Source organism: Kinneretia sp. DJ1R-11 (assembly GCF_025717595.1).
Lineage (GTDB): Bacteria > Pseudomonadota > Gammaproteobacteria > Burkholderiales > Burkholderiaceae_C > Paucibacter_A.
In genome coordinates, this window is sequence record NZ_JAJIRR010000003.1 from 284,908 (window position 1) to 339,867 (window position 54,960).

At 67.2% G+C, this 54,960-nt stretch carries 52 protein-coding genes and 1 pseudogene (2 of these 53 cut by a window edge); 19 read left to right on the forward strand and 34 right to left on the reverse strand.

Features of this window, described 5'->3' with window-relative positions; translation table 11 throughout:
• The 17 genes from LNV23_RS07915 to LNV23_RS07995 form a co-directional block, all read right to left on the reverse strand.
• Positions 1-900, reverse strand: the beginning of a protein-coding gene (locus LNV23_RS07915) for a phage tail protein (RefSeq protein ID WP_263562479.1). 1,614 nt of this gene lie to the left of the window's left edge; only the first 900 of its 2,514 coding nucleotides appear in the window; the start codon lies at positions 898-900; the stop codon falls past the left edge of the window.
• A complete protein-coding gene (locus tag LNV23_RS07920) occupies positions 897-3,641 on the reverse strand; it encodes a baseplate J/gp47 family protein (RefSeq protein WP_263562480.1) in 2,745 nt (914 codons plus the stop codon). Before LNV23_RS07920 ends, LNV23_RS07915 begins: the two co-directional genes overlap by 4 nt.
• Positions 3,638-6,235 (reverse strand): baseplate J/gp47 family protein, encoded by a 2,598-nt coding sequence (locus tag LNV23_RS07925; RefSeq protein WP_263562481.1) that lies wholly within the window; start codon positions 6,233-6,235, stop codon positions 3,638-3,640. Before LNV23_RS07925 ends, LNV23_RS07920 begins: the two co-directional genes overlap by 4 nt.
• Before the next feature lie 17 nt (positions 6,236-6,252).
• Complete coding sequence (locus LNV23_RS07930) at positions 6,253-6,627, reverse strand: GPW/gp25 family protein (protein WP_263562482.1); 375 nt, start codon at positions 6,625-6,627, stop codon at positions 6,253-6,255.
• Complete coding sequence (locus LNV23_RS07935) at positions 6,624-6,905, reverse strand: hypothetical protein (protein WP_263562483.1); 282 nt, start codon at positions 6,903-6,905, stop codon at positions 6,624-6,626. Before LNV23_RS07935 ends, LNV23_RS07930 begins: the two co-directional genes overlap by 4 nt.
• Before the next feature lie 19 nt (positions 6,906-6,924).
• On the reverse strand, positions 6,925-7,638 hold the full coding sequence (locus LNV23_RS07940; protein ID WP_263562484.1) for a phage baseplate assembly protein V: 714 nt from the start codon (positions 7,636-7,638) through the stop codon (positions 6,925-6,927).
• Positions 7,638-8,765, reverse strand: coding sequence for a phage late control D family protein (locus LNV23_RS07945; protein WP_263562485.1), 1,128 nt, complete (start codon positions 8,763-8,765; stop codon positions 7,638-7,640). Before LNV23_RS07945 ends, LNV23_RS07940 begins: the two co-directional genes overlap by 1 nt.
• 25 nt (positions 8,766-8,790) lie before the next feature.
• Positions 8,791-9,063 (reverse strand): hypothetical protein, encoded by a 273-nt coding sequence (locus LNV23_RS07950; protein WP_263562486.1) that lies wholly within the window; start codon positions 9,061-9,063, stop codon positions 8,791-8,793.
• A gap of 38 nt (positions 9,064-9,101) precedes the next feature.
• Positions 9,102-9,803 (reverse strand): hypothetical protein, encoded by a 702-nt coding sequence (locus tag LNV23_RS07955; RefSeq protein WP_263562487.1) that lies wholly within the window; start codon positions 9,801-9,803, stop codon positions 9,102-9,104.
• Complete coding sequence (locus tag LNV23_RS07960; RefSeq protein ID WP_263562488.1) at positions 9,794-10,114, reverse strand: hypothetical protein; 321 nt, start codon at positions 10,112-10,114, stop codon at positions 9,794-9,796. The genes LNV23_RS07955 and LNV23_RS07960 overlap by 10 nt, the downstream gene beginning before the upstream one ends.
• Positions 10,111-12,294 (reverse strand): ATP-binding protein, encoded by a 2,184-nt coding sequence (locus LNV23_RS07965; RefSeq protein ID WP_263562489.1) that lies wholly within the window; start codon positions 12,292-12,294, stop codon positions 10,111-10,113. Before LNV23_RS07965 ends, LNV23_RS07960 begins: the two co-directional genes overlap by 4 nt.
• A gap of 4 nt (positions 12,295-12,298) precedes the next feature.
• Entirely contained in the window at positions 12,299-13,468 is a 1,170-nt protein-coding gene (locus tag LNV23_RS07970) for a Pvc16 family protein (RefSeq protein WP_263562490.1), read from the reverse strand.
• 6 nt (positions 13,469-13,474) lie between these two features.
• On the reverse strand, positions 13,475-14,005 hold the full coding sequence (locus tag LNV23_RS07975; RefSeq protein WP_263562491.1) for a hypothetical protein: 531 nt from the start codon (positions 14,003-14,005) through the stop codon (positions 13,475-13,477).
• Positions 14,006-14,391: 386 nt separating this feature from the next.
• Entirely contained in the window at positions 14,392-15,177 is a 786-nt protein-coding gene (locus LNV23_RS07980) for a hypothetical protein (protein ID WP_263562492.1), read from the reverse strand.
• A 75-nt stretch (positions 15,178-15,252) separates the two neighbouring features.
• On the reverse strand, positions 15,253-15,759 hold the full coding sequence (locus tag LNV23_RS07985; protein WP_263562493.1) for a phage tail protein: 507 nt from the start codon (positions 15,757-15,759) through the stop codon (positions 15,253-15,255).
• A gap of 86 nt (positions 15,760-15,845) precedes the next feature.
• Positions 15,846-17,879 carry a phage tail sheath C-terminal domain-containing protein gene (locus tag LNV23_RS07990; RefSeq protein WP_263562494.1) on the reverse strand — a complete coding sequence of 678 codons (2,034 nt, stop codon included), beginning with the start codon at positions 17,877-17,879 and terminating at the stop codon, positions 15,846-15,848.
• Between the two features lie 22 nt (positions 17,880-17,901).
• Complete coding sequence (locus LNV23_RS07995; protein ID WP_263562495.1) at positions 17,902-18,213, reverse strand: hypothetical protein; 312 nt, start codon at positions 18,211-18,213, stop codon at positions 17,902-17,904.
• Positions 18,214-19,020: 807 nt separating this feature from the next.
• On the opposite strand from LNV23_RS07995, the gene LNV23_RS08000 reads away from it, so the two are divergent.
• From LNV23_RS08000 to LNV23_RS08010, 3 genes are all read left to right on the forward strand, one after another.
• Positions 19,021-19,719: a Crp/Fnr family transcriptional regulator gene (locus LNV23_RS08000; protein ID WP_263562496.1), complete on the forward strand. Its 699-nt coding sequence runs from the start codon at positions 19,021-19,023 to the stop codon at positions 19,717-19,719.
• Between the two features lie 129 nt (positions 19,720-19,848).
• Positions 19,849-20,634: a Crp/Fnr family transcriptional regulator gene (locus LNV23_RS08005; protein WP_263562497.1), complete on the forward strand. Its 786-nt coding sequence runs from the start codon at positions 19,849-19,851 to the stop codon at positions 20,632-20,634.
• Between the two features lie 193 nt (positions 20,635-20,827).
• Positions 20,828-21,739, forward strand: a complete 912-nt coding sequence (locus LNV23_RS08010; RefSeq protein WP_263562498.1) for a sensor domain-containing diguanylate cyclase — start codon at positions 20,828-20,830, stop codon at positions 21,737-21,739.
• 374 nt (positions 21,740-22,113) lie between these two features.
• On the opposite strand, the gene LNV23_RS08015 is transcribed toward LNV23_RS08010, so the two are convergent.
• Together LNV23_RS08015 and LNV23_RS08020 are read right to left on the reverse strand one after the other, a co-directional pair.
• Positions 22,114-23,100, reverse strand: coding sequence for an extracellular catalytic domain type 1 short-chain-length polyhydroxyalkanoate depolymerase (locus LNV23_RS08015; RefSeq protein WP_318023212.1), 987 nt, complete (start codon positions 23,098-23,100; stop codon positions 22,114-22,116).
• Between the two features lie 692 nt (positions 23,101-23,792).
• Entirely contained in the window at positions 23,793-24,200 is a 408-nt protein-coding gene (locus LNV23_RS08020; protein WP_263562499.1) for a DUF2177 family protein, read from the reverse strand.
• Between the two features lie 429 nt (positions 24,201-24,629).
• Between LNV23_RS08020 and LNV23_RS08025 the strand changes: the two genes are divergently transcribed.
• Positions 24,630-25,058: a hypothetical protein gene (locus LNV23_RS08025; RefSeq protein ID WP_318023213.1), complete on the forward strand. Its 429-nt coding sequence runs from the start codon at positions 24,630-24,632 to the stop codon at positions 25,056-25,058.
• Positions 25,059-25,076: 18 nt separating this feature from the next.
• On the opposite strand, the gene LNV23_RS08030 is transcribed toward LNV23_RS08025, so the two are convergent.
• The gene (locus LNV23_RS08030; RefSeq protein ID WP_263562500.1) at positions 25,077-25,982 is read right to left on the reverse strand and encodes a LysR family transcriptional regulator; all 906 of its coding nucleotides are present in this window, start codon (positions 25,980-25,982) and stop codon (positions 25,077-25,079) included.
• Between the two features lie 133 nt (positions 25,983-26,115).
• Here LNV23_RS08030 and LNV23_RS08035 point away from each other — a divergent pair, with 133 nt between their 5' ends.
• The 3 genes and pseudogenes from LNV23_RS08035 to LNV23_RS23960 all read left to right on the forward strand — a co-directional run bounded on the left by LNV23_RS08035 (position 26,116) and on the right by LNV23_RS23960 (position 28,178).
• Positions 26,116-27,006 carry an MBL fold metallo-hydrolase gene (locus LNV23_RS08035; protein ID WP_263562501.1) on the forward strand — a complete coding sequence of 297 codons (891 nt, stop codon included), beginning with the start codon at positions 26,116-26,118 and terminating at the stop codon, positions 27,004-27,006.
• Between the two features lie 73 nt (positions 27,007-27,079).
• Positions 27,080-27,766, forward strand: a complete 687-nt coding sequence (locus tag LNV23_RS08040) for a DsbA family protein (RefSeq protein WP_263562502.1) — start codon at positions 27,080-27,082, stop codon at positions 27,764-27,766.
• Between the two features lie 20 nt (positions 27,767-27,786).
• Positions 27,787-28,178, forward strand: a pseudogene (locus tag LNV23_RS23960) (nuclear transport factor 2 family protein).
• An 11-nt stretch (positions 28,179-28,189) separates the two neighbouring features.
• Here the strand turns inward: LNV23_RS23960 and LNV23_RS08055 are convergent.
• The 6 genes from LNV23_RS08055 to LNV23_RS08080 all read right to left on the reverse strand — a co-directional run bounded on the left by LNV23_RS08055 (position 28,190) and on the right by LNV23_RS08080 (position 33,086).
• Positions 28,190-28,429: a hypothetical protein gene (locus LNV23_RS08055; RefSeq protein ID WP_263562505.1), complete on the reverse strand. Its 240-nt coding sequence runs from the start codon at positions 28,427-28,429 to the stop codon at positions 28,190-28,192.
• A 157-nt stretch (positions 28,430-28,586) separates the two neighbouring features.
• The gene (locus LNV23_RS08060; RefSeq protein ID WP_263562506.1) at positions 28,587-29,261 is read right to left on the reverse strand and encodes an LbetaH domain-containing protein; all 675 of its coding nucleotides are present in this window, start codon (positions 29,259-29,261) and stop codon (positions 28,587-28,589) included.
• Positions 29,261-30,001: a phosphonate ABC transporter, permease protein PhnE gene (gene phnE, locus LNV23_RS08065; protein WP_263562651.1), complete on the reverse strand. Its 741-nt coding sequence runs from the start codon at positions 29,999-30,001 to the stop codon at positions 29,261-29,263. The genes LNV23_RS08060 and phnE overlap by 1 nt, the downstream gene beginning before the upstream one ends.
• A 126-nt stretch (positions 30,002-30,127) precedes the next feature.
• Positions 30,128-31,102 carry a phosphonate ABC transporter substrate-binding protein gene (gene phnD / locus LNV23_RS08070; protein ID WP_263518367.1) on the reverse strand — a complete coding sequence of 325 codons (975 nt, stop codon included), beginning with the start codon at positions 31,100-31,102 and terminating at the stop codon, positions 30,128-30,130.
• 43 nt (positions 31,103-31,145) lie between these two features.
• Positions 31,146-32,012, reverse strand: coding sequence for a phosphonate ABC transporter ATP-binding protein (phnC, locus tag LNV23_RS08075; RefSeq protein ID WP_263562507.1), 867 nt, complete (start codon positions 32,010-32,012; stop codon positions 31,146-31,148).
• Positions 32,013-32,288: 276 nt separating this feature from the next.
• Positions 32,289-33,086: an IclR family transcriptional regulator domain-containing protein gene (locus LNV23_RS08080; protein WP_263562508.1), complete on the reverse strand. Its 798-nt coding sequence runs from the start codon at positions 33,084-33,086 to the stop codon at positions 32,289-32,291.
• A gap of 154 nt (positions 33,087-33,240) precedes the next feature.
• On the opposite strand from LNV23_RS08080, the gene LNV23_RS08085 reads away from it, so the two are divergent.
• The 8 genes from LNV23_RS08085 to LNV23_RS08120 all read left to right on the forward strand — a co-directional run bounded on the left by LNV23_RS08085 (position 33,241) and on the right by LNV23_RS08120 (position 42,465).
• Positions 33,241-34,065 carry a TIGR00266 family protein gene (locus LNV23_RS08085; RefSeq protein WP_263562509.1) on the forward strand — a complete coding sequence of 275 codons (825 nt, stop codon included), beginning with the start codon at positions 33,241-33,243 and terminating at the stop codon, positions 34,063-34,065.
• Positions 34,066-34,227: 162 nt separating this feature from the next.
• Positions 34,228-35,106 (forward strand): EI24 domain-containing protein, encoded by an 879-nt coding sequence (locus LNV23_RS08090; protein ID WP_263562510.1) that lies wholly within the window; start codon positions 34,228-34,230, stop codon positions 35,104-35,106.
• Positions 35,103-35,897, forward strand: coding sequence for a competence/damage-inducible protein A (locus tag LNV23_RS08095; protein WP_263562511.1), 795 nt, complete (start codon positions 35,103-35,105; stop codon positions 35,895-35,897). Before LNV23_RS08090 ends, LNV23_RS08095 begins: the two co-directional genes overlap by 4 nt.
• A 299-nt stretch (positions 35,898-36,196) precedes the next feature.
• Entirely contained in the window at positions 36,197-37,612 is a 1,416-nt protein-coding gene (gene glnA, locus LNV23_RS08100; protein WP_263518355.1) for a type I glutamate--ammonia ligase, read from the forward strand.
• 174 nt (positions 37,613-37,786) lie between these two features.
• Positions 37,787-38,365: a hypothetical protein gene (locus LNV23_RS08105; protein WP_263562512.1), complete on the forward strand. Its 579-nt coding sequence runs from the start codon at positions 37,787-37,789 to the stop codon at positions 38,363-38,365.
• Between the two features lie 57 nt (positions 38,366-38,422).
• Entirely contained in the window at positions 38,423-39,568 is a 1,146-nt protein-coding gene (gene glnL, locus LNV23_RS08110) for a nitrogen regulation protein NR(II) (RefSeq protein WP_411910554.1), read from the forward strand.
• Positions 39,569-39,582: 14 nt separating this feature from the next.
• Positions 39,583-41,088 (forward strand): nitrogen regulation protein NR(I), encoded by a 1,506-nt coding sequence (ntrC, locus tag LNV23_RS08115; RefSeq protein ID WP_263562513.1) that lies wholly within the window; start codon positions 39,583-39,585, stop codon positions 41,086-41,088.
• 90 nt (positions 41,089-41,178) lie between these two features.
• Positions 41,179-42,465 (forward strand): solute carrier family 23 protein, encoded by a 1,287-nt coding sequence (locus tag LNV23_RS08120; protein WP_263562514.1) that lies wholly within the window; start codon positions 41,179-41,181, stop codon positions 42,463-42,465.
• A 9-nt stretch (positions 42,466-42,474) separates the two neighbouring features.
• Here LNV23_RS08120 and LNV23_RS08125 read toward each other — a convergent pair whose 3' ends face one another.
• Entirely contained in the window at positions 42,475-43,446 is a 972-nt protein-coding gene (locus LNV23_RS08125; RefSeq protein ID WP_263562515.1) for an MBL fold metallo-hydrolase, read from the reverse strand.
• A gap of 72 nt (positions 43,447-43,518) precedes the next feature.
• On the opposite strand from LNV23_RS08125, the gene def reads away from it, so the two are divergent.
• Positions 43,519-44,055, forward strand: coding sequence for a peptide deformylase (gene def, locus LNV23_RS08130; RefSeq protein WP_263562653.1), 537 nt, complete (start codon positions 43,519-43,521; stop codon positions 44,053-44,055).
• Between the two features lie 115 nt (positions 44,056-44,170).
• Positions 44,171-46,150 carry a DUF6600 domain-containing protein gene (locus tag LNV23_RS08135; RefSeq protein WP_263562516.1) on the forward strand — a complete coding sequence of 660 codons (1,980 nt, stop codon included), beginning with the start codon at positions 44,171-44,173 and terminating at the stop codon, positions 46,148-46,150.
• A gap of 92 nt (positions 46,151-46,242) precedes the next feature.
• Here the strand turns inward: LNV23_RS08135 and LNV23_RS08140 are convergent, their stop codons facing one another.
• Positions 46,243-46,884, reverse strand: coding sequence for an arylesterase (locus tag LNV23_RS08140; protein WP_263562517.1), 642 nt, complete (start codon positions 46,882-46,884; stop codon positions 46,243-46,245).
• Between the two features lie 72 nt (positions 46,885-46,956).
• Here LNV23_RS08140 and LNV23_RS08145 point away from each other — a divergent pair, with 72 nt between their 5' ends.
• Positions 46,957-47,670, forward strand: coding sequence for an ABC transporter ATP-binding protein (locus LNV23_RS08145; protein ID WP_263562518.1), 714 nt, complete (start codon positions 46,957-46,959; stop codon positions 47,668-47,670).
• A gap of 9 nt (positions 47,671-47,679) precedes the next feature.
• Here LNV23_RS08145 and LNV23_RS08150 read toward each other — a convergent pair whose 3' ends face one another.
• The 6 genes from LNV23_RS08150 to LNV23_RS08175 all read right to left on the reverse strand — a co-directional run bounded on the left by LNV23_RS08150 (position 47,680) and on the right by LNV23_RS08175 (position 52,265).
• Complete coding sequence (locus tag LNV23_RS08150) at positions 47,680-48,240, reverse strand: DUF2062 domain-containing protein (RefSeq protein WP_263562519.1); 561 nt, start codon at positions 48,238-48,240, stop codon at positions 47,680-47,682.
• A 196-nt stretch (positions 48,241-48,436) separates the two neighbouring features.
• Positions 48,437-49,240: a peptidylprolyl isomerase gene (locus LNV23_RS08155; RefSeq protein ID WP_263562520.1), complete on the reverse strand. Its 804-nt coding sequence runs from the start codon at positions 49,238-49,240 to the stop codon at positions 48,437-48,439.
• A 59-nt stretch (positions 49,241-49,299) separates the two neighbouring features.
• A complete protein-coding gene (locus LNV23_RS08160; RefSeq protein ID WP_263562521.1) occupies positions 49,300-49,575 on the reverse strand; it encodes a BolA family protein in 276 nt (91 codons plus the stop codon).
• Positions 49,572-50,240 carry a septation protein A gene (locus tag LNV23_RS08165; protein WP_263562522.1) on the reverse strand — a complete coding sequence of 223 codons (669 nt, stop codon included), beginning with the start codon at positions 50,238-50,240 and terminating at the stop codon, positions 49,572-49,574. The genes LNV23_RS08160 and LNV23_RS08165 overlap by 4 nt, the downstream gene beginning before the upstream one ends.
• A gap of 49 nt (positions 50,241-50,289) precedes the next feature.
• Complete coding sequence (msrB, locus tag LNV23_RS08170; protein WP_263562523.1) at positions 50,290-50,709, reverse strand: peptide-methionine (R)-S-oxide reductase MsrB; 420 nt, start codon at positions 50,707-50,709, stop codon at positions 50,290-50,292.
• Positions 50,706-52,265 (reverse strand): protein adenylyltransferase SelO, encoded by a 1,560-nt coding sequence (locus LNV23_RS08175; protein ID WP_263562524.1) that lies wholly within the window; start codon positions 52,263-52,265, stop codon positions 50,706-50,708. The genes msrB and LNV23_RS08175 overlap by 4 nt, the downstream gene beginning before the upstream one ends.
• Before the next feature lie 117 nt (positions 52,266-52,382).
• On the opposite strand from LNV23_RS08175, the gene prsT reads away from it, so the two are divergent.
• Positions 52,383-54,960, forward strand: the 5' portion of a protein-coding gene (gene prsT / locus LNV23_RS08180) for an XrtA/PEP-CTERM system TPR-repeat protein PrsT (RefSeq protein ID WP_263562525.1). The gene runs 275 nt beyond the window's last position; 2,578 of the gene's 2,853 nt are visible here — the first part of the coding sequence; the start codon lies at positions 52,383-52,385; the stop codon falls past the right edge of the window.

Below are 54,960 nucleotides of genomic sequence, written 5' to 3' on the forward strand. Positions count from 1 at the left end.
CTGACCCCCCTGGCTGTTCAACAGCGCATGCGGCATGGGGCCGGGCACCGCGTCGCGACCGGCCCGGCGCGGGCTGTCGGCATCGGCCTGGAAGCGGTGGGTGTTGAACAGCACCAGGGGCTCGCCCTGCGGGTGCAGCTCGAAGCGCACCGCGTAGAGCGGCGCGCCGGGCGCCGCCGGCTCGATCGCATTCCAGGGCGGCTGGCCGACGCGCGCATGCGGCGGGCTGGGGCGCGAGGTCGGGGTTTGGTAGTCGGCCAGGCGCCAGAGGAAGACGGCCAGATGGGGCAGATTGGGCGCCGGCCGGGCCACCGGCGGGTCGGCTTGCAGCAGGGGCGGCCGCAAATCGGCCACGCGCGCCAGCGGGTCGAAAGGCCCGTCCACCAGGGACAGCAGGGCCGGCGAGCGCAGCGCCGCCATGCCGCCGCGCACCGGCAGGCGCGGGTCGCCCCCGGCGGCCTCGCGCCAGGGCGTGCGCGCATGCGGCTGGGGCCGCAGATGGTTGAGGGCCTGGTTCCAGGCCAGGCGTTCGCGCAGCTCGACCGCGTGCACGGCCCACTGGGTCAGCGCATGCACCTGCGACTCGACGGCGCCCAGCGTGCCCTTGCGGCGGCGGTGGAAGACGGTGCGGGCGACATCGGCACGCAGGGTCCAGGCATCGCCCTTCAGATGCGAGCTGCCGACCAGATCGGCCAGATAAGGGATCAGCCAGTCTTCGCAGCTTTCGATGAAGAGGTCGTCGTACTGCGCGCCGACGCGCTCGGCCAGGGCCTGCAGCACGCTGTCCATGCTGTCGACCAGGGCGCGCAGCGGGCCGGGCGGGCTCTGCTCCAGATCGCGCTGGCGGTAGAGCTCGGGCAGGCGTTCGTACAGACTGGGGTTTGGGGCCAGCACGCTCATGGTCGGCTCTCCGCTTCATCGGCGACGAATTGCAGGCTCAGCCCGGCCGGCCGCAGGCCGAGCAGCTGATGGGCGGCGGCGCGCAGCTGGGGCAGGCCGTCGCGCGCGGGGACCGGATGGTGCGTGTCTGTCGCCGCGTGCAAGCGGTCCAGGCGCAGCCAGCGCACACCGCTGACCCGCTGCACCGCCGCCAGGATTTGCGAGCCATGCAGGCCTTCGCCGAACTGGCGCTGGCGCCAGTGCAGCAGGCCGAGTTCATCCGCTTCTTCTGCCTCGGCCTGCTCCGGTGCGCCCGGCTCCGCCTCCACCACACCGAGCGCGGCGGCGATGGCCGCACGCAGCTCGTCCGGATGCTGTGTGGGCTCGGTCGCCACCGCCAGCGCCATGCGCACGGGCAGCAGCTCGCCGATGCGCACGCTGAGTGGCCAGCGCGCCGGCCCGCGTGCCGCCAGCGCCCGGCGCAGAGCCTGCTGGGCGGCGGCGGCATCGGCGGCCTGGCCGCTGGCCATCAGCAGGGTCAGCATCAGCAGCGGTGCGCCGTCCAGCAGCTGCCAGCTGGCGCGCGCCTTCAGCACGCCGGCCAGGCTCAGGGCTTCGGCTTCGAAATCGGCCAGGCTGACGATGCGGCCCAGGCTTTGCATCAGCAAGGGCGCGGCCTGGCGGGCCTTGGCGGCCGGTTCCGGGGCGGCGCCCTCCATGGCCGGCTCCAGCAGGCTGAGGGCATCGAAGCCCGTCAGGCGCTGCATGGCCGTGGGCTTGTCGCTGCCCTCGGGCAGGCCGTAAGCGCCCTGGCCGCTGCGCATCTGCACCCGCACATTGCCCACACCGGAGGGCAGGCGGGCACCACTGAGGTCGTCGCCGAACTGCACGACGCTGCGGCCGTCCGCCAGCTCGCGCACGATATAGACCTGCTCATTTGGGCCCCGACCGAACAGGCTTTCGACCTGGCGCCATAACACGGAACCTACGCGCATCTGCAGCTGGGGCCGGCGCGGCGGGCTGAGCGCGCCGTCTTGCCGCCAGGTCAGCGGCGTCTTGGGCAGCACAAAGGTCTGGAAGCTCTGGCGCGCGTCGCCGTCGCCCAGCACAGCCTCGCTCTCGGTCTTGCCCTGGCTGGCCCAGACCAGATTGCCATGCACATCGACGCCCGGCTGCTCATGGCCGAAGCGGGCATAGGGCAAGGAGCGGTCCAGGCTCAGGCGGTGAAAACTGGGCCCGGCCTGGGCTTGCGCGCTGACTGCTTGCACCGTCACCGCCAGCGGTCCCTCGGGCAGGGCCAGCAGCAGGGTTCGGTCCTGCAGGGCCAGGGCGTCCTCGCGCTCGCCATAGAAATCGAAGGCGAGGCCTTGCGCCAGCGGCAGTGCCTGCGCGGCCGCGCGCAGGCTGAAGCCCTCGCCCTTGACCTGGTGCACGCTGATGCCGCGGATGTCGGCCCAGCGCAGCGCGCTGGCGCCTTCCTGCAGGGCCAGGTCCTGGTCCAGCTGCAGCACCGTGCTGGCGCCGCTGCTGCCGCCCCAGGCCAGGGACTGCCGGTCGACCTGGTTTATCTGGCGCTCCAGCACGCGCTTGCGCGGACTGCTGCTGCCGGCTGTGCTGGCCAGGTTCAGCTCCACCAGCACCGCGCTGCCGGCGCTGAAGTCGGCCAGTTCGCCGTCCAGTGGCAGCTGGCGTGGCCGCAGCTGCGGGCCGGCGGGGTCGCCCTGGGCGGCGTCCAGGCGCCGGTCATAGGAGACCGGCACCTCGCTGACGCGGCCGTTGGCTTCGTTCAGCGCGATCCGGCTGGGCGACGCGCTGTGGCCGAAATGGCGCGCCGTGGCGCCCAGCTTGTAGGCGCGCAGCTGCGGCGCCGAGACCTGCAGGGCCAGGCCCAGGCCGGCATGCAGCAGGCCGCTGAAGGCCGGCAGATAGGAGATGCCGGCGGACAGCCGTCCAGCGCTGAAAGTGCTGCTGATGCTGCCGCTGATGCCGCTGGAAATGCTGCTTAGGCTGCTCGCGCTGCTGGCTGAAGCGCCCAGCAAGCAAGCGATGCGGCCCCGTGTCTTGATGTGGCGCACGCCGAAGGCTTCCCAGACCTTGTCGACCACCACGATCTGGGTGTGGCTCAGGGTCGTGCCTTGCGCAATGCCGAGCAGCAGGCGGTCGCCGGCCACCAGGGCCGGGCCGGTGCCGGCCGCGAGCTGGAAGCTGTCCATGCCGTTGACGATGTCGGGCACGTGGCGCGGGCGGTAGAGATGAAAGCGTGACAATGCCGGCCGCGCCAACAGCGGCGCTTCGGTTTCGAAGATGGCCGGCTTGGGCTCGGCGGCGCCCGCATGAGGCAGCTTGACGTTGATGCCAAAGCCGGCCGGCACCGGCACCGGCGCCGTGCCCTTGACCGCCAGGGCGAAGCGAGCGCGGCCGCCCAGGCCGGGCGCCAAGCGGTAGCCCAGCACCCGCACCAGCTCGACCACCGACTCGTGCCAGCGCGCGCTGCGCAGATAGGCCTCGTTGGCATAGCGATCCTGATAGCGCGCCAGCACATCGCCGACCAGGGCGGCCGCTTCGACCAGGGCGATGCCCGGATCGTCGGCCTTGCGGTGCGTCCAGGCGGCCAGGGCCGGCGCGGCGTCCAGCAGGCCGAAGATGTGTTCGCGCATCAGGCCGTAGTCACCGATGCGGTAGTCGATGCGTGTCAGCCCGGGCCGGTTGCTCAGGCGGCGCGGGAAGGGCGCGGGGCGCTTGCAATCGTGGTCGCAGCTCATCGCCGGCCTCCTTGGATCTCGAACGCGATGCGGCCGCGTTCCAGCATGTCAGGGTCGTTGGCCACCACCAGGATCTCGAAAGGTCCGATGGGCAGCACAGCCGGCGCGCCCGGTGGCAGGGGCAGGGACGGGTCCAGCTCCAGCGTGCTCAGCGCGCCGCCGCTGCCGCCTTGGTTGAAGCGGCGCAGGCTCAGGCGCAGCGCCCGACCAATGCCTTGCACCGCCAGCGCGCGGCCGATCAGCTGGCTGGCGTGCAGGTCCTGGCCGAAGGTCCAGGCCTCGGGGTGGAAGAAGCCGCGCCGTCCGTCCGGCGTCCAGCCGCTGCTGAACTCGCTGAGCAGCTCGGCGCGCAGGTCTTCCACCCAGTAGCCGGGCTGGGCGCACAGCACCAGGCGGATGTCCAGCGGCACCAGGGCGGCCGGGCGCAGCTCGATGTCGTCACCGATCAGGCGCAGCGCGTCCAGGGCGGCGTGCAGCTCGGCCAAGAGGGCCGGGCCGGGCTGGCCGCCGCCGACCGGGTCGATCACCAGCTGCACCACGCGCCAGGAGCCGCACCAGGCATAACGCGCATTGGCCCTGGAGACGCCGGGCAGGCGCTCGGCCTCGGCCACATAGTCGGCCAGGGTGATGGCGCGGCGCTGACGCTGGCGGTAGGCCTCGGGCGCGCGCCGCAGCAGCTGCTCGCGGCTTTCCGGTGCCAGGCCGTTGACCACATCGAAGGGGTTCCAGATACGGCCGCCCGGGCCCAGGGGCAGGCTGCTGCTGAGCAAGGTGTCGGCGCCGACATTGCCGCGCAGCGGCTCGCCGCTCTGGTACTGGCAGAGCACGCGGGCGCCGGCCGGCAGCGGCGCGCCATTGATGCCGTCGCCAAAGCGCAGCTGGCTCTGGCCCAGCTCGTCGGTCTCGACCTGGAAATGCTCTTCGCTGCCGTCGCTGGCGATCAGATCGATGCGTTCGTCCCAGCGCGTGCCGTCCACTTCCACCCGCAGGCTGGAGCGCGGCGCCTGTTCGCCGCCGGGCGCGCAGGTGCGGTAGGCCAGGGGCTCGATGGACGGGTCGCGTGGCAGCGGCGCGCGCGTGCCGGCCGGCACCTGGCCGGCGCCCAGGGGCCGGCTGAGCGGCTGCCAATGTGCCTGCTGGCTGGCCAGCAGGTTGCCGGCATCGGCGGCCGCCAAGGGCGTGCCCGGTGGCAGCAGCGTGGCCAGGCGTGGCCGGCCATGGCCCATCTCGACCAGATTGCCGTAGAACAGACTCAGCTCGGTCTTGCTGACCGGGCCGCAGTCGGCGATGAAGCAGAAGTTCTCTCGCAGGCCGTCCTCGGGCCGCCAGTGGACGCGGCAGAACCAGGCCTGGCTGACCGGGTCTTGCCGCACCTGGGCACGGCCCGGGCCCGGCAGCAGGCGCAGCAGCTGGCGCTGCGCCAGGCGACGGCCGTTGGGCGTGCCGGTCTGCGGGTTGAGCACCTCTTCGAGCAGCAATCGGTCCACGCTGGCGTCCACATCGGCCGGCGCGCCGGTCTGCTCGGCCGCCAGGCCCAGCAGCAAATCGCGCAGGCGTTCGGCGCTGCTCTTGCTGGTGGCGGCGCCGATGCTGAGGTCGGCGCAGGTGGCGCCCTTCGGCAGGGCGCTGACGGTGTCGCCCCAGGTGTAGAGGCGCAGCTCATTGAGCTCGGCAAAGAAACGCCGCCGCCAGCGCGGCCCGGTCGATAGCGGAGCGAAGATCTGCGCCTCGGGCGCCTGCCAGGCCGGGCCGCTGTAGACGGCCCAGACTGGCCGCGCCGCGCCGGGCGGGGCCGGCAGTGCGGGCAGGTCCAGCAGGGCGGCGCCGATCTGCGCGGCCAGGGTGGTGCTGGCCTGCTGGCCCTGGTGCAGGTGGTAATCGACCAAGCGGGCATGGCGGGCCAGCGAGACGCGCTTGCGCGCCGTGCCCAGGGCACGCTCGGCCATCACCCGGTCGTGGGCGTCGGCCAGTTCGTCGCCGCGCGCGGCGATCAGGTCGATCAGCACCTGGTCCAGATCGGCCTCGCTGCTGGGCGCCCAGCCCGGCACGCGCGCGGCCATGGCGCTCATCATCAGGTGGCGGAAGGAGTCGTAGTCGCGCGCCAGGGTGTCCACCACCGGCGCATCGGCGGCCGGGCGAGCGCCCGAGGCCGGCGGCGCGCAGCTGAGGTTGAAACAGCCCGGCCGGAATTTGAAAGGCAGGCGGTTGAACAGCGGGTCCATCAGCTCGGCCAGGGCATCGGCCGGCGGCAGCAGGCCGCTGGCCCGGGTCGACAAGGTGTACGTGCTGTAGTCGCCGACCGGGGCCAGGCGCAGGCGCAGGCCGCGCGGATTGCCGCCGGGGTCGGCCAGCACGGCGAGCACCCGCACCGGCGTCTGCGTGGCGCGCAGGCCGCCGCTGACCTCGAAGGCCTCGGGCGGCGGCAGGGCGGCCAGGCCATGGTCGTTGAGGAATTCCAGGTCCAGCCAGGCGAAGCTGGGCTTGGCGACAGGCTCCAGGCTGATATAGCCCAGGCGTATGCCGTTGGCGCCCAGGCCATCGAGCTGCTCGGCGCGCTGAGCCAGGCGCTCGGGATGCAGGACGACGCGGTCCATGACCGGCCCGGCGCCCATCAGCGGCCTCCGCCTTGCAGCTTCATGCCGCGGGTCTCGCCGGTAGCAACGATGCGGTAGCGAAGGTCCACTGTCAGCGTGGCCTGGCTGGTGTCGACCTCCAGGGTCTCGACGACGATGCGGTGGCCCAGCCAGCGCGAGAGATTGCGGCTCAGCGTGGCCTTGCTCAGGCCGGCCGCCACCGGGTCATTGCGCTCGAACACCAGGCGCTTGAGGCCGGCGCCGAAGCCCGGCAGAAAGGGCCGCTCGCCGGGCGCTGTCAGCAGCAGCTGGATCAGCTCGCCGCGCACATGCTCGGCCAGATCGGCGGGAGCCGCGCTGCGGCCGTCGCTGCCGATGCGGAAAGGAAAAGCGAGGTGGCGGCCGCTGCTCATGGCTTCTCCAGCAGGTCAAAGTCGCTGTGGTGGACATGGCCGCCGTTGATGTCGTCATGCACCCGGTTGGTCGTCAGATCGGTCCGGTGGGCATAGAGGTAACGCAGCACGCCCTGGGCGATGGCGGCGAAGAGGATCTGGCGGTCCAGCTCGCCGGCGCCGCCCGGCAGGGGCTGGCCGCGTGCGGCCTGCCACTCGCGCTGCATGGCGGCTTCGATCTCGGCCGCCATGCTGGCGCCGAGGTCGTGCACGCTGCCGGCTTTCAGAGGGTTGGACATGGAGGCTCCTTCCTGGGCATCAGCCGGTCTTGACGCGGACCGAGAGCAGCGCGGGCGTGGCCGGCGGGAACGGCGGCGTCGGGATCATGGGCGTGACCGGGATGCCCAGCACCGTCTCGCCGACATGGGTGTGGGTGCAGAAGATGTTGACCAGCTGGTTCAGGTACTGCAGCAAGTCGTCGCCGAAGACCAGGGGGTGGCTGGCGCCATCGGTCAGCTCGATCTGCGGCGCCTCGATCACCACCTTGGCCGTGGCCAGGACGCGCACCTGGCCCTCGTCAACGCGGATGGTCAGCAGATTGCTGCCGCTGCTGTCGCTGAGGGTGGCGCTGTGCTGGTCGTCGTCCAGGGCCAGCATCAGGCCGGAGTCGCTCTTCAAGGTCTTCTGCTTGGGCGTCGGTGCGCTGCCGCTTTCGTTGAGCGGCGGGTCGCCGCGCCCCCACCAGCCGCCGACCCAAATCGGCCGCGCCGGGTCACCGGCTTCGAACTCTATCCATACGCCAGAGCCGGGTGGCGGCACGGCATGCAGGCCGACATCGGGGCCGGCATACGTGCTGCAGGGCAGGGCCCAGGGCGAGAGCTCGGTGTCCAGCACCTCGGGCACAAAGGCGCGCAGGCGGGCCAGGCCCTCGGGGTCATCGATGCTGTCGACGATGCCGCGGTACTTGCCGTAGAAGCGGCTGCGCTGCTGGCTTGCCAGCTCGACCACCAGTTCCTCGATGCCCATGCCCATCAGAATGCTCCTGCAAGAAGGCCCGTCAGGCCGTCGGATGCACCGGAGGTGCTGCGCGCATTGCGGCTCAGCGAGCAGCTCTGGCGGTAGCCGCTGTCGTCCAGCTGGTGCAGCACGCGGGCGATCAGGTAGTCGCCCGAGAGCTGCGGCCCGACGCCGACCACGCGCAGCCGGCGGTAGGGGCGCAGCACGGCGCTGTAGAGGTCGTTGTCCACTTCCGCCTGCGCCGTGTAGGCCCAGGCGGAGACTTGCGCCACGCCGGCGGTGGCGGCGTCCAGATCGGCCTGTTCCTCGCGGCCATGGCAGAGCAGGGTGCTGGCCGGCTGGCTCAGCGCATGGGCCGGCTGCTCGCCCAGGGGGCTGGGGTCGGAGGCAGCGGCACTGGCGCTGGCCGTGAGGGTTTGCTTGTCGCTGGCGCTCACGCTGGCGGCACGCGGCGCCTGCGGCCGCAGCGCGTCGAACTCGGCCTGGAAGCTGGCGATATTGCGTTCCTCGCCCAGCAGCACCAGCTCGGGCAGGCCCTCGTCGCGCGCCTCGGGGCTTTCGAACACGCCGACCGACTGGCCCGGCTCGGCCCCCGGCTCGACATAGACCTGCATGCCGAAGCGGCGCGCCAGAAGGCGCAGCAGCTGCATATTGCTGCCGCGCTGGACGATGAAGCGGTCGAGCGCGCTGGCGGCGTCGGGCAGGCCGGCGGCGATGCGCGAGCTCAGGCCCGGCTCCTCGATCAGCTCGGCCACCAAGCTGGCCAGCGGCTGGTTCTCGAACACCTTGACGCGCTCCTCGCGGTCCAGCAGCACGCTGTCGTCATGGACGATCAGCACCAGGCGGCTGCTGTCGGGCGCGGCCTCCAGGCTGTAGCGCTGGCCGACCACAGGGCCGTCGATCAAGGCCTGGAAATCGCCCTCGCCGACCTTCACCTCGACGCGCAGCCGCGCCAGCGGCGTCAGCCAGGCTTCGTCGAAGCCTTGCCAGCTGCCTTTGGCGTCGGTGGCCAGCTGCAGCTCCAGCTCGGCCGCTGCGGCCATGCCCATGGCCTGCTCGACGCGCACGCTGGTGAACAGGTCCAGCTGTTCGCGGTCCAGGGGCTGGTTGTCGATGAAGAGGCGGTACTCGGCGCTGGGCATGGTGGGTGGGCTCGATGGTGGCCTGTCAGTTCTCGGGCAAATTGATCAGGCGCCCGGGCTGGCGGCTCAGTGCGGCGGCTTCCAGCTCGCTGTTGGCATCGGCGATGTGCCAGAAGCGGCTGGCGTCGCCGCCGTAGCGCTGCTCGCTCAGCGCGTCCAGCTGCTCATGCGACTGCAGGGCATGGGGCAGGCCTGTGGTCGGCGGCAGGGCGCGCAAGCGCACCAGCTCGACACTGCCCTCGGGCGTGCTGATGCGCTCGGTGGGCAGGCCGGCGTAGCGGGAGTTCTTGAGAAACATGGCGGCGGGCTTTCTTCCGTTCGTTCTTCCAGCGGCGTTCAGAGGGGCACCAGATCGACGGCGAACTCGATCACCTTGGCAAGGTTGAGGGTGGCCTGGGTGTCCTTGACCATCTGCGAATAGACGTAAGCGCCATGGCCGATCGGGTCGGCCTTGGCCGAGGGCGCGGGCAGCAGGGCCAGGCCCAGCTGCACCTCGGCCTCGATCGGGTTGAGCAGGGCGTCGTAGTGCTTTTCGTTGATCACCATGCTGGTGATGCGCACCGGCAGCACCCGCGAGGGGCCCCAGATGAAGAGCAGGGGCGGCACCGGGGTGCGCGGCATCGGCTGCGTCGCCGCCTTCTTGGTGCCGCTGCTGAGGGCGGCGCCGACGGCGTCGATGGCGGCACCGATCAGGCCGCCCGGCGTGGCCGGCGGGTAGACCATTTTTTCCAGCGCGGCCAGCTGCGGCCCGATGCCGAACAGGCGCGGTACCGCGCTGACGGCGCCGCCGGCGCCGAGATCGTCGGCGGCCGAGAACTGCGCGCTCAGGGTCAGGGTCTCGACCGGCGGCGCCAGCGCCGAGCCGCTGTCGCGGCGCGGCCGGTTGGCGGCGCTGTTCTGCGTGCCGGCAGCGGGTGGGATGCTCAGGCTGCGGCTGATGCTCTCCGGGTTGAACTGGAAGATCACGATATTGGGGATGGGGCCCAGGAACTGGCCGCTGTACTCGACCAGGGCACCGCGCATCGGCATCAGCGCCATGATGGGTTCTCCTCGTTGGCTTCAGAGGCTTGGCTTGCTTGGGCGGCGACCTTGCTGGCGATCAGATCGGCCAGCTGGGCGGCCACGGCGTCCACCAGGGCCGGGCCCCTCAAGGCGGTCTGCATGAGGCTGGTGGGCGGTTTGGCCTTGATCGGCCGGGCCAGCGGCGGCGCGCTTTGCAAGGCGGCACGCAAGGCCGGCTCCAGTTCACTGGCCAGCAGGCGGCCGTCGGCATCGCTGACGCCGCTCAGGCTCAGGGTCAGCTGGTCGATCACCAGGCGCTGTGGGCCGCTGCTGTTGATGATGCTCATGCCGTGCTCCCCTGGAGCTGGGCCGGCAGCAGGCTGGCGTAGTGGCCGAACTGCTCGTCCGCCACTTCGCGGCCGCCTTTTTCCAACTCACGCTTGATGGCCAGCAGCACCTCGGGCATGGCGACGCGGGGCTGGGCCGCCGGCGCTGTGGCGGCAGCCTGCAGACAGGCGTTGAAGGCGGCCGAGCGGATGGCGCCTCCGGCCAGCTCGAAGCGCTGGGCCAGGAAGGCGAAGTCCAGCGCCGACACATCGACCGGCGCCGGAAACACCTGGCGCCAGAGGCTGGCCCGCTCGTTAGCGCCGGGCACCGGGAACTCGACGATGAAGCGCAGGCGGCGGCCGAAGGCTTCGTCCAGATCCTTGCGACGGTTGGTGGCCAGCACGGCCAGGCCTTTGAAGCGCTCCATGCGTTCGAGCAGGTAGCTGATCTCGATATTGGCGAAGCGGTCGTGGGCGTCGCGCACCTCGGTGCGTTTGCCAAACAAGGCATCGGCCTCGTCGAAAAAGAGCAGGCAGTCGCTGGTCTCGGCGGCGTCGAAGATGCGGCGCAGGTTCTTCTCGGTCTCGCCGATGTATTTGTTGACCACCTGGGAGAGGTCGATGCGGTACATGGGCAGGGCCAGTTCCTGGGCCAGGGCCTCGGCCGCCATGGTCTTGCCGGTGCCCGGCGGGCCGCAGAACATCACCGCCAGGCCGCTTTCGTTCCAGGCGCGCGCGCAGCCCCAGTCGTGGTGCACCCGGCCCAGCTGGCGCATGGCCGAGACGATGGCTTGCAGCTGCGCCCCGGCGGCCGGCGGCAGCACCAGCTCGGACAGCTCGAAACGCAGGGCCACCGGCTGGGCCAGCTGGGCCATGTCCAGCGCCGCCTCGCCCTGGGCCAGGGCAAACAGGGCCGCGCGGTCCTGCACCTGGCCGCTGCGCAGCAGCGCCTCCAGGCGCTGGCTGGCCAGGGCGGGCAGGCGGTAGCGGCGCGCGGCCTCGGCACCGTCGGCCGCGTCGGCGCTGGGCAGGGGCATGGCAGCGTCATTCTTCTGTCCGGCCCGTGCCGCCGCTGCCCAGCGTGCGGCGCGTTCCGGTGTGCCCAGAGTCGGCACGCTGAAGGCCGGGGCCAGCAGGGCGGCGGGCAGACCGCGCGGCAGGCCGGGCCGGTCCACCGGCAGATAGCAGCGCAGGGCCAGGGCGCTCAGCGGCGCCCACCAGTCAGCTGTGTGGCCGGCATGGGCTTCGCCTAAGGCCTCGGCCCAATGCTCGGGCAGCAGCAGGTCGGCGCCTTGCAGCCAGGCGGCACAGGCCAGGGCCGGCAGGGCGGCGTGGCCGGGGCCGATGTCCTCCCCCAGGCGCAGGATGTTGCTGCCCAATGCTTCACCGAGGCCGGCCATCCAGGCGGCGGTGTCGGCGCCTCGGCTGCTGCGCACCGGCACGATCTGCAGGCCTTGCGGTGGCGTGTTGCGCAGCCAGAGCGCCAGGGCGGCGGCCTCGGGCGGCAGGGCATGGGCGGCAGGCAAGGGCTGCAGCGCGGCCGGCAGCAGGCGTTGGCTCGGCTCGCCCAGCAGGGCGCAGGCCACGGCGGCCGGCATGCTCAGCGGCGCCATCCAGTCCTCATGCGCATCGCCGCTGCCAGCACCTCCGATGCGCTGCAGCAGACCGCTGCGGTAAAGCGCATGGCTGGGCTCGGCGCAGGCGACGATGGCCAGCGGTTCGTCCCAGAGGCGTTGCGCCAGGGCCAGGCTGATGCCGGGCCGGCGCGCGTCGTTCATGGCGGCGGCCGCCACGGCGCCGAGGCTGGCGTCGCTGCGTGCGGCCAGGGCGCAGGCCAGCACGAACTGCGCGGCATCGTCCAGGCCCAGGGCTTGGGCCATGCCGGCCCAGCGGCTGAGGCCGGCCGCCGGGCGCAGCGCGGCCAGCGCCTCGCTGAGGTGGGCGGCACAGGCGTCCTGGGCAAAGAAGGCGGCCTTGTCCTCGGCGAAGCGCAATAGGTCCAGGCTGTCCAGCGCCGGGTCGCTGAAGGCGGGCAGGCCGGTCTCGGCGGTGTTGGCCGGGGCCGTGCCGCGTTGGCGCCAGCACCAGGCGATCTCGCGGCGCAGGCGCAGGGTCAGCTGAGCCAGCCAGTAACGCACCCAGGGGTCGGGGGGCTGCAGCGCGGGCTGCAACAGGACGGGATCGGGGCGGGCGGCGTTCATGGCATCAGGCCCAGATCAGCTCGGGGGCGTTTGCGCTTTGCTGCCCATTCACCCGCAGCACCACCCGGTAGCTGCCGGCCGGCAGCGGCGCGCTGGCCGGCACGGTGAAGCGCAAGAGGGTCTGGGTGGAACCGGCGTCGGCCTCCAGCAGGCCGTGGGCCTGGCCTTCGGCGTAGAGGCTGGCGAACACGGCGGCGGCGCTGCCGCCCAGCTGGCTGCCGCTGACGGTGAAGCGGCCGTGGCGGCGCACCACGCCGTTGACGGGCGGCAAGGCAAGGGTCGGGCCGTCGAGCGCGGCGAGCGGCGCGACCGTGGGCAGCAGCTCGGCCAGCAAGGCATTGCTGGTGATGCGGCGGCCGCTGGGCAGCAGGCGGGCGATGCACAGGCCGTAGCCATTGGCGGCGATGGCGGCGGCGGCCGGCACGGTGAAGCGGGCCTGGCCCTCGGGCCCGGGCAGCAGAGGCAAAGTGTGCAGGCCCAGCAGGGCTTCGCCGTAGCCGGCCAGGCCGGCGCCGTGCACGGTGATTTCCTGGCCGGCCTCGAAGCGCGCCGGCTCCAGGCGCGCCAGCGTCGCTCCCAGGCTGGGCAGCACGCTGATGCCGGCTGGCGCCGGCGGGCCCGAGGGCTGGGGAACGATGGGGCCGATCGTCTTGACCAGGGGCGCGTAGCCGGGGTCGGCGTCCAGCTTCAGCATCACCGGCCGCACCTGCAGCGCGGCGCTGAGCCGGTATTTTTCATCGCTGCCCTGCATCAACTTGGACAGCAGCTCGACATCGGCATCGTCGAAGGTGATCTTCAGCGGCTCGGGGTTGCTGGCCAGGGCCAGATTGAGGGCCGGCGGGCGCATGAAGTTGAGCGACTGCAGGGCGGCCATGCCCTGGCCCAGCAAGCGGTGGGCGGCGACCGATTCGCTCTCGCGCGAATCGTCAAAGGCGGTCAGCAGAAAGTGCAGGTTCAGCCAGAGCGGCGGCAGCTGGCCGCGGTCCAGCGGCTCGTTGCGCAGATGCGGGTCCAGCGCCACGCGGTAGAGGAACAGATTGAGCAGGCGACCCTGGCCGGCGGTGGCCGCATCGGGCCGGCCGACGGCGACATTGAGGTTGTTCAGCGCGGCCGACAGCCGGGTGCGCAGCAGCTCGCTGACGGCGCCAATCGCTTCGGTGCTGGGCGAGGCCATGGTGGGTCAGCTCCAGCGCAGGTAGTGGCGGCTGGCGCTGAAGCGCAGGCCAGGGGAGGGCGTGTGGGAGCCGCTCTGGGGCGCACCGGCGGCGGGCAGCGGCGTGGCCACCTGCACGGCTGCGGGCGAAGGTGCAGGGGCTGGGCTTGCGGGCGGCGCCTGCACATGCAAGCTGATCTGGCCGATGTGCAGCTCCAGCCCGGGCCTGGGCGGCTCTGCGCGGGGCGCTCGGGCGGGCTGTGTGGGCGCAGGCTCAACCCTGGGCGACATGCGCGTGCCGGCTTTCTGTGCGGACTGTGATCGGGTGCTGTGCTGCCCTTCGTCGCGGGCCGCATCGGGGCTCGCATGCGCCGATGTCACAGTGCTCGATGGCGCTTGAATGGAGGCCGCTGTGCCTGGCAAGCTTTCGCGCTGCGCCGCCCTGGCCGCCTGACCCTGACCGCCCAAATCGACGGTGATGGATTCAGCCCTAGCAATTGCATCAGCCGCAGCGGGCGGGGCGCTCACCCAGCGCATCACCTCTTCAAGGCCGGGCATGGTGGGCTGCGGCGCAGAGGGTGCGAGCGCTTGCGCCTCTGCCTGATCGCCTGGGCTGGGAGCGCGGAGCGAGTCTGTGCCTGAGCGGGGCGCTGCAGCTTGTTGGCTGGATTGGCCCAGCGGGGCATTGGCTGCCGCAGGCTTCGCAGCCGCCTTGCTCGGCCTGTCCACTGCCGCATCAAACCTGACCGGCGCTGCCAAGGGACTGCTTGGCGTTTCTTCGCCAGCAAGGTCCGCAAACAGATCGCCCGCCGCTGCGAGTCCGGCCGCCGGGGCGCGCAGGCCCGTCGCAGCGGGCTGCAGCAGGCTGCGCAAATAGGGCAGCTCGCCTGCGCCGGCAGTAGCCGGCTCACGAGCGCCGCTCTTGCTGTTCCCCTTGCCGGTGTTCATGCCGCCGCCCGCGCCAGCTCTTGCAGATAGAAACGCCGCCGCCAGTCGGGCAGGGCTGCGAGCTCGGCCTCGGACCAGTGGAAGGCGCGGGCCAACGTGGCGATCTCGGCCAGCCAGTCGCGGTGGCGCTCGGCCAGCGCCGCCAGCAGCTGCGCTTCCAGCTGAACCTCTTGCACTTGGGCCGCGCCGCACTCGGGGCAGCTCAGCTCCAGGCGCAGCAGGCGCAGCGGATCGTGCCGGGCCAGGGCCTGGTCCAAGGCACGAATCAGCTCGGCTGCGGGCGGCTCGCTGGGCGCCGGCTGCAGCAGCTCGGCGGCCAGCTGGGCCGGCGTCGGCGCCTGTTCGCTCCAGCGCGCCTGGTCGGCGCCGGTGGGCAGGCGGGCCTGCCACTGCTGGCTGCCCAGCTGAAAGTTCAACACGCTTGCGGGCGCGGCAGAGGCCTGACTGCAGGCCGCCAGATCCAACTCCGCATGAAAGTCCGCGTCGCAGTCCGCCGCTGCTGTGCAACGCAGGGCGAGCCGGCGCCGGCTCAGGCCGCGCGCCAGGCACAGGCGCAGCAAGGCGTCCAGGCGCTCGGCCGTGCTCCAGCCGGCCAGCTGGGCCGGCAGCGGGGCCCGGCCCTGGGCGTCGCGCAGGCCCTCGGCCAGCAGCGCATCGACGCTGCTCAGCGGCCGTGCCGGGTCGGGCGCCAGCGCCAAGTCGGCTGGCGCGCTGCACCAAGGGCGCGGCTGGGCCGCAAAGGATGCGGCGGCATTGGCAGGTGAGTCGATGGCGTGCTGCATGGGGCTGGGCGTTTCAGCGGCGAGGCGCTTGGGGTGTCAAGAAATCACGAGACATAACGCCGATTCGCTAGATGCTCAAGCCTCGGAGGGCTCGGCCGTGTCGGCGTCGCGCTGCCAGCCTTCGAGCTCGATCTTCATGCTCTCGATGGCCACGGCATTGGCATTCGCGTCCAGGTCGGGCAGGGCGGTGAACTCGCTGACCCAGCAGCGGAACAGGAAGTAGCGCAGCGCCACCTGGCCGCGCTCGTTCAAGACTTCCAGTGTCAGGTCTTTCTTGTAGCCCGCCAGATCCATGGTCGGGTCGCCCTCGTAGTTGTGGATCTTGTTGGCCCAGCGTTCGAACTCGAGGTCGTGGGTGATGCCGCGCTCCATGCTCAGGCCCTCGAAGCTGCTGCGCCCGGGGGACTTGTGGTCGTGGCTGTTGTCGCCGCCGCTGCGGTGCTTGACCACCTCGGTCGTGCGCTTGAGCGCGCCGCATTTGGACACGCCCAGCACGGGCTTGCCGTCCCAGAGGACGCGGAACTTGAAGTTCTTGTAGGGGTCGATGCGGTGCGTGTTCACCACGAAGCCGGTGTTGGCCATGACGAGCTCCTGGGGCGGTTTGAGGCGCGGTTGAATGGGGGGCTTGAGGGCGGGATGTCAGAGGCGATCAGTGGAGCCGCTGCGGCTCACAGATCACCCGGCATCTGCTGGATCTTGATGACCACGAACTCGGCCGGCTTCAGCGGCGCGAAGCCCACCTCGATGTTGACGATGCCCTTGTTGCGATCGTCCTGGGTGGTGGTCTCGGCGTCGCATTTGACGAAGTAGGCGTCCTTGGGGCCGCTGCCCTGGAAGGCGCCCTGGCGGAACAGCGAGTTCAGGTAGGCGCCGATATTGAGGCGGATGCGCGCCCAGAGCGGCTCGTCATTGGGCTCGAAGACCACCCACTTGGTGCCGCGGAACAGCGACTCCTCCAGCATCAGCGCCAGGCGCCGCACGGGGATGTATTTCCACTCGGAGCCGGTCTGGTCGGCGCCGTCCAGCGTGCGTGCGCCCCAGTTGACCAGGCCGTAGATGGGGAAGACGCGCAGGCAGTTGATGGCCAGCGGGTTGAGGGTGCCGTTCTCGCCGTCGTTGAGGCGGTAGTCCAGCGCGTCGACGCCGCGCAGCGTGGCCTCGATGCCGGCCGGCGCTTTCCAGACGCCACGGTCGCTGTCGGTGCGGGCGAACAGGCCGGCCATGGTGCCGCTGGGCGCGAAAGAGCGCAGGCGGTAGTCGGCGTTCGGGTCGGCGATGCGCAGGCGCGGGAAGAAGATGGCCGAGTTGCGGCTGCGGAAGTTGCCATGCGCGTCCAGCCAGTCCTTGATCTCGCCGACCTCGTTCACGCTCTCGGGGATGTCCACCAGCATGAAGGCGCGGCGCGATTCGCAGAAGGCGATGCTGTTCTGAACGACCTGGCGCATCTGCACATCGCTCAGCGAGGCGGCGCGCGGGATCACCAGCAGATTGAAAAGGTCGGCCTTGCGCAGCGCGTAGATGCCTTGGTCCTTGGCGTCGGCGACGGCGCCGACCAGTTCGGCGGCGCCGGGCGCCAGGCCGTCAGCACCGAGCGTGCCCGTTGCGTAGGCGGCGGTGCTGGCCAGCGCGGAGCCGAGCGGATACGAGGCCACATTGACGGTGGCCGCGGCGGTCAGCAGCAGCACGGTTGCGGCGGTGTCGGCGCCGGCGTCGCTGAAGACCAGGGTGTCGTTGAGCTGGCGCGCCGGGTCGCCGCGCCCGGGGGTCACCACCAGGCGGGCATTGCCGACCACGCTGACGGTGGCGCCGGTCAGGGCCGGCGGTGTTGGCGCGGCGGCCGCGCTGACATCGAGCGCGACGCGCAGCGCGCCCTGCAGGCGGGTGGCCAGCTGCTGCAGCGTGGTCACCTCATCGGCGGCCCAGGTTGGCAGCGTGGCCTCGTAGACCAGGCCAGCGGCCAGCTGCACGCGCAGCCGGCGTGGTACCAGGGCCGCCGGCGGCGCCGGTGGCGGCTGCACGCAGCGCAGGGAGTTGAGCAGCACGCGCAGCGCCGGCTCGGCCGTCGGCAGGGCGCCGCCCAGAGTGCCCACCGCCAAGGGCATGGGCACCGGCAGAGCGAAGGCCGGCACCGTGGCGCGCACCAGCTTCGAGTCGGCCGCCAGGACCTGCACGATGTCACGCGAGCTGCTCGGGTCCAGCGTCACGTTCAGATGCTGTTCCTGCAGCAGGGCAGGCGCGTCCTTGGCGGCGGAGGCGTGGCGGGTGATGGTGAGGTTGAAGAAGCGCGTCGGGTCGCTCGTGCGGTGGTCGATCTCGGCGCGCAAGCTGTTGCCCCAGGCGCCTTCGCTGACGGCGCGCAGGGTCAGCACCGGCGCTGTGGCCACATTGCTGACGCTGCGCACGCCCACCGTGGCTGCACTGAAGGGGCTGGGGCCGCTGGCGGCGTGGCAGCGCACGACCAGGGCGCTGGAGCCGCCGTTGAGAAAGAACTGCGCGATCGCGTAGCTGGCTTCACTGCGGCTGTCGATGCCGCCGAACACCCGCCCGAACTCGGACAGGCCGAAGACCTCGGTGGCCTGGTTGACCGGCCCCTCGGCGAAAAAGTCCACGAAGGCGGTGATGGAGGTGCCGACATTGCTGATCGTGCGCACCCCGCTGGGCACTTCCTGGATGTAGACGCCTGGGTAGCTGACTTGTGCCATGTGACGGCTCCTCGCTGAGGGATCAGGGCAGTTCACCCGCTGGCGGGCGGGGTGCTGCTGACGACGATGGTGACGACAAAGATGCCGGCAGACCTTGTGGCTGCGCCTGCCGGCGGCGGTAAAAGCAGCGCCCATCGGCGCTGGCGAACATGCGGACCAGACCGCGCGCTTCGTAGCACGCCAGAATGGGCAGCAGCTCGATCTCAAACACGTTCAAGTCCTGCGGAACCCACCAGCGCGCGATACCGTCTGCCGTGTCGCAGGCATGGCGGTGCGTGCGCAGATAACAGGCCAGGGCCCGCCGGATGGCACGGGTACGTTGCGGGCTTGGCATGCTGCGGGCTCATGTTCACGCTGTGTGTTTGCAAGCGCCATGCCAGCCTGGGGAATCACGCAAGTGCTTGATTTGATTGGGCTGTGCTGCCGCGGCTGAGGGCGGGCGGGACGAAATCGTCTGTCGGGGATAACGCGGTATTGCGTGGCCTGTGCTGCGCTCCCATGGGGCGAGGCCGGGCGCTAGGGGTGGGACAAAAATGTCCGCCTGTAGGTGTAAGGATGTCCAGGGCTAGGGCTGCATGGCAAGCACCCCGCGCCTGAAGGCCTGGTTCAGCGCCGGGGCCATTCCTAGGTGGGTCGGTGCTGCACCTACGTTCTCCTGCCCAGCGACCCACTTTCCGCGCAACTTCGGCTCCTGCTGCATGCCGAACTGAAGCAGGTGCCGCTTCATATCGATTCGGTGAGTCTGTTCGTGCAAGCGTGCGGCGGCGTTGGTGGTCAGGTAGGTAAGACTCGTGCGTGCGTGCGTGCGTGGGCGAGGGCAGGAATGCTGCCAGTGCTTGCTTGCTTGCCTCAGTTGGAGCCTGTCCGGACTCGTGGTGGCGATCGACCCCTGGGATCCGGTCGGTCTCCAGTTGTTGCGGGCAGCAATGTGCCGCTGGCATCCCCCTGACCGGCCTCCTTGAATTCCGGCCATCCGCAGGAATCAGCCAAGGCCCAAGCTCAGCGATGAGGATGACTGTCAGTCGCAAGCGGGCTGAGCGGCGCCATACTCCAAGGCATGAGCCCGCCCACCCCTGCGACCGATGAAGCACTGCCAGCCCCAAGCGCTGAAACGGCCTGCCGTGACTGTCCCCTGCGGCCCTTGAAGCTGTTTCATGAGCCTACGGGGGAGGAACTCGAACTTGTGCAGTCACTCAAACGCCGAGAGCGACGCCTCGGTGCAGGCGAAGCCTTGATCCACGAAGGCCAGACCGACGCACCGCTGTACACCTTGCTGCAGGGCTGGGCCTTCCGCTACAAAACGCTCAGCGACGGGCGCCGTCAGATTCTCAGCTTTCTGCTTGCCGGGGACTTCATCGGCGTTCAGCAGAAGATGGGTGACGCGGCGGCACACGGCGTGGAGACCCTCACGAACGCGCAGTTCTGCGTGTTCCAGCGCGATGCGTTGTGGGAACTCCACCGGCGCAGCCCGATGATGGGATTCAACGTCACATGGCTCACTGCGCACGAGGAGTCGATGGTTGATGACACCTTGCTCTCAGTGGGGCGACGCAGCGCTGAAGAGCGGATTGCTTCGATGCTCATTCTGCTGTTCAAGCGTGCCGCCGCATTGCAGCCGGATGCGGGCGCGGGCGGCGTGCTCTTTCCGCTGACGCAGCAACATATCGCCGATGGGCTGGGCTTGTCGCTGGTGCATACCCACAAAACCTTGCGCAAGCTGGAGCGGCGCGGCCTGCATCGTATCGCCGAGGGTCGCCTGTACCTGCGCGATGTGAAAGCCATGGCTCGGCTGGCGGACCTCTACGGCGATGGCCGCCCGCCGACACGTCCGCTGGTCTGATCGTAGCCAGCGCCAAGTGCGGTAGCTTGGTTTGATTTGGCGCTACGTCTTTCGACGTAGCTGCGGGGACGTGAGAACTCTAGATTTCATACCTTCGACCCCCGGGTCATTTATGAGATGCATCACGCCGTGAGCGCTACCCTACATACGGATCCGAACAATCAACTGTTGGCCTCGCTGCCGCCCGAGATCAAGGATTTCATGCAGTGCCGTGTAGAGGCCGTTGATCTGGTCAACGGTGACATGCTCTACGAGGCGGGCACTGTCTTGCGCTTTGTGTACTTTCCGGTTTCGGCCGTGGTGTCACTGGTGTCGCCACTGATCGATGGAGATTGCGCCGAGGTGGCGGTGGTTGGTAGCGAGGGCGTCGTGGGTGTGTGTGCATTCATGGGCGGCGGCAAGGCGTTGAGCAGCGCTGTCGTGCTGCGCGCGGGTAGGGCTTGGCGCATGAGTGCAAGGGACATTGCCGACCTGGCTCGCGAGTCCGTTCCGGTGATGCAGCAATTGCTGCGCTACACCCAAGCGCTCTTCACGAATATGGCGCAGTCCTCGGCCTGTCATCGGCATCACCAACTGGCCCCCCAGCTCTGCCGGTGGCTCCTGCAGCACCTGGATCGGCAGTCGGGAAATGAGCTTCGAATCACGCAGGAGCGCATCGCGGGCATGCTGGGCGTGCGCCGAGAGGGCATCACCGGTGCCGCGCTGAAGCTTCAATGTGCGGGCCTGATTCGCTACGCCCGCGGGCGCATACAAGTACTCGACAAGCGCGGGCTGGAGGCTCGCAGCTGCGAGTGCTATGGCGTTGTGAAACAGGCCTATGAGAGGCTGCGCAGCGATGCATCGGCCTGGCCCCGCACACTTAGCCCTCTGCCGGTTTCATCAGCACGGCCAGCATCTGTCGGTCGCTTGGCCTGAACTGGCCCTTGGCCCGAGTCGTTCGCCCATCGCTTGAGTCTCTTTGAAGCTGTGGCGACTCAGGCCGACAGGGCCCTTCCTTTTGCCATGTGTCGGTTGAATTTCTGCTGGGTCGGGGTTCTCGAGCCGGCTTGATCGCATTCCAGACGTGCGTTGGTGCGCTTACGCACAGAAGTGCTTGCGCGCCTGCGGGATGCTCCGCAAGGAAAGAGCAGGCAACCTAGAGATCAACCATGCGCAGGTGCAGGGGATGAGTGAACCGGTCAAAGCAAGTTTGCAGGCTACCTTGCTGCATGGCTTGAACGTCGTCGTCGATCAGAGCGAACAAATCCATGGCGCGGTTGCCGAATGCGCCGCCGAGTTGTCCTCCGTCAATTCAACGCTTGAAGAGACGCTTTCAACCGGCCCCGCGCAGCCAGCCCTGGAAGACGCGCTTGAGCAAAGCCAATCCGTGGAAGCCAAGGTGCAGCTTTGCGCACACGACCTGACCCATGTAAACCAGGCATTGAAGCTTGAGATCCACGAGCGGCATTTGCTTGAGCAAGAACTGAAAACTGCGCATCAAGAAGCGGCAGCAACACGCATGGCTTCTCTTCACGATCCGCTCACTTCATTGCCGAACCGCAGTCTTTTCAACGACCGCCTCAAACATGGGCTCGCTCAGGCAAAAAGGCATGGATGGACGCTTGCGGTGATGTTCATCGATCTGGATGGCTTCAAGGCCATCAACGATTCGTATGGGCACACTGCAGGAGATCAGGTGCTCAAGACGATTGCATCGCGGCTTAAGAGCATGACACGCGAGGACGACACCGTCAGTCGCCACGGTGGCGACGAGTTTCTATACCTCCTGATGGAGCTGAAGCAAGATTCGGATGCATCTGTGATCGCTGAAAAGATCATGGCTCGTGTGGGCGAGCCGTTTGAACTTGAGACGGCTGCCGAGCCAGTAAAGGTCAGCGTCAGATGCAGCATCGGAATCGCAATTTTTCCGCGCAACGGCAGCACGGACAGTCTGCTGATTGCCAGCGCGGACAAGGCGATGTATCGGGCAAAGCGCGCAGGATGCGGGTACGCATACGACCTGGACGCTCTCGAACAATAGTGGGTGTGGAGGGCGAAGGTCCAAGTAGCCCACACCGGGCTGCCGTACCGGTGACACCCTAAAGCTGCCGCACTCCAGCGGCGGCTGAATCGGCCCTAAATTGATGGAACCCATTGGGCTGAGCCAGGCTGCCATGGCCGAGGCTTGGCCGGCGCAGTGTGGCGGGCACAGGGGCTGCTCCAGCCCTGCCCAGCCGAGGCGAGACGTCAGCGCCCTGGAGAAGGCCAATATGGCGCAGTCCTAGTTTCCGCTTGCTGACCGGACGTGGCTCCAGCAGAAGCTTTCGGATCGCTGCTCGCATACGTTCTCAAACACTCCAATTCGACGTGTGCGCGGTGCTGCCGCCTGGCCGAAAACCGTCGAGCGCGAGGGCCTCACCCGTCGCTCGCCTCAAACTGTTTGCGTGCGAATGCCCAGATCATGCGGGAAGCGTCAGGGCCTTTTGCGTCGCTGAAAGCTTGGCCAGCGGCCCCACCGCTCCAGGCATGAGCCAGCCCGTCGATGGTCACCAGCTTCGCGACCGTGACACCTCTGCATTTGAATTCGGTAACCGACATTGGGTAGCGCTGGCCACGGCGCATGTGGCGGGCGGTGCCGGACCGAGCGCCGCCAGCCTGCGCCCACAAGAGGGACGCAGCCTCACTGTTGTTTGGCGACACGATGGCATCGGCATCGCCGTGGATGGCCAGCAGGGGCGGCCACGCTGACACCTGCAACGAGGGTTCAGATGTCAGTGCAATGGCCGTGCGGCGGCCTCGCATGGCTCCCAGGGCTGAGCTAGCCGAATGTGCAAATCCGGGAGGAACACCCGAGTGCATCACCACCGCCTTGAATCGGTCTGGATAGCGTGTCGCAAGCAGAGCCGCCATGCTGCCGCCGGAGGACAGTCCGGCAATCGCCACCCGTGCTTTGTCAACCGGGTGCATCAGGCTGACCTGATCGACGCATTGCAAGATCAAGGCAGCTTCAGCCTGCGCGCGACCGGTGTCGGTATCGAACCAGTTCCAACACCCTTGGCTGTTGGACAGGCGGTCTTGCTCCGGATAGAGCACCAAAAAGCGCTCACGCTCGGCCAATCGGTTCATGCGCGTACTCAGCGCGAAACTGTTGGCGTCTTGCCCGCAGCCGTGCAGCATCACCATCAGCGGCAGCCGCTCGCTGACGCCAATCCCCGAAGGTTGATACAGGCGGTAGCGGCGCATGCCGAAAGCCCCCATCACCACGCCGGGTAGCCACGTTCCCGCCTTGTCCTTGCGATGCTTGACCAACACGCCCTTGGGCGGGCGTGCCGCCCTGCGAACCGAAGCGTGAACACCGGGCCCGCCGAGCAAACGAGCCAATGCCGTGAAATTGCGTTGCATCGCCCGCGCCAAGCTTGTAGCCGTGGATCGGCGACTCAATGCCCAGCCTTCGATCGGTGACACCACCGTGACGCACCCGATGCCACTGCCGACTCAATGCCTGCGGCTGAAAGCGGCATCTTGTCGAAAGGCCCTGCCTTGGCCATTGCGATGTTCATGTTTGCTCTCAGCCTCGTGGTGGGCGAGGGTTTGGTGGGAATCCCAGCACGGCATTGCGCGAGCGACAGCTCCGCTGCCTGTCTACAGGCATACAGCGGCAGCATTGCTGTCGAATTGCTACGTTCATGAAGGCCAAAAGCTGGTGCTCCTCCCAAGAACCGAGGTCGATCACCATTCGGCCGACTGGACGAGGCAGCCCAGCTTGGGATTCCGCTGGTACGTCGCCAGCTTCGAAGTGCGATCCGCTTCGGCAAGCGTCAGTATGAGCGGCCATCCGAGATTCAAGCAAAGAGCCAGCCAATTCAGGCGTTCGTTCAAGTGAGGTCCTTCGGGGGCATGAAGAGGGGTGGAGAAATCGATTGGGTCAGCTTGGCGACGCCAGGTCTGTGCGTTGGCCGACGCTGATCAACGGCGTTCGTCTTGCGCCTGCTGTTGAACAAGAGCCTGACCGGTGCCGATCACGCGGCGCAGTCGAGCAGGGCGAGGCAGTTTGGGCGGGCAGGAATGAAGCCTTCCGATGAAAAAGGCTGGGTCTACGCAATCTGCTTGAAGTGCATTGCGGCCTTGCCAGCTGCCGCGCAGGCAGCAGACAAGGTCGTTCCCCAAGCCAGATCCAACAGGGTCAGGGAGACCGGCCATGCGCGCAGTGTGGCCAGATTGCTCAAGTCGTAGGTGGCGTACGCAAAGAAGCCGAACAGTGCGCCCTTCACAACCGTAGTTGACCAGGCGGGCGTATCGGCCTGAGGGGCGAGTACGAAGATCGACAGGCCCAGCGCGTACACGAGATAGAACAGCCCCGCTGCGACCACGTTGGCTTGGGCGGCCATGAGGTGACCGATGCCGCTCTCATACGCCGACTTTGCGACCACGCCCAGCCAGAGCATGTCCAGCGCAAGCATCACCACGACCATCGTGATGTAAGCAGCCAGGTAGCTGTTCATAGTCATCTCCTTGAGCGCACTTGCTGAAACACATGGGCCGTTCCTTCGCAGCGCACCAAGCCAGTGCCTGCAGATGGGACGCTAGGGGCTCGTCAAGGCGGTGTCCGTCGGGCACCGAACAAAGCAGCGCAGGCCGGCAGAGCTTCAGGCGCGTCGCTGTCGGCGTTCGTTAGACACCGTAAAGACGTCACCAGCACATGGGCCTAACTTTGATCCCTCATCAAGTTCCACGGACTGGCACTGCCGCCGGCCGAGCTTGCCTTCTTGCATTTCGCGACCCTCATGGACACATTGATCACAGCTGCCAGCGATGACCGCTATCGACAGCGCCTCAGCTCCAACGCTGCGGCCGAGCAGACCCGCTCTCTGGCAAGCGCCGTTTCCTGGAGCGCTGTACTTGCCGGCGCTGCTGCTGCCGCCTCGCTGTCCTTGATCCTGCTGATCCTGGGCGTTGGCCTGGGCTTGTCATCTGTCTCGCCTTGGGCGCTGGAGGGCATCAGCGCTGCCAGCCTCGGCGTGTCCACGATCGCATGGCTGACACTCACCCAGTTGCTCGCCTCGGCCATGGGTGGCTATCTTGCCGGCCGACTCCGCACGCACTGGACCGAGGTGCATGCCGATGAAGTCTACTTTCGCGACACCGCGCATGGCTTTCTGGCCTGGGCGGTGGCTTCACTCGTCACGGCTACTTTGCTGACCTCGGTGATCGGTTCGATCATCGGTGGGGGCCCGCAGGCGGGTGCTTCAGTGATGGGTGCAGCCTATGCCAGGGCTCGACCGAGCTTCGCCGTGCTGACGAGCGCCGTGGTCAGCAAGGGCGATACAAAAGCGAGAAAGCCGAGGGGCTTCGGCCTCTAGCCTGAACCTCAAGCTGACTCAGCCGATATCCCACGGTGCGGTCTCGCCAGCAAAGCGCGCCGCCAGAAAGTCCACCAGCAAGCGCAAGGCCAACGCTTGGTGCTGCCGCGAGAGATAGATGGCATAGATGCCCAATTCCTCGGGCTGGTGATCGGGCAGCAGGGCTAGCAGGCGGCCGCTGCGCAGATCGTCGCCAACGTAGTAGGTGGGCAGCATGCCAATACCGGCGCCGCTCAGAACGGCGCGGCGCAGCACGGCAGTTTCATTGGTGTGAAAGCGCCAGTTCACCGGAGCCTGGACCGCTTCACCGTGGCGCGTGAAGCTGTACTGCTTGCCGATGCCAAAGGCGTGGCCGATGCAGTGATGTTGGTTCAAGTCTTCGGCGGTACGCGGCGTGGCGAAGCGCGCCAGATAGCTTGGCGAGGCACACAGCACGGATCGGCAACGTGCCAAGGGTCGCGCAATCACCGCGGGGTCGAGATTGTTGGTGATGCGCACGGCCAGATCCACCCGCTCAGAGACCAGGTCGGCCGCTTTGTCGCCCACCGACAGCACGATCTCCACTTGCTCGTACTGCGCTTGGAAGTCCAGCAGTGCCGAGGTGAGCTGGGCATCGGCAAAGGAGCTGGCCGTGGTCACACGCAGCACTCCTGCAGGCTCCCGCATGCGTTCGGCAGCGATGTGCTGGGCCTCTTGCGCGAGGTCGAGCAGCTGCCGGCATGAAGGCAGGGCCGCCAGCCCGGCATCCGTGAGGCTGATCTTTCTGGTGGTGCGGTGGAGCAGGCGCGCACCAAACCAGTCTTCGATGGCGGCGAGATAGCGGCTGACCATCGCCACCGACATCTCCAAATGCTCAGCGGTGTGGGTCAGGCTGCCGCGATCTGCAACTTCTACAAACACTCGCACGGCGGTCAGTCGGTCCATTCGGTCGATTCGATCGATTGATGCAAAAAACATTCAATGAATGGCGACTTTATCTTCGCTTGGCGAAAAACTAAAGTTCTTCCTGTCCCAAGCGAACAAACAAACAAGCTTTCATTCACGGAGATCACTGACCATGTTCAAGCTCAAAAGCATCGCCCGTTTCGTGTTCCCAGCTCTCACGCTCGGCGCCATGGCCGCCACCGGCGCTGCGGCGCAGACCGCAGCACCCTTGGCGGTGAAGGTCTACAACGCCGACGGCAACAGCTTCCACGTCAACGCCGTGGTCGTCAGCGGCCAGACCGAAGCCCTCGTGATTGACACCGGCTTCACCCGTGCCGACGCCCTGCGTGTGGCCGCCCATGTGCTGGACAGTGGCAAGGTCCTGAAGACGATTTTCATCAGCAATGCCGATCCGGATTTCTACTTCGGCGCCGAAGTGCTCAAAGGCATCTTTCCCAATGCCCAGCTGCTGAGCACCCCAGCCGTGCGCGAGAAGGTGCAGGCCAAGCTGGCAGGCAAAGTGGCTTTCTGGTCGCCCAAGATGGGTGCCAATGCGCCGCAGAAGCCCATCGTTCCTGAGTTGCTGCAGGGCACGAGCTTGAAGGTGGACGGTGAGACCGTCGAGGTGCGCGGCACGGTGGGTGAACTGGCCCATCGGCCTTATGTGTGGATCCCGTCCATCAAGACCATCGCCGGCAACATCGCCATTTTTGGCAATGTGCATGTGTGGACGGCGGACACGCAAAAGGCCAGCGAGCGGGCCGCCTGGTTGGCTCAGTTGGATGAGATGGACGCGCTCAAGCCCACGATGGTCGTGCCCGGCCATATGGCGGCCGGCACCGCACTGGATGCCAGCGCCATTGCCTACACGCGCAGCTATCTGCAGCGCTTCAACGCCGAGGCCATCAAAGCCAAAACCGGCGCTGAGCTGATCGAGGCGATGAAGAAGGCCTACCCCCAAGCGGGCCTGGGCGTCGCGCTCGACATCGGTGCCAAGGTCGCCAAGGGCGAAATGCAGTGGTGATCGGCTGAGTTTCTCTGGTACCGCCTTCACCGTGCTAACCACCAGTCTACATACACATAACCGCTGTTGAATCATGAACAAGAGCCGCTTGCATTACATCCATGACCCTTTGTGTGGCTGGTGCTACGGCGTCGCCCCCTTGGTGAAGGCGGCCCGTGAAGTCATCCCCGTACTCCCTCGTGGCGGCGGGATGATGACGGGCGTGCGGCGCCAGCGCGTGACGCCCGAGTTGCGCAGCTTCGTGATGGCGCATGACCTGCGCGTGGCGCAAGCCAGCGGCCAGCGTTTCGGCGATGGCTATCAAGAGGGTTTGCTGCGCGACGCGATGGCCGTGTTCGATTCCGAGCCGCCGACCGCCGCCATGCTGGCCGCCGACGCGATGGCGGGGCGCGGTCTGGACCTGCTCGTGCAGCTACAGACCGCGCACTATGTGGACGGCTTGCGCATCGCAGACCGCGCGGTTCTGATCGAGGTGGCCGCTGCCCTCGGCCTAAGGCCTGAGGGCTTTGCGCAAGCCTTGGACCTGCAGCTGGGCGAGCCGGTGCAGGCGCACATCAAGGACAGCCGCGCCTTCATGGCTCAGGTGGGCGCACAGGGCTTTCCAAGCATGGTGCTCGAAACGGAAGGTGGCTTGCAAACCGTGGATGTCTCCAGCTACCTGGGGCGCCCTCAGGAATTTCAGACCTGGCTGCGTAGCCTCAGCCCCAGCACTCAAGCAGCGCCCGCGTTTGGATGTGACGCCAACGGCTGTGCCATTTGAAGAGACATCAGACAGACCGTATGAAAACCAATCTGCAGATCATCGCTGACCACTATGCGGCCTCAGCGAGCCAGGGGTTGCCGGGATGATGCTGGACGTCTCGCCCAATGTGGCCTGGACCGAGATGGCCGGCTTTCCCTGCGCCGGCGCCTGGACAGACATCGAGCAGGTCGTCGACCTGGCGTTCAAGGTGCTGGGCAGCGAATGGGAGACGCACACCCTTTCTCTGAACCCGTAGATCGATGGCGGCGAGCAGATCGTGGCCCTTGGCGGCTATCAGGGCAGGTACCGCAAGACCGGCAATGCGATGCTGGCGCGTGTGACGCATGTGTGGCGCCTTGCTGCGGGCAAGATCGTCGGTTGTGAGCAGTTCACCGACACCTTGCTGGTCGCGCGGGCCATGAGGGGCTGATATGGAGCGGCCTAGGTCCCCCGCAGGCTGGCCTCCAAGGCGTCGAGTTCCTCGCTGAGTGTGCCCCTGCTGCGGAAGTGGCGACCGGCCTTTCCGTACCAGTACTCCGCGTCTTCGAGGTCGCCTTCCTGCACATGCAGCAGGGCGTGCAGCCACGCGGCTGTGCTGGATTCATCGTCCTGAACCAGGTTGTGAGCCTCGTCCCATTTGCCTTCGCGCATCAGCGCAAGAATGTGGGTCAATGCTTGCATGAGTCTCCCTTCGCGCTCTGATCTGAAGCTTCCCTGCCTATGCAGGGCTGCGGCCTCAGAACTTGGCGATGGTAAGTGCAGCATCATTGCCGGTGTCAGCCCTGCATCATGGCAACACCGTGCGCATCCGTCTGCCAGCGAGCTCACCTCGTAGCAATCAGGCAGTGCTCTCCGCCGACTGCCTTCGAGAGTGCGCGGCCAACATCTTGCGCACATCCTTCAACTCGTCCTGCCGGGCTTGCAGCTCTTCATGCGTCCAGTCCCACCAGGCCACGGCCTCGATGGCGCTGCCGATCGCTGGCGTGAAGCGCGGCCGGATCGGGCGGCAGGGGTTGCCGGCGGCGATGGTCCAGGCGGGCACGTCGCGGGTGACGATGCTGCCGCTGCCGATGACGGCGCCGTGGCCGATCTTGACGCCGGGCATGATGAGCACGCCATGGCCCAGCCAGACATCGTGGCCGATGCTGACCCGCTGCAGGCGTCGCCAGTGGAAGAGCTCAGCATCATCCTCGCCGAAGCCTTCGCCGTACATGCTGCCGCGGTAGAGGATGTGGTGCAGGCAAGGGCGCTCGACCGGGTGAAAGCCGGGGTTGATGCGCACCATATTGGCGATGTTGACGAACTTGCCGATGTCAGCGGCCATGACCTCGGCGTGGTGGCCGATGTAGCTGTAGTCACCGAAGACGCTGTACTCGATGCGGGTGCTGGCACCGATTTCGCACCAGCGGCCAAATGAGCTGTCGCGGACGATGGCGTCGCTGGCAAGGGTGGGCGCTTCGCTCAGGCGCACCGGCGTCGGCAGATTGTGGGCGGCGATGTGATAACTCGTCATCAGATCAGTACCTTGCGGATGCGTGCCGAGACCAGGTCGATGGCGGTGACGAAGGCGATGATGATCAGCATCACCGCCGCCGTGTGGGCGTACTGGAAGCTGCGGATCACTTCGTAGAGGATGACGCCAATGCCGCCGGCGCCCACCATGCCCACCACCGAGGCCGAGCGCACATTCGACTCAAAACGGTAGAGCGTGTAGCTGACCCAGAGCGGCATGACCTGCGGGATCACGCCATAGACGATTTCTTCCAGCGCATGAGCGCCGGTGGCTCGAATGCCTTCCACCGGCCGGGGGTCGATGGACTCAACCGCCTCCGAGAACAGCTTTGCCAGGATGCCCGTGGTGTGCACCCACAGGGCCAGTACGCCGGCGAAGGGCCCCAGGCCGACGGCGACGATGAAAATCATGGCGAACACCATCTCGTTGATGGCGCGCGCGGCGTCCATCAGGCGCCGCACCGGCTGGTGCACCCAGGCCGGCGTGATGTTCGAAGAGCTGAGCAGGCCGAAAGGCACGGCGCAGATCACCGCAAGCAAAGTGCCCCAGAGCGCCACCTGCACCGTCACCACCATCTCGGCCACATAAGTGCGCCAGTCCGTGAAGTCGGGCGGGAAGAACTCGCGGGCCAGGCTCACCATATTGGCTGAGTCGGCCCAGAGCGCGCCCGGGCGCATGTCGGCGCCGCGCCAGGCCCAGGCGAACAGCGCCAGGGCCAGGCCCCAGCCGACCAAGCTCATGAGCCCGGCCCGCGGCAGGCCGCCACTGGGGTCCGTGGGGGCCTTGGGTGAAACGACGGTGGCGGTGCTGGTGCTCATGGCTTGGGGGCGTCGCGGTGGGGTGGGGCGGCTGGCTTGATTGATCGCTTACTTGGCCTGGGCCAGCTGGGCGTTCAGCTCGGCCAGCTTCTTCTGGATCTCAGCCAGCTTGGCTTGCTTGGCGGCCGGGTCGAGCTTGTCGTCGTTTTCGAGCTTGGCCTTGTCCTTGAACAGCTCGAGCTGGCGGAAGGGAACCAGCTGCTTGTTGCTGGATTCATTGAAGACGCCGAAGGTCAGCTTGGCCAGATTGGCCAGCTCACGCTTGGAGGCTTCGGATTCGCCGCGGCCGTAGCTCATGAAGAAGGTCTTGAGCTTGGCCTTCATATCGGCCGGCAGGTCGGCGCGCCAGAGCATGGGGTCGGCCGCGATCAGGGGCGACTTCCAGAGGATCTGGATGTTCTTGGCCTTCTCAGCTTCGCGCTTCTGGAACTTTTCCCAGACTTCGGTGTTGGTGATGGCCACGTCCACTTGCTTGGCTGCGGTCGCCATCAAGTTGGACTCATGGTTGCCCGAACGGCTGGACTTGTAGTGGGTCTTGGGGTCGATGCCGTTGAGGGCGTAGAGGTAGTAGCCCGGCACCAGGGTGCCCGAGGTGGACTGCGGGTCACCGGCGCCGTAGTTGTATTCACGCTGGCTCTTGAGCACCTGCTCGACGCTCTTGATGCCGCTCTCTTTGTGCGTGATCAGCAACGAGTGATAGCCCAAGGCGCCATCGGCATAGCTGGTCTGAGCGAACACTTCGCCGCCGGCGCGGTCCACGGCTTCCATGCCGGACTTGTTGCCCATCCAGGCCATCTGCACCTTGTTGAAGCGCATGGCTTCGATGATGCCGGTGTAGTCGTTGGCGAAGAAGGCCTTGACCTTGTAGCCGGTCTTGGCTTCCATATCGGCCAGGATGGGGGCCCAGTCGGCCTTCAGGTGGGAGGCGGATTCGGTCGAGATGATGCCGAAATTGATGTCCTGAGCCTGGGCCAGGGTGGCTGCCAGCAGGGTGCTGGTGGCGAGCAAGAGCTTGCGGATCATGGGGTTCTCTCCAAGTGAAAAAGGCGGGTTCGAAAGTGGGGGCTCAGGCCGCCACGGGCAGCGGCGGGCTGTGCGGTGCGGCTGCGGGGGCCGCGCTGGGCAGGGGCATGGGTTGGCTGATCAGAGCCTCGCCCTCCTGCGGCAGGGCCGGGGCGTCGGCGTCGCTGGCATAGAGCTCGTTCAGGAAGGCCGGGTTCAGGGCGTTGCTGGGGCCGTCATAGACGACCCGGCCTTCGCGCATGGCAACCACGCGCTGGCAGTAGCGCAGCGCCACATCAACCTGGTGCAAGGACACCAGCACCGTGCAGCCATGCTCGCGGTTGACGCGAGCCAGCATGTCCATGACCTTGCGCGAGGATTCCGGGTCCAGCGAGGCGATCGGTTCGTCGGCCAGCACGACCTTGGCGCCTTGCACCAGTGCGCGAGCGATGGCTGCGCGCTGCTGTTGACCGCCCGAGAGGGTGGAGGCGCGCTGAAAGGCATAGTCGTCTATACCAACTTCGGCCAGCGCTTGCAGGCCGGCGGCGCGTTCGCTGCGCGTGAACCACTGCAGCAGGCTGCGGTGCAGGGGAATGCGGTGCAGCTGGCCGGTCAACACATTGTTCAGCAGCGTCATGCGGCCGACCAGATTGAACTGCTGGAAGACAAAGCCGATCTGGGCGCGCACGCTGCGGATGTTGCTGGCGATGCGGCCTTGCGACTGCACCAGCTGGCCCATCACGCGCAGCTCACCGGAGCTGGCGTCGCCGGCCACGAAGCCGGATAAATGGCGCAGCAAGGTGGACTTGCCCGAGCCCGAAGCGCCGATCAGCGCCACCATTTCGCCTGGACGCAGCTGCAGGCTGACGCTGTCCAAGGCCCGTCGTGCGCCAAAGCTCTTGCTCAGCGCCGTCACTTCGATTGCATGCATGCTGCACCCCATTCGTTCTGCGCATCCGAACCGGCAAAAGGCCAGGTGGAGCTGGAGCGATGCTAGGCAGCTTGTGTGAAAGATTCGTGGCGGGGCGGCGTCGGCGTGGTGACGGTGGCTGGATGACTGTCAACAGTACATCACTGAAATTCAGATGCAACCACAGAGGCACGGAGGCACAGAGCTAAAACCAATTCAGCTTTGTATTTCTCTGTGCCTCTGCGCCTCTGTGGTTGCCTTCTGTATTCGGCTGCTTTGTTCCGGTTCTAGCCGTCTTCAGGCCTTGATCTGCAGCAGGCGCGAGATCTGCCCGGCCGCGTCGAGCAGGCGTGGCAGGGTCTGCTCCAGCAGCTGCTCGGGCGAGCGGCGGTTCACTTGCGAGCCGACATTGAGTGCGGCGATGACCTGACCCTTGCGGTCGGTGATGGGCGCGGCCAGGGACACCAGGCCGTCTTCCAGCTCCTGGTTGACCAGGCACCAACCTTGGCGGCCGGCCTGCGCAATGCGCTCGCGCAAATCTGGCAGATTGGCCACGGTCCGAGAGGCCAGGGGCGCGATGTTCAGCTGGCCCAGCTGCGCCTCCAGGGCCGGCGGGGGCAGGCTGGCCAGCAGGATGCGGCCCATGGAGGTGCACCAGGCCGGCAGGCGGCTGCCCACGCCGAGATTGATGCTCATGATCTTGCGGGCCGGCACGCGCAGCACATAGACGATGTCTTGACCCTCCAGCACCGCGGCCGAAACACTCTCGTTCAGCTCCGCGGCCAGCTGCTGCATCACCGGCTCGGCAAACTGCCAGAGCGGCTGCGAGGACAGGTAGGCAAAGCCGAGATCGAGGATCTTGGGCGTCAGCGCGAACAGCCGGCCGTCGCTCTTGACATAACCGAGTGTCTCCAGGGTCAGCAGGATGCGCCGGGCGCCGGCACGGGTCAGGCCGCAGCGGCGTGAGACCTCGGTCAGGGTCTGGCGCGGTGCGGTGGCATCAAAAGCGCGGATCACCGACAGGCCGCGCGCGAAGGACTGCACATAGCTGTCCCCGGGTTTGGGCGCGAGTTCGGGCGCGGCGTTGTCATTCATGGCCGGCAGTATAGGCAGGAGCTTGGCCTGACCTATGCGGGGTAGCCGAGCCTTGTCCGCGGCGCCGGTGCGCCTCGCCGGGTGACCCAAGTCAGGGCGGGCAAAAACTGGCTAATATCGCGCCCGCAGTCTTTTGCAAGCGAGGAGATTTTTCATGGCCATGGATGTGGTGGATTACGAAATCAAGGGCGCCGAGATGCAGTTCGTCGAGGTCGAGCTCGATCCGGGCGAGGCCGCCATCGGCGAAGCCGGCAGCATGATGTTCATGGATGCCGCCATCAATATGGACACGGTGTTCGGTGATGGTGCGGCCAACCAGGGTGGCTTCTTCGGCAAGCTGCTCGGCGCCGGCAAGCGCTTGATCACAGGCGAATCGCTGTTCACGACCATCTACACCAACAATGGCAGCAGCAAGCAGCGCGTTGCCTTTGCCGCGCCTTACCCGGGCAAGATCTTGCCCATGGACTTGCGCCAGCTCGGCGGCACCTTGATCTGCCAGAAGGACGCCTTCCTGTGCGCAGCGCGCGGTGTGTCTCTGGGCATCGCCATCCAGCAGAAGCTGGGCACCGGCTTCTTTGGCGGTGAAGGCTTCATCATGCAAAAGCTGGAAGGCGACGGCATGGCTTTTGTGCATGCCGGCGGCACCGTGGTGCGCCGCACGCTGGCACCCGGCCAGACCCTGTTGGTCGACACCGGTTGCGTGGTGGCCTACACGCCCAGCGTGGATTTCGAGATCCAATACGTGGGCAAGATCAAGACCGCATTGTTCGGCGGTGAAGGTCTGTTCCTGGCCAAGCTGACCGGCCCGGGTGAGATCTGGCTGCAGAGCCTGCCTTTCTCGCGCCTGGCTTCGCGCATCTTTGCGGCGGCGCCGCAGAACGGTGGCCGCAAGGAAGAGGGCTCGCTGCTGGGCGGCTTTGCCGGCGGCGCCGCCGGTGTCGGCATCCTGGGTGGCCTGCTCGGCGGCGACGACGAGTAAGCTGGGGGCGGTCGAAACGCGGCCCATTCAAGAAAAGCGGCCGTGGGCCGCTTTTTTTTGGTGAAGGGGTGAACAAGTGAACAGGTGAACAAGGCGCCGTGATCGAAAGCTCCATCCACGATTCACCCATTCACCCATTCACTTCTCCTCCCCCCCCCACCCATGCCCGTCCAATCCTTCAGCCGCGTCGCCGATGCCTTCTGGCGCGCGGCCGCCTACTGCCTGCATCCGCGGGTGATCGCCTTGTCCCTGCTGCCCTTGCTGCTGGCCGCGGCCTTGGCGCTGGGCCTGGGTTATTTCTTCTGGGAGCAGGCGGTGGCCGGGGTGCGCGCCACGCTGGAGTCCTGGCGCTTGATCGAAACCCTGCTCGGCTGGCTCAGCTATGTCGGTCTGGGCGGCTTCCGCTCGGCCTTGGCGCCTTTGCTCGTCTTGGCCCTGAGCTTGCCGGTGGTGGTGGTGTTGAGCCTGCTGCTGGTGGCACTGCTGCTGACGCCGACCGCGGTCAATCTGGTCGCCCAGCGTCGCTTTCCGCTGCTGGAGCGCAAGCGGGGTGCTGCTTTTGTGCAGTCGCTGCTCTGGTCCCTGGGCCACGCGGCACTGGCCTTGCTGGCTTTGCTGATCAGCCTGCCTTTCCTTTTCATCCCGCCCTTGGTGCTGATCCTGCCGCCGCTGATCTGGGGCTGGCTCGGCTACCGGGTGTTCGCCTATGACGCCCTGGCCGAACATGCCTCGGTGGCTGAGCGGCGTCAGCTGCTGCGCCTGCACCGCCTGCCATTGCTGGGTCTGGGTCTTCTCACGGGCTATCTGGGTGCGGCGCCGGCTGCCATCTGGGCCTTCGGCGTGATGGCCGTGGCTCTGGCACCTTTGTTGATCCTGGTGTCGATCTGGCTCTACACCTTGATTTTTGCCTTTTCCTCGCTGTGGTTCAGCCACTACTGCCTGGCCGCACTCCAGGAGCTGCGTCAGAGCCGCAACGCCGGCGCCGCCCCCGTCGAGCTGCTGACGCCCATCCCATCCCTGCCTAGGCAAGAAGAGTCATGAAAATCGGTTTGATCATCATTGGCGACGAAATCCTGTCCGGCAAACGCCAGGACAAGCATCTGTCCAAGTTCATCGAGATCCTGGCCGCGCGCGGCATGAGCCTGGACTGGGCTCAGTACTTGGGCGACGACCGCGCCTACATCAGCGCCCGGCTGCGTGAGGCCTTCGCCAGCGGCGATCTGGTGATCAGCTGCGGCGGCATCGGCGCCACGCCCGACGACCACACCCGCCAGGCCGCTGCGGCCGCCCTGGACCGCGAACTGTTGCTGCACCCGGAGGCGCGCGCGCTGATTTGGGAACGCATCCAGAACATGGCGGCGGAGAAGGGCGAGACGGTCGACCCCGAGCACCCCGACACCCTGCGCCGCCTGGAGATGGGTGTGTTCCCGGTCGGCGCCGACATCGTTCCCAACCCCTTCAACAAGATCCCGGGTTTCTCGGTCGGCACGGTCTATTTCGTGCCGGGCTTTCCGGTCATGGCCCACCCGATGATGGAGTGGGTGCTGGACCAGCGCCATGCCGACTTACAGCGCCCTGTGCAGCGCCAGGAACTGTCCCTGATCGTCCAGGGCGCGATGGAGGCCAGCCTGACGCCGCTGATGGAGCGGGTGGAGGCGGGCTTCCCCGGCATCAAGGTCTTCAGCCTGCCCAGCGTGGACCACCCGCAGTGGGGCCGCCACATCGAGCTGGGCGTCAAAGGCCCGGCCGAACAGATGGATGCCGCCTACCAGGCACTGAAAAGCGGCGTGATCCAATTTGGTGCTGTCGTGAGCACTGAATTGGTGCGTTGAGCGACGCCGAATCGCACCGTTTTGGTGATTGAACGTGAAAACTCGCTCGCTCGCCCTGTTCCCGAGCCTGGGGTCGGACCATAATCCCGCAGCTTCGGCGGCTCTGTGCGCCGGCGCGGTGCGGCAGCTTGGGCTGTGTGCCCGTCTGCATGCGCAGTGCGCACCGGAGTGCCGCAAGCTGGCACACAAACTGCTTTGTTGAACTGGCGCGGCCTGTGTCTGACGGCGCAGTGCAAGCCAAACAAATACCTACGCATCCGCAAGCTTTCTCCCGCTACTTACCCGTTTAGGAGTTTCTGATGGCCAAGACCGTCGCCGACGTGATGAAGATCGTCAAGGAAAACGAAGTCAAGTTTGTTGACTTCCGTTTCACCGACACCCGTGGCAAGGAACAGCACGTGACCGTGCCGGTTTCGCACTTCGACGAAGACAAGTTTGTCTCCGGCCATGCTTTCGACGGCTCGTCCATCGCTGGCTGGAAGGGCATCGAAGCCTCGGACATGCTGCTGATGCCCGATCCGAACACGGCCAATATCGACCCCTTCTTCGAAGAGCCGACCCTGATCCTGTCTTGCGATGTGGTCGACCCGGCTGACGGCAAGGCCTATGAGCGCGACCCGCGTTCGCTGGCCAAGCGCGCCGAGGCCTATCTGAAGGCCTCGGGCCTGGGCGACACCGCCTACTTCGGTCCCGAGCCTGAGTTCTTCATCTTCGACTCGGTGCGCTGGTCCAACGAGATGTCGGGTTCCTTCTTCAAGATCGAATCCGAAGAAGGCGCTTGGAACACCGGCAAGGAATACGAGCACGGCAACACCGGCTACCGTCCGACCGTCAAGGGCGGCTACTTCCCCGTGCCCCCGGTCGACAGCGGCCAGGACATGCGCTCGGAGATGTGCCTGATCTTGGAACAGCTGGGCATCCCGGTTGAAGTGCACCACCACGAAGTGGCAAACGCCGGCCAGATGGAAATCGGCACCCGCTTCAGCTCCCTGGTGGAGCGCGCCGACTGGACCCAGCTGCAGAAGTATGTGGTGCAGAACGTGGCTCATGCCTACGGCAAGACCGCCACCTTCATGCCCAAGCCCCTGGTGGGCGACAACGGCTCCGGCATGCACGTGCACCAGTCGGTCTGGAAGGACGGCAAGAACCTGTTCGCCGGTGACGGCTATGCCGGTCTGAGCGACTTCGCCCTGTACTACATCGGCGGCATCATCAAGCACGCCCGCGCCCTGAACGCCATCACCAACCCTGGTACGAACTCGTACAAGCGTCTGGTGCCTGGCTACGAAGCGCCGGTCAAGCTGGCTTACTCGGCCAAGAACCGCTCGGCCTCGATCCGCATTCCTTATGTGGCCAACCCCAAGGGTCGTCGCGTTGAAGCACGCTTCCCCGATCCTTCGGCCAACCCCTACCTGTGCTTCGCAGCGTTGCTGATGGCTGGTCTGGACGGCGTGGAAAACAAGATCCATCCGGGCGAAGCCGCCACCAAGGATCTGTACCACCTGCCGCCGGAAGAAGACGCCCTGGTGCCCACCGTCTGCCACAGCCTCGACCAGGCCCTGGAAGCGCTGGACAAGGACCGTGCCTTCCTGACCAAGGGTGGCGTGTTTACAGATGCTTACCTTGACGCCTACATCGAGCTGAAGATGCAGGAAGTGACCCGTCTGCGCATGGCCACGCACCCGGTCGAGTTCGACATGTACTACGCCCTGTGATGGCTGCCGGCCGCCAGCGTGCTGATCGGTGCGCTGAAGGCCGGGCTTTCACGAGCCGCCAGGCTCATCTCGAAGGACGGCTCAGGCCGTCCTTTTTCGTGGCCGCAGCGTTTGCCGGCTTTCGGCCGCGCACTTGCGCGCTTGGGCCGGCCGCGCTTGGGCCACAATCTCGCCATGTTGAACCGATCTGCTCCGCCGATGCCCGCCTACCGCTCGATGCGTCGCACGATGCGCCGCACGGATCCGCTGGTTTGGGCCGTTTGCTCGCTGTCGGCCTGGGCCGCAGCGGCGCAGGCCCAGGGCACGGTCTATCGCTGCCCCGGCCCGCCGGTGCTTTACACCGATGCCGTGTCGGCCAAGGAAGCCCAGGAGAAGGGCTGCCGCACGATCGAAGGCTCGCCCATCACCATCCTGCAGGCTCCCAAGCCGCGGGCAGGAGGCAACGGCAATGCAGGCCGTGCTGATGCAAGCCCACCGGCGCGCGCCAGCAGCGACGGCGGCCGGGTCGACCCCAACCAGCAGCGCAGCCGCGACGGCGAACGTCGGCGTGTGCTGGAAACCGAGCTGCGCGAGGCCGAGGAACGCCTGGCCACGACGCAGCGTGAATACGCCGGCGGCAACGCCGAGCGACGCGCCGACGAGCGCAATTACCAGCGCTACCTGGACCGCATGGCCGAGCTCAAGGCCAGCATCGCGCGTCAGGAAAGCGATGTTGCGGCGCTCAAACGCGAAATCAGCAAGCTGCCGTCCTGAGGCCCGGTGTGTCGCGCCGGCTCCGGGGCCGCGCAGCCGCACTCAGGAGTTGTTGTCATGAGCCCAAGCGCTCCCACGCCCCTCGGGGCATTTCAAGGGGCCGAGCGCACCCCGCCGGCTTTTGATGCGCTGGACATGCTGGCCACCATGGTGGCCGTGGTCCGGCCCGATGGCGAATGCCTGTTCGCCAACACGGCCTTCGAGAACGTCATGGGCCTGTCGCGCCGCGCCGTGCAGCGCAGCAGTCTCTACGACTGGTTTGCCGAGGCCGGCCGCCTGCGTGACACGGTTGAGGGCGTGGCCCGCAATGCCTATTCCAGCAGCCGCTTCGATGCCTTGCTGCGCCGCGGCGTGCGGCCGCACGAGGTGCTGGTGCCGGTGCATGTGATCGTTTCGCAGCTGGAGGCCGGTTCGGCCACGCCGCGCGGTGGTGACCTGGTCTTGATCGAGCTGATCGAGAACGCCCAGCAGACTCGGCAGGACCGTGAGGAGCGCACGCTCGACCAGGTGCAGGCCACCAAGGAGCTGACGCGCAATCTGGCGCACGAAATCAAGAACCCGCTGGGCGGCATCCGCGGCGCCGCGCAGCTGCTGGCCATGGAGCTGGCACCCACCGAGTTAGGCCCTGAGCTCAGCGAGTACACGCAAGTCATCATCCACGAGGTCGATCGCCTGCAAAGCTTGGTCGACCGCCTGCTCGCGCCGCACCGCCACGCGCCGGTGGTGGCCGATGTCAACATTCACGAGGTCTGCGAGCGCGTGCGCGCCCTGGTGCTGGTCGAGCATCCGCGCGGCCTGGTGATCAAGCGCGACTACGACACCTCGCTGCCCGACTTCCGCGGCGACCGCGAACAGCTGATCCAGGCCGTGCTCAACATCGTGCAGAACGCTGCCCAGGCCTTGCAATCCCGCATGGCGGCGGGCGACGCCTCCATCACCTTGCGCACTCGGGTGGCGCGCCAGGTGACCATTGGTAAGCAGCGCTGGCGCTTGGCATTGGAATTGCATGTCGAGGACAACGGCCCCGGAATTCCGGCCGAGATCCGTGATCGCATCTTCTTTCCCCTGGTGTCGGGGCGAGAGGGCGGTTCCGGCCTCGGCCTGACGCTGGCGCAGACGATCGCCCAACAGCACCAAGGCATGATCGACTGTGAAAGTGAACCGGGCCGGACTGACTTTCGCATCACCTTGCCCCTGCCCTAGAGGGAACCAGCCGCATGAAATCCATCTGGGTTGTCGACGACGATCATTCCATCCGCTTCGTGCTGGAGAAGGCCTTGAGCCGCGAGGGCCTGCCCGTGCGCACCTTCAGCAACGCCCGCGATCTGCTGGCTGCGCTGGAGGAGGACAGCCCGCAGGTGCTGGTGTCCGACATCCGCATGCCCGGAGGCTCAGGTCTTGACCTGCTTGCCAAGGTCAAGGCTCGCCTGCCGCATCTGCCCGTCATCATCATGACGGCCTACTCCGATCTCGACAGCGCCGTGGCAGCTTTCCAGGGCGGCGCCTTCGAATACCTGCCCAAGCCCTTTGACCTGCCCCGTGCGGTCGAACTGATCCGCCGCGCCCAAGAAGAAAGCCAGCGCGAGGCCGTTGCCGACGAGGCCGCCGCGCAAGTGCCCGAGATGCTGGGCCAGGCCCCCGCCATGCAGGACGTGTTCCGTGCCATCGGCCGCCTGAGCCAGAGCCATGTGACGGTGTTGATCACCGGCGAGTCGGGCTCGGGCAAGGAACTGGTTGCGCGCGCTCTGCACAAGCACAGCCCGCGCGCTGAGGGCCCCTTTGTCGCCATCAACACGGCGGCTATCCCCAAGGACTTGCTGGAGAGCGAACTCTTCGGCCACGAGCGCGGCGCCTTCACCGGCGCCCAGGCCACACGGCGCGGTCGTTTCGAGCAGGCCGACGGCGGCACGCTCTTCCTCGACGAAATCGGCGACATGCCGCTGGAGCTGCAGACGCGGCTGCTGCGCGTGCTGTCCGACGGCCAGTTCTACCGCGTCGGCGGCCACAGCCCCTTGCGCGCCAATGTGCGCGTGATCGCAGCCACCCACCAGAACCTGGAGTCGCGCGTGCGCCAGGGCGCCTTCCGCGAGGACCTGTTCCACCGCCTCAATGTGATCCGACTGCGCCTGCCGCCGCTGCGCGAGCGGCGCGAGGACATCGGCGTGCTGGCGCGCTTTTTCCTGCAGCGCAGCGCGACCGAGCTGGGCGTCGAAACCAAGCGCCTCAGCGAAGCCGCCCTGGCTCAGCTGCTGGCTTTTGATTTCCCAGGCAATGTGCGCCAGCTGGAAAACATCTGCCACTGGCTCAGCGTCATGGCGCCCAGCCAGGTGGTGGAAGCTAAGGATCTGCCTCAGGAATTGTTGCAAGCTGGTACATCAACCGAGCTGACGCTGGAGCGCAGCGAGGACGCGCCGGCGACCTCAGGCGAGGCTTCTGCTGCCGCCGCGCCTCAATCTGGGGCGCATGCGCCGGCCGCTGCGCCCCTGCCTGGTGCAGCCGTGGCCAGCGAAGCCTGGGTGATGGAAGTGGCCCGCGAGGCGCGCCGCTTGCTGGCTGCTGGCGAGCCTGAGGTCTGGGAGCTGCTGAGCCGCCGCTTCGAGGCCAGCCTGATCACCGCCGCGCTGGAGCTGACCCACGGTCGCCGCATCGAGGCGGCGCAAAAGCTGGGCATCGGCCGCAACACCATCACGCGCAAGATTCAGGAACTGAACCTGGACGTGTGAGGCCCATCCGGGCTGCGTGCAAGCCCTGGGTCGTCGCGGCAGCTGGCCTCACTACACTGCGGCGTCAAGACACGATGGAGCGCATGCAGCATGAGCCGACTTTTCCAATGGCGTGAGGTGCCGGCCCAAGACGGGCAAGCGGTACAGACCGATGAACGCCTGCCCTGGCCGCAGACCCTGGCCATGGGCTTGCAGCATGTGATCGCCATGTTCGGCGCCACCGTGCTGGCGCCCCTGCTGATGGGCTTCGACCCCAATGTCGCCATCCTGATGAGCGGCATCGGCACCCTGATCTTCTTCCTGATGGTGGGCGGCCGCGTGCCTAGCTATTTGGGGTCGAGCTTCGCCTTCATCGGCGTGGTGATCGCTGCCACCGGCTACACCGGCTCGGGACCTAACGCCAATATCGGGCTGGCACTGGGCGGCATCATCGCCTGCGGCGCGGTCTACTTTGCCATCGGCGCCCTGGTGTCCTGGTTGGGTACGGCTTGGATCGAGCGTCTGATGCCTCCGGTGGTCACCGGCGCCGTGGTGGCCGTGATCGGCCTGAACCTGGCCGCCATCCCGATCAAGAACATGGCGCCCACCGGCTTCGATGCCTGGATGCAGGGTGCCACCTTTCTGAGCGTGGCCCTGGTGGCGGTGTACAGCCGAGGCATGGCCCAGCGCCTGCTGATCTTGTTGGGCTTGCTGGCCGCCAGCCTGCTCTACGCACTGCTGACCAATGGCCTCGGTCTGGGCAAGCCGATCGACCTTTCGGGTGTGGCCAATGCCGCCTGGGTGGGCCTGCCGCGTTTTGCCAGCCCGGTTTTCGAGCCCCAGGCCCTGCTGCTGATCGTGCCCGTGGTGGTGGTGCTGGTGGCCGAAAACCTCGGTCACCTGAAAGCCGTCAGCGCCATGACCGGCCGCAATCTCGACGCCGACATGGGCCGCGCCTTCATGGGCGACGGCCTGGCCACCATGGTCAGCGGTGCCGCCGGCGGCACTGGCGTGACCACTTATGCCGAGAACATCGGCGTCATGGCCGCCACCCGCATCTACTCCACCGCCATCTTCGTGATCGCTGGCCTGCTGGGCGTGCTGCTGGGCTTCAGCCCCAAGTTCGGGGCGCTGATCCAGGCGATTCCGCTGGCCGTGATGGGCGGCGTCAGCATCGTCGTCTTCGGCCTGATCACGGTGGCCGGCGCCAAGATCTGGGTGGACAAGCAGGTGGACTTCAGTGACAGCCGCAATCTGCTGGTGGTCGCCATCACCCTGGTACTGGGCACGGGCGACTACACCTTGAAGCTGGGCAGCTTTGCGCTGGGCGGCATCGGAACTGCCACCTTTGGCGCCATCCTGCTGTACGCCTTGCTTTCTTTCGGCCGCAAGGACTGAGCCTTTTCTTCAGGCCGCGGCCGCGCGCTTGTCGAGGTAGACGCCCAGGCCCTGGGCGTTGAGCTCGATGTCCATCTCCAGCAAGCCCAGCTGTGCCACCAGGCTTTGCGTGCAGCCGTGGGCATGCAGGCGCGGCAGGTAGATGGCCTCCAGCCCGGTTTTCAGAAAAGCGTGGCGCTCGGGGCTGGCGCCGAACGGCGCGGCATGGGCCAGGGCCACCATCTCGTCGATCTGCGCGCGCAGCAGCTGGCCCAGGCGCTGCACCTCGGCTACGCTGCTGCCGACGCGGCTGTAGTGGGTCAGGAACATCTGCGTGGGCTGCAAAGCCAGCAGGCGATCCATCGAGGCTTTCAGTGCCTCGGGCTCGAACTGCACCGGCGTGCTGGTCGGCAAGGCCCAGGCGCCTTGCGCGGTGTCGAACTCGCGGTAGCTCAGGCCGAAGGTGTCGCCGGTGAAGCAGCCGCGGCTGTGCGCGTCCCAGATGCAGTGGTGGTGTCGCGCATGGCCAGGCGTGTCCAGCAAGAGCAGGGGGCGGCCGGCCAGATGCAGGGTCTCGCCATCGCTGCTGGCCTGGGCCCGCTCGGCCGGCACCGGCACGAGGCGGCCGTAGGAGCGCTGCATCTCCGCCTCGCCGTAGACGGCCTTGGCACCCATGTAGAGCGCGGTCGGGTCGATCAGATGGCGCAGGCCACGCGGATGCACCACCAGGCGTGCCTGGGGCAGGGACTGCATCAGCAGGCCCACGCCGCCGGCATGGTCCAGATGCACATGGGTGGGGATCACCCAGTCCACCGCCTCCGGGCCCAGGCCCAAGTCGCCCAGTGCCGCCAATAGGCGCGGCACGGCGTGGTTGGTGCCGGTGTCGATGAAGGCGGCGCGGCCTGCCTCCACCAGCAAGTAGGCGGCGTCGAACTGAGGGCGCTGAAAGCCGGTGTCGATGGCATAGATGCCATGGCCGAGGGGCTGGACAAAATCGTGCATGGCGGGGGTGTCTCCGGACTCACTTCTAGAATCCGCCCACCTTAACTGATCTGAAACGTGAGCGACGCTGCCATGGCCGTGCATGAAATCCTGAAGATGGGTGACCCGCGCTTGCTGCGCGTGGCCCAGCCGGTCACGAACTTCGGCACGCCGGAGCTGCGCGACCTGATCGCTGATATGTTCGAGACCATGAAGGCAGCCAACGGCGCCGGCCTGGCCGCGCCGCAGATCGGTGTGGACCTGCGCCTGGTGATCTTTGGCTACCAGAGCAATGTGCGCTATCCGGACGCGCCGCCCGTGCCGCCGACCGTGCTGATCAACCCCGAGATCGAGCTACTCGGCGCGGCCGATGAAGAGGGCTGGGAAGGCTGCCTCTCAGTGCCCGGCCTGCGCGGCGTGGTGCCGCGCCATGCGCGCCTGCGCTACCGCGGCTTTGACGCCGAAGGCCAGGCCTTCGAGCGCGAGGCCGAAGGCTTCCATGCCCGCGTGGTCCAGCATGAGTGCGACCACCTCGACGGCGTGCTCTATCCCATGCGCGTGCGGGACTTCAGCCGCTTTGGCTTCACCTCGGTGCTGTTCCCGGAGCTGGACCCGGCTGCAGACGACTGAGACGCACCTTTCGGGTGCGTGGCCTGCACCTCGCACGCCGCTGTGGTGATTGTTTGTAAAGACGGTCCTCCGCGGCAGCAGACTGCGCGTTGAGCTGTGGTCACAGGAGCTTGTCATGAAAGTTGCCGCCCGAAATTTGTTTGCCACAGCTGCGCTGGCCTGGGCCTGGCGCAGCTGGCTGTGTCTGGCCTGCTTGGTGCTGGGCCTCAGCGCTTGGCAGCCGGCCCACGCCCAAGCCGCGCCAGGCAGCGACCCGCCGACGCGTGCCGGCCGCGTCTCCGAAGTCATTGGCGAGGCCTGGCTGTTCGACGCCGAGAACAAGGAATGGACGCGCGTGATGCGCAACCAGACCATCTCCGAGGGCGACCGTCTGCGTACCGACGATCGCTCGCGCGTCAGCCTGCGCGTCGGCTCCAGCAGCTTCTGGCTCGATGAGCGCAGCGACCTGGAGATCAGCCAGCTCGACGAGGGCCGCGTGCTGCTGCTCCTGGCCAAGGGCGATATGGGGCTGCGCCTGCGTTCGCAGGAAGCGGTCAGTGAATACAAGGTGATGACCCGCGAGGGCTTGTTCTTCGCCGAGCGCGAGGGCTTGTACCGCGTCGAGCAGATGGACCGCGGCAGCCGTGGCTTTGCCCTGCAAGGCCGTTTGCGTTTTGAATCGAGCAAGGGCGAGGGCACGCTGCCGGTCTGGCTGCAGGACGGCGAGCAGGCAGAGTTCTGGTGGGCCGGCGGCCCGCGCACCGAGCGCCAGCGCCTTCAGGGCGATGGCTTCATTGACTGGCTCACCGCACAGAGCCGCAGCGAAGGCGATAGCGTCAACGCAGGCCTGAGCCAGCGCTATGTCTCGCCCGAGATGACCGGCGCGGAAGATCTGGATCGCCATGGCCGCTGGGAACAGTCGCCCGAGTACGGCGCCGTCTGGTTCCCTTCCGTGGTCGTGGCCGACTGGGCACCGTATCGCTACGGCCACTGGGCCTGGACGCGCCACTGGGGCTGGAGCTGGGTGGACGATGCGCCCTGGGGCTTCGCGCCTTTCCACTATGGCCGCTGGGTCAGCTGGAATGGCCGCTGGTGCTGGTCGCCGGGCCGTTATGTGGCGCGCCCGGTCTATGCCCCGGCTTTGGTGGCCTGGGTGGGTGGCCCAGCGGTGTCGGTGGGCATCAGCATCGGGGGCGGCGCTCGCCCGCCGCGCCCGCATTACGGCTGGTATCCGCTGGCCCCGCGTGAAGTTTATGTGCCGGGCTTCCGCCACAGCCCGGGCTATGTCCAGCGCCTGAACAACCATTTCGATCGCGACCCCGTGACCGTCAACAAGCCGCGCAGCAACCGCGAAGTCGGCGGTGCCATCAGCTATCTGCCCGGTGCCGGTGGACCGGTCCGTGCCATGCCGGCCGCCGACAGCGGCCCGGTGCGGCCCTTGCCTGCGGCTCCGGCGCGCCAGGAGCTGGCCACGATGCTGCCGCAGCGGCCCGCCATGAGCCCTGAGGTCCCGGCTGGACGCAGCGCGGCCGATGTGCCTTGGCGCAATGACAACCCGCTCGCCAATCGCCACCGTGATCAGCAGGTCCCGCGTGAGGAGAGGGAAGCGCGTGAACAGCGCGTCGGACCGCAGCGTGGCGAGCTCAGCGCTCCGGCACCGCAGAGCTCGGGCGGCCCGGCCGATCTGCCTTGGCGCGGTCGTGACCGTGACCGTGACCGTGCAGCGCCGCCGGTGCAAGCGCAGCCCCAAGCTCCGGTGCAGCCGGCCCTGCCGTCGAACATGCCCTGGGCCGATCGTCCGGGAGCCGACCGTTCCGAACGGGCCGGCCCGCAGCGCCCGGATCGTGGCGACAGCCGCATGGAGCGTCAGATGGAGCGTCCATTCGAGCGCCCGGTGGAGCGCCAGGCTGAACGACAGATGGAGCAACGCCCAGTCGAGCGTCAGCCCGAACGCATGCGCTCGGCCGAGCCTTCTTCTCTGCCCATGCGCCAGGCGCCAGCGCCGCAGCCGCAAGCTCAGCCGCAGCAGCCGAGCAAGAGTGAGTCACAAGGCCCGCAGCGGGAGCGTGGCAACTCCGACGGGCCGCCGCGCCGCAACGGCGAGCGGGAGCGCTGAGAGGGCAAGCCGCCTCCGGTTGACTCTTGATCGCAGCGCCTCTGCCGGCCCTTGGGCCGCAGCGGCGTTTTTCTTTCTCCGTCGCTCTGCGCTCACAGCAAGGGTTTGAGCACCGGCCAGACCTGGTCCAGCATCAGTGGATGGGCCTTGGCCAGGGGGTGGATGCGGTCGGCCTGGAACCAATCCTGGGCATCCGGCCGCTCGGCAAAACCGGCCAGTAAGAAGGGGGTCAGGGCCACTTTCTCGGCCTTGGCCACTTCGCTGAACAGGCCAGCGAATTCGCGCCCATAGCTGGCGCCGTAGTTCGGCGGCACCTGCATGCCGAGCAACTGCACCTTGGCGCCGGCCGCCTTGCCCGCGCGCACCATGGCGAGCAGGTTCTCGCGGCTGTTGGCCAGAGGCAGGCCGCGCAAGGCGTCGTTGCCGCCGAGTTCGATGATGAGCACGGCGGGTTGGTGCAGCTTGAGCAAGGTGGCCAGGCGGGCACGGCCGCCGGCCGTGGTGTCGCCGCTGATGCTGGCGTTGATGACGCGGTAGCGGCGCCCCTGGGGCAGCTTCTGCTCTGCCAGGCGTTGCTCCAGCAAGGCCACCCAGCCTTGGCCGCGGCTGAGGCCGTATTCGGCGGACAGGCTGTCACCGAGCACCACCAGCGTGCGCTCGTCGGTCTTTGTCTGTGCGCTGGCAAGACCCGCGAGCCCACTGCCCGCGATGCAGACGCTACAGTGCAAGGCCATGCGCAGTGCTGCCCGCCGGGCCGCTTGCGCGACGGGCTCTGCTTTTCTGTCCTTCATTCTTTGGGTTCCGCCATGTCCGAAATTCTTGTGGAAGTCGATCACATCAACAAACGGGTGCAGGACGCGACCGGCGAGCTGGTGATTCTGCATGACATCAGCTTCAGCCTGCGGGCACAGGAGTCGGTGGCCATCGTCGGTGCCTCGGGCTCAGGCAAGAGCACCTTGCTGGCCATCCTGGCCGGGCTGGATACACCCAGTGCCGGCACCGTGCGCCTGCGCGGGCAGGACTTGTTTGTCCTCGATGAAGACCAGCGCGCCGCGGTGCGCGGCGCCGAGCTGGGCTTTGTGTTCCAGAGCTTCCAGCTCTTGCCCAATCTGACCGCGTTGGAGAACGTGATGCTGCCGCTGGAGCTGCGCGGCGAGCCGCAGGCGCGCAGTCTGGCCACGCAGATGCTCGGCCGGGTGGGGCTGTCCGAGCGCCTGGGCCATTACCCGCGCGTGCTCTCTGGCGGTGAACAGCAGCGTGTGGCCCTGGCGCGCGCCTTTGTCGTGCGGCCCGCCTTGCTCTTGGCCGATGAGCCCACCGGCAGCCTCGATTTCGCTACCGGCGCGGCCGTGATGGAGCTGATGTTCGAGCTGAACCGCGAAGCGGGCACGACCCTGGTGCTGGTCACCCATGATCCGGCGATTGCGCGTCGCTGCCAGCGTCAGCTGCGTATCGAGGCCGGCCGCCTGGTCGAACAAACCACGACGGAGCTCCGGGACGAAGCGACGGCCGCCGTCTGAGCGCCGCGCTCAGGCCGCGCGTGCGCGCTGACGCAGGCGCCGCCAGCGCTCGCCGCGGATGACGGCCCACCAGCCGATGTAGACGACCACATAGGCCGCTGCACCCAAGGCCAGGCCGGCCAATGGCAAGCCAATCAGCAGTGGCTCACCGAGCGCCTGCACCCAGGCCCAGGCCGAGGGCAGCCAGCTCGCAGGTTCGCTCCAGGTGATGGCCAGCATCTCCGGCGTGGCAATCGGCCCGCTGTGCCCCGAAGCCAGGCGACCGAGCGCGATGGCCAGGCTCCAGATCGGCACCAGGGTGAAGGGGTTGGTCAGCCAGGTCGCCGCAATGGCCGCGGCGACATTGGCGCGACAGATGATGGCCAGTACGGCCGCCAGCACCATCTGCGTCGGCAGCGGAATGACGCCGATCGCCAGGCCCACGGCCACGCCCAAGGCGACCCGACGCCGGTGCGCCACCCACAGCCAAGGGCGTGGGGCGAGGTAATGGCCGAGCCAGCGCAGGCCCGGTGTCTGGGCCAGAGTGTCTGGGTGAGGCAGGACGCGGCGGGCGAGACGGGATGCGGGCAAACGAAACCTCGGATCGATCGGTGAACGACGTGCCCTTGGCCGCAAAAAACCCGCGGAAAGCCTGAGGGCCTTGCGCGGGTAGGGTCTGGCTGGGCCTGACGGTACGGCGTGTGTGGACGGACAAGAAGACGTGGTGCCTGTAAGCGCGGTCAGCGTCGGAGCCGACGGCCGCCTGAGCTCGGCACCGCGGGCCTCATCAGTTGGCGAACTTGTAGTCCGTCTTGGCCTTGCTCTTCAGCTCTTGCTGGTAAGCGCCGACCTTCTGCTGCTGCAAACGCTGGACGATCTGGGCCTTGACATCGTCGAAAGCCGGGAACTGGGCTTCGCGGGTGTCTTCGACCTTGATGATGTGGTAGCCGTACTGGGTCTTGACCGGGGTGTCAGTCATTTCGCCCTTCTTCAGCTTGGTGATGGCTTCGGCGAATTCGGGCACATAGCTGCTGGCCTTGGCGAAGTCCAGATCGCCACCGTTGGCGGCGGAGCCGGTGTCCTTGGAGTTCTTGCTGGCCAGTTCTTCGAACTTGCCGCCAGCCTTGATCTGGGCGATCAGGGCCTTGGCGTCTTCTTCCTTCTCGACCAGGATGTGGCGGGCGCGCACTTCCTCGCCGCTGTTCTGGGCCTTGAACTTGTCGTACTCGGCCTTGGCATCAGCGTCGGTGACCGGGTTCTTCTTGGCGTGGTCGGCGAACAGTTCGCGGATCAGGATGCTCTGGCGGGCCAGCTCCATCTGAGCCTTGTAGTCGGCGCTGGCCGGGATGCCGCGCTTCTCGGCTTCCTGCATGAAGATTTCGCGCAGCACGACTTCGTCCTTGACCTGGTTTTCCAGCTCAGGCGTGCGGGCTTGCTGGCCGCTCTTGGTGACTTGGCTGATCAGCTGTTCGGCGCGGGCCTTGGGCACCGCTTTGCCGTTCACGATGGCGAGGTTCTGCGCGCTGGCCGACATGGGCAGGAGCGCAGCGGACAGGGCCGCGACGGAGGCGGCGAGCACAAACTTCTTCATGGGTAGGGCTTTGGGCTAAAAAAATGCGCCGTATCGGCGCTGATCGATTTCGAGATGAATCAGTTCTCTTGGGGTGTGCTGGCATCAATCGCCAGCGCGTGGATGCCTTGCTGCATCAACTCACCCAGCGAATGATATACGAGCCGATGGCGGGCCACGCGACCCAGCCCAAGGAAGCGGCTGCTGCAGATTCGCACCGTGTAATGGCCACCTTCCCGGGCACCGGCGTGGCCGGCATGCAGGTGGCTGTCGTCCTGGACTTCCAGGCGCTCAGGGCTCAGCGCGGCCTGCAGGCGCGCCGTGATGATCTCGCTCAGGGCGGGGTGCGTGCTCATGGTTGCGTCTCGGCTTCATCGGCCTTCGCGGGTTCGGCCTTGTCGTCCGGCAGTTCGGGCAGATGGCGGCTCAGGTAGAAGCCTTGCGCGACCGTGAACACCAGGATCAGGCCGGTAACACCAAAGACCTTGAAATCGGCCCAGCTCGAGGTCGAGAAGTTGTAGGCGACGTAGAGGTTGACGATACCGAGGGTGGCGAAAAACAGCACCCAGGCGCGGTTCAAGTTTTGCCACACCGCAGCCGGCAGCTCCAGTTCAGCCCCCAGCATCTTCTGGATCAGGTTTTTCTTGAAGAACTGCACCGAACCCCAGAACACCAGGGCCATGCCCCAGTAGAGGCCGGTGGGCTTCCACTTGATGAAGGTCTCGTTGTGGAACCAGATGGTGGCGCCGCCCAGGGTCACGACCAGGGCCAGGCTGATCCAGAGCATCAGGTCGATCTTCTTGCCGCGCAGCTTGAGGAACAGCGCCTGCGCCAGGGTGGCCACCATCACCACCAAGGTGGCCAGCAAGACCGCCGCCTCCTCGGTGCCGACCTTGCCGCCTGAGACCATGAAACCGAAATGCTCGGTGGCAAAGGCCGCGGCCCAGTCTTTGTGGCTGTCCGCGTACTTGAAGGTGGCGAAGAACAGGATCAGCGGCAGAAAGTCGAGCAGAAGCTTCATGGGCAAGGCGGGCCGGCGTGGCTCCGCAGTAAGGGCGGCCTGGAGGAACTCAGGTCCGGGGCGCGAAGTCTATCGCGGCCGAGTTGATGCAGAAGCGCTCGCCGGTCGGCTCGGGGCCGTCGGGGAAGACATGGCCCAGGTGGGAGCCGCAGTTGTTGCAGCGCACTTCGACGCGCACCATGCCGTGGCTTTCATCGACGATGCGCTCGATCAGCTCTGCATTGACCGGGGCCCAGTAGCTGGGCCAGCCGCAACCGGCGTCGAACTTGGTGTCCGGCTCGAACAAGGGCGTGCCGCAGCCGACGCAGCGGTACAGGCCGTTCTTCTCGAAATGGTCCCAGTACTTGCCGGTGAAGGCGCGTTCGGTGCCCGATTGCCGGGCCACTTGGTATTGCATGGGGTCCAGCTGGGCGCGCCATTCGGCCTCGCTCTTTTGAACCGGGTAGGTCTTGATGCTCTTGTCGCTCATGATGAACAGGACACTTCCAGGGTTTGAGCCCAGTCGGGCGGGAAGGCCGCGTCGCTGGCCTGTGTGGGGTCGTCGAAGGGCCGCTGCAGGACCTGGAGCAGGCGCTGCGTCTCGGAGAAATCTCCGGCCTGGGCGGCGCGGATGGCGTCCTCGGCCAGATGGTTGCGCAGCACCACGGCCGGGTTGACCGCACGCATGGCTGCCTGGCGCGGCCCGTCCTGGCTGGCCTCCGCCTGCAGGCGCTGGCGGTAGCGCTGGGCCCAGGCGTCGAAGGCTTCGCGGTCCAGGAACAGGTCGCGCAAGGCGCCGGGGTCATCGTGCAGGCCGAATCGGCTGAGCCGGCGGTGGGCAATGGTGTAGTCCACCTGGGTCGCGGCCAGCAGGCGCAACCAGTCGTCGATCAGGGCCGTGTCTTCGGTCTGCTCGCTGAGCAGGCCCAGCTTGGCCCGCATCAGGGCGGTGAAGTGGTCGCTGAAGGCCTGCTTGTAGGGCTCGATCGCATCGAGCGCGCGCTCGCTGGCAGCCTCGGGATCCTCACCCTCGTTCTGGATCAAGGGCAGCAGGGCCTGGGCCAGGGCATGCAGATTCCAGAACGCCATGCTGGGCTGGCGGGCGAAGGCATAACGGCCTTGGTGGTCGGAGTGGTTGCAGATGTGGCCCGGGTTGAAACCGTCGAGGAAGCCGAAGGGGCCGTAGTCGATGGTCAGGCCCAGCATGGACATATTGTCGGTATTCATCACCCCATGGCAGAAGCCCACGGCCTGCCACTGGGCCAGCAAGGCGCCAGTCTGCCGGGCCACCCGCTCCAGCAAGGCCAGATAGGGCTCGCTCGCCGCGCGGCAATCGGGCGCGTGCAAATCGATGAAGTGATCGGCCAGTTGGCGCAGTTCCTGGTGCTGCTGGCGGTGTGAGAAATGCTCGAAGTGGCCGAAGCGCAGAAAGCTCGGCGCCACCCGGGTGACGATTGCCGCGGTCTCCAAGGTTTCGCGCCGCACTGGCAGGTACGAGGCCGTCAGGGCCAGGGCGCGGGTGCTGGGGATGCCCAGCGCATGCATGGCCTCCGAGCAGAGGAATTCGCGGATGGAAGAGCGCAGCACCGCGCGGCCGTCGCCGCGGCGCGAGTAGGGCGTGAGGCCGGCGCCTTTGAGCTGTAACTCGAGGCTGCCGCCCGGTGTGGCGATCTCGCCCAGCAGATGGGCGCGGCCGTCGCCGAGCTGGCCAGCCCAGACGCCGAACTGGTGGCCGCTGTAGACGCTGGCCAGCGTGCGCATGCCGGGCCAGGCCGCATTGCCGCTCAGCACCTCCAGGGCGTTCCAGTCCTCGCGCTGCCACCAGTCCTCGGGCCAGCCCAGCTCGGCCGCGCTGGCCGTGCTCTGCGCCACCCAGACCGGTTGGGGCAAGCCTTGCGGCGGCAGCTCGGTATGGAAGGCCGGGCCTAGGGCTGCGAAGCGGTTTAGCCAGACCTCAGGCGGCGGCACCCGGCCCGCTTGGTTGGCAGAGAAATGCTCGGCATCGCGAGGCGAATTGGCCGGTGAAACGAGGTCTGGAGCAGGCATCGGGCCAGTGTAGCCAGCCGGACCCGCCCCTATACTTTGCCGGCCATTCCTTGGCTCCAGCCGCCCTGTCAGCGGCGGGGCCGGTTTCTTCAGCCTCAGACCCATTGCGCCTATCCCATGTCCACTCCCAAGCTGATTGCCACCAGTGTCCTGACCGCCTGTCTCTTGGCGGCCTGTGGCGGAGAGAGTTATGACAGCCTGATGGCCTCAGCCCGGGGCTCGATGGGCAAGGGTGACCACAAGACCGCCATCATCCAGTTGAAGAATGCCCTGCAGAAGTCGCCTGAGGCGGCCGAGGCGCGTTTACTGCTGGGTCAGGCCTTTCTGGCCGCCGGTGACAGCCGTTCGGCCGAGGTGGAGCTGGGCAAGGCTTTGGCCCTGAAGGCGTCGGCCGACCAGGTGCTGCCGGTTTTGGCACGGGCCATGATTGCCAATGACTCTTACAAGGCCTTGATTGAGCAGCATGGCAACACGCGGCCCGGCGATGCCAAGGCGCGTGCTGATCTGCTGACCTCGTTGGCGATTGCCTATGAATCCACCGGCGCCCAGGACAAGGCCAGTGCGGCAATCGCCGAGGCACTCCAGGCCCAGCCCGATTTCCCGGCCACCCAGATCCTCCAGGTGCGCATGAAGGCCCGTGATGGCGACTTCGCGGGCGCACTGCAGATGCTGGACTCGCTGCTGCAGCGTGAGCCCAAGCTGGCCGAGGGCTGGCGCCTCAAGGGTGACATCCTGATGGTGACGCGCCGGGTCGAGTCCGCGCAAGCCCAGGCGGCAGCCGCCAGCGCCGGCAAACCGCTCGACAAAGCCGAGGACAGCAAGGCGGCCGAGGCCGGTGGCCAGGCTGCTGTGGCGGCCTACCGCCAAGCTCTGGCTCTGCAACCCGGCGATGTGTCCGCGCACACTGGCCTGCTCAACCACTGGCTGGACAGCGGTGATCTGCCGGCCGCGGCCGAACAGCTGGCCGCGCTCAAGAAGGTGCTGGCCGGCCATCCGCAAACCCTGTATTTCGAGGCCTTGCTGACCTTCCGTCAGCGCGAATTTTCCAAGGCGCGCGAGCTCAGCCAGCAACTGCTCAAGATGGCGCCCGAGAATCCCTTGGCCCTGCAGCTGGGCGGAGCGATCGAGTTCGAGCTCAAGGGCTATGTGCAGGCCGAGGAGTATCTGGGCAAGGCGCTCAAGATTTCCCCCAATCTGGGGCTGGCCCGGCGCATGCTGACCCAGGTCTATCTCTTGACCGGTCGGCCGGCCAAGGCCGTGGCGGCGCTGCAGCCCCTGCTGCAAGGCGCGTCGCCCATCGATGCCCAGCTCTACTCGCTGGCCGGCGAGGCCTACCGCCAGAATGGCGACGACAAGAAGGCGGCCGGCTATTTCGCCCAGGCGGCCAAGCTCAACCCGGCCGACACGCGCAGCCGCACCCAGCTGGCTCTGGGGCGTGGCGCCAGCGCCTCGGCAGAGGACGTGCTGGCGGAGCTCAAGAGCATTTCCGACTCTGACCCCAGCACGGTGGCTGATGTGGCCCTGATCCGCGCCCATCTGCAGCGCCGTGATCTGGACAAGGCGCTGGCCGCCATCGCCGTGCTGGAGCGCAAGCAGCCGGACAAACCCATGGCGCACAATCTGCGCGGCCTGGTGTTCCTGGCCCGGCGCGACACGGCCGGAGCTCGCAAGAGCCTGGAGCAGGCCCTCAAGATCGACCCCAAGTTCTATCCGGCCGCGGCCTTGCTGGCTTCGCTGGACATCAATGACAAGCAGCCGGCGGCAGCCAAGCAGCGCTTCGAGACCTTGCTGGTGGCCGACCCGGACAATGTCAATGCGCAGCTGGCGCTGGCCGAGCTGGCCGAGCAACGCGGCGCACCCAAGGCCGAGATCGAGGCCATGATCAACAAGGCCATCGCCAGCAAGCCCAGTGCCGCGGCGCCGCGTGTGGCCTTGATCGATTTCCAGCTCAAGGAACGCAATCTCAAGGCTGCGCTGAGCGCCGCCGAGCAAGGCATTGCCGCCATGCCGGAAAGTGCCGACTTGATGGAAGCGCAAGGCCGGGCCCGCACCGTGGCCGGTGAGTACCAGCAGGCCTTGGAGTCCTTCAACGCCCTGTCCCGCGCCATGCCGCGTTCGCCGCTGCCGTCGCTGCGCCTGGCCGAGGTCTATGCCGCGCTCAAGAAGTACCCGACCGCGATCAGCAATTTGAAGCATGCGCTGGAGCTGTCGCCCGACAACCTGGTGGTCCAGCGCCGGCTCGGCGAGCTGCAGCTGGCCAATGGCGAGCCCAAGGAAGCGCTGGCCACGGCAGCCCTGATCCAAAAGCGCGCGCCAGCCTCGCCGCTGGGCTACAGCCTCGAAGGTGATGTGCAGGCCAACCAAAAGGCCTGGCCGGCGGCCGCCGCCGCCATGCGCCGCAGCCTGGAGAAAGCGCCCGATCCGGCGGTGGCGAGCAAGCTGCACCTGGCCCTGAGCCTGGGCGGCGCCAAGGCCGAGGCCGACAAGCATGCGCAGGACTGGCTCAAGGCCCACCCGAACGACGCCGAGTTCCTGTTCTACCTCGGCGGCGTCGAGCTGAATCAGGGCCAGCTGGCCGCGGCAGAAGGCCGCTTTGCGGCGGTGCAGAAGCTGCAGCCCGAGAACCCGGCCGTGCTCAACAACCTGGCCTGGTTGGCCATGAAGCTGAACAAACCGGGCGGCTTGGCCTTGGCCG

Excerpts from the sequence above, each read along its gene's own strand:
- glnL (WP_411910554.1), top strand. The coding sequence starts at position 38,423 with ATGAGCCCAAGCGCTCCCACGCCCCTCGGGGCATTTCAAGGGGCCGAG.
- LNV23_RS08175 (WP_263562524.1), bottom strand. The coding sequence starts at position 52,265 with ATGCCTGCTCCAGACCTCGTTTCACCGGCCAATTCGCCTCGCGATGCC.
- LNV23_RS08165 (WP_263562522.1), bottom strand. The coding sequence starts at position 50,240 with ATGAAGCTTCTGCTCGACTTTCTGCCGCTGATCCTGTTCTTCGCCACC.
- LNV23_RS08090 (WP_263562510.1), top strand. The coding sequence starts at position 34,228 with ATGCCCGTCCAATCCTTCAGCCGCGTCGCCGATGCCTTCTGGCGCGCG.
- LNV23_RS08015 (WP_318023212.1), bottom strand. The coding sequence starts at position 23,100 with ATGCAACGCAATTTCACGGCATTGGCTCGTTTGCTCGGCGGGCCCGGT.
- LNV23_RS07945 (WP_263562485.1), bottom strand. The coding sequence starts at position 8,765 with ATGCCCAGCGCCGAGTACCGCCTCTTCATCGACAACCAGCCCCTGGAC.
- def (WP_263562653.1), top strand. The coding sequence starts at position 43,519 with ATGGCCGTGCATGAAATCCTGAAGATGGGTGACCCGCGCTTGCTGCGC.
- LNV23_RS08125 (WP_263562515.1), bottom strand. The coding sequence starts at position 43,446 with ATGCACGATTTTGTCCAGCCCCTCGGCCATGGCATCTATGCCATCGAC.
- LNV23_RS08160 (WP_263562521.1), bottom strand. The coding sequence starts at position 49,575 with ATGAGCACGCACCCCGCCCTGAGCGAGATCATCACGGCGCGCCTGCAG.
- LNV23_RS08140 (WP_263562517.1), bottom strand. The coding sequence starts at position 46,884 with ATGGCCTTGCACTGTAGCGTCTGCATCGCGGGCAGTGGGCTCGCGGGT.
- msrB (WP_263562523.1), bottom strand. The coding sequence starts at position 50,709 with ATGAGCGACAAGAGCATCAAGACCTACCCGGTTCAAAAGAGCGAGGCC.
- LNV23_RS08035 (WP_263562501.1), top strand. The coding sequence starts at position 26,116 with ATGTTCAAGCTCAAAAGCATCGCCCGTTTCGTGTTCCCAGCTCTCACG.
- LNV23_RS07950 (WP_263562486.1), bottom strand. The coding sequence starts at position 9,063 with ATGTTTCTCAAGAACTCCCGCTACGCCGGCCTGCCCACCGAGCGCATC.
- LNV23_RS07940 (WP_263562484.1), bottom strand. The coding sequence starts at position 7,638 with ATGGGCATGGGCATCGAGGAACTGGTGGTCGAGCTGGCAAGCCAGCAG.
- LNV23_RS07930 (WP_263562482.1), bottom strand. The coding sequence starts at position 6,627 with ATGAGCAGCGGCCGCCACCTCGCTTTTCCTTTCCGCATCGGCAGCGAC.
- phnC (WP_263562507.1), bottom strand. The coding sequence starts at position 32,012 with ATGCATGCAATCGAAGTGACGGCGCTGAGCAAGAGCTTTGGCGCACGA.
- LNV23_RS07960 (WP_263562488.1), bottom strand. The coding sequence starts at position 10,114 with ATGAGCATCATCAACAGCAGCGGCCCACAGCGCCTGGTGATCGACCAG.
- phnE (WP_263562651.1), bottom strand. The coding sequence starts at position 30,001 with ATGAGCTTGGTCGGCTGGGGCCTGGCCCTGGCGCTGTTCGCCTGGGCC.
- glnA (WP_263518355.1), top strand. The coding sequence starts at position 36,197 with ATGGCCAAGACCGTCGCCGACGTGATGAAGATCGTCAAGGAAAACGAA.
- LNV23_RS08060 (WP_263562506.1), bottom strand. The coding sequence starts at position 29,261 with ATGACGAGTTATCACATCGCCGCCCACAATCTGCCGACGCCGGTGCGC.
- ntrC (WP_263562513.1), top strand. The coding sequence starts at position 39,583 with ATGAAATCCATCTGGGTTGTCGACGACGATCATTCCATCCGCTTCGTG.
- LNV23_RS07980 (WP_263562492.1), bottom strand. The coding sequence starts at position 15,177 with ATGCAGCACGCCATCGACTCACCTGCCAATGCCGCCGCATCCTTTGCG.
- phnD (WP_263518367.1), bottom strand. The coding sequence starts at position 31,102 with ATGATCCGCAAGCTCTTGCTCGCCACCAGCACCCTGCTGGCAGCCACC.
- LNV23_RS08020 (WP_263562499.1), bottom strand. The coding sequence starts at position 24,200 with ATGAACAGCTACCTGGCTGCTTACATCACGATGGTCGTGGTGATGCTT.
- LNV23_RS07970 (WP_263562490.1), bottom strand. The coding sequence starts at position 13,468 with ATGGCCTCGCCCAGCACCGAAGCGATTGGCGCCGTCAGCGAGCTGCTG.
- LNV23_RS07925 (WP_263562481.1), bottom strand. The coding sequence starts at position 6,235 with ATGGACCGCGTCGTCCTGCATCCCGAGCGCCTGGCTCAGCGCGCCGAG.
- LNV23_RS07935 (WP_263562483.1), bottom strand. The coding sequence starts at position 6,905 with ATGTCCAACCCTCTGAAAGCCGGCAGCGTGCACGACCTCGGCGCCAGC.
- LNV23_RS08085 (WP_263562509.1), top strand. The coding sequence starts at position 33,241 with ATGGCCATGGATGTGGTGGATTACGAAATCAAGGGCGCCGAGATGCAG.
- LNV23_RS08055 (WP_263562505.1), bottom strand. The coding sequence starts at position 28,429 with ATGCAAGCATTGACCCACATTCTTGCGCTGATGCGCGAAGGCAAATGG.
- LNV23_RS08145 (WP_263562518.1), top strand. The coding sequence starts at position 46,957 with ATGTCCGAAATTCTTGTGGAAGTCGATCACATCAACAAACGGGTGCAG.
- LNV23_RS07975 (WP_263562491.1), bottom strand. The coding sequence starts at position 14,005 with ATGCCCGGCCTTGAAGAGGTGATGCGCTGGGTGAGCGCCCCGCCCGCT.
- LNV23_RS07920 (WP_263562480.1), bottom strand. The coding sequence starts at position 3,641 with ATGAGCTGCGACCACGATTGCAAGCGCCCCGCGCCCTTCCCGCGCCGC.
- LNV23_RS08120 (WP_263562514.1), top strand. The coding sequence starts at position 41,179 with ATGAGCCGACTTTTCCAATGGCGTGAGGTGCCGGCCCAAGACGGGCAA.
- LNV23_RS08095 (WP_263562511.1), top strand. The coding sequence starts at position 35,103 with ATGAAAATCGGTTTGATCATCATTGGCGACGAAATCCTGTCCGGCAAA.
- LNV23_RS08030 (WP_263562500.1), bottom strand. The coding sequence starts at position 25,982 with ATGGACCGACTGACCGCCGTGCGAGTGTTTGTAGAAGTTGCAGATCGC.
- LNV23_RS07995 (WP_263562495.1), bottom strand. The coding sequence starts at position 18,213 with ATGCCAAGCCCGCAACGTACCCGTGCCATCCGGCGGGCCCTGGCCTGT.
- LNV23_RS07955 (WP_263562487.1), bottom strand. The coding sequence starts at position 9,803 with ATGGCGCTGATGCCGATGCGCGGTGCCCTGGTCGAGTACAGCGGCCAG.
- LNV23_RS08040 (WP_263562502.1), top strand. The coding sequence starts at position 27,080 with ATGAACAAGAGCCGCTTGCATTACATCCATGACCCTTTGTGTGGCTGG.
- LNV23_RS07985 (WP_263562493.1), bottom strand. The coding sequence starts at position 15,759 with ATGGCCAACACCGGCTTCGTGGTGAACACGCACCGCATCGACCCCTAC.
- LNV23_RS08105 (WP_263562512.1), top strand. The coding sequence starts at position 37,787 with ATGTTGAACCGATCTGCTCCGCCGATGCCCGCCTACCGCTCGATGCGT.
- LNV23_RS08080 (WP_263562508.1), bottom strand. The coding sequence starts at position 33,086 with ATGAATGACAACGCCGCGCCCGAACTCGCGCCCAAACCCGGGGACAGC.
- LNV23_RS08010 (WP_263562498.1), top strand. The coding sequence starts at position 20,828 with ATGCTCCGCAAGGAAAGAGCAGGCAACCTAGAGATCAACCATGCGCAG.
- LNV23_RS08155 (WP_263562520.1), bottom strand. The coding sequence starts at position 49,240 with ATGAAGAAGTTTGTGCTCGCCGCCTCCGTCGCGGCCCTGTCCGCTGCG.
- LNV23_RS07990 (WP_263562494.1), bottom strand. The coding sequence starts at position 17,879 with ATGGCACAAGTCAGCTACCCAGGCGTCTACATCCAGGAAGTGCCCAGC.
- LNV23_RS07965 (WP_263562489.1), bottom strand. The coding sequence starts at position 12,294 with ATGAACGCCGCCCGCCCCGATCCCGTCCTGTTGCAGCCCGCGCTGCAG.
- LNV23_RS08135 (WP_263562516.1), top strand. The coding sequence starts at position 44,171 with ATGAAAGTTGCCGCCCGAAATTTGTTTGCCACAGCTGCGCTGGCCTGG.